Annotated in this window: 61 protein-coding genes and 1 tRNA gene (2 of these 62 only partly in view); 23 read left to right on the forward strand and 39 right to left on the reverse strand. The window is 55.5% G+C overall.

All coding sequences use genetic code 11. The features are described 5' to 3' along the window. Nucleotides 1–283 carry the final stretch of a pyruvate dehydrogenase complex dihydrolipoamide acetyltransferase gene (locus ABJL60_RS07660; RefSeq protein WP_348373746.1) on the forward strand. 1,019 nt of this gene lie to the left of the window's left edge, so 283 of the gene's 1,302 nt are visible here — the last part of the coding sequence; its start codon lies beyond the left edge, outside the window; the stop codon is at nt 281–283. 73 nt (nt 284–356) lie between these two features. On the opposite strand, the gene cysE is transcribed toward ABJL60_RS07660, so the two are convergent. From cysE to fabD, 25 genes are all read right to left on the reverse strand, one after another. Next, a complete protein-coding gene (gene cysE / locus ABJL60_RS07665) occupies nt 357–1,172 on the reverse strand; it encodes a serine O-acetyltransferase (protein ID WP_348286875.1) in 816 nt (271 codons plus the stop codon). A 393-nt stretch (nt 1,173–1,565) separates the two neighbouring features. Further along, nucleotides 1,566–5,489: a glycoside hydrolase/phage tail family protein gene (locus ABJL60_RS07670; RefSeq protein WP_348373747.1), complete on the reverse strand. Its 3,924-nt coding sequence runs from the start codon at nt 5,487–5,489 to the stop codon at nt 1,566–1,568. After that, nucleotides 5,489–5,935 (reverse strand): NlpC/P60 family protein, encoded by a 447-nt coding sequence (locus ABJL60_RS07675; protein WP_348286878.1) that lies wholly within the window; start codon nt 5,933–5,935, stop codon nt 5,489–5,491. Before ABJL60_RS07675 ends, ABJL60_RS07670 begins: the two co-directional genes overlap by 1 nt. Then, complete coding sequence (locus ABJL60_RS07680) at nt 5,932–6,819, reverse strand: DUF2163 domain-containing protein (RefSeq protein WP_348373748.1); 888 nt, start codon at nt 6,817–6,819, stop codon at nt 5,932–5,934. Before ABJL60_RS07680 ends, ABJL60_RS07675 begins: the two co-directional genes overlap by 4 nt. Then, entirely contained in the window at nt 6,819–7,451 is a 633-nt protein-coding gene (locus ABJL60_RS07685) for a DUF2460 domain-containing protein (protein ID WP_348286882.1), read from the reverse strand. The genes ABJL60_RS07680 and ABJL60_RS07685 overlap by 1 nt, the downstream gene beginning before the upstream one ends. Nucleotides 7,452–7,469: 18 nt before the next feature. Continuing rightward, nucleotides 7,470–8,129: a phage tail tape measure protein gene (locus ABJL60_RS07690; protein ID WP_348286884.1), complete on the reverse strand. Its 660-nt coding sequence runs from the start codon at nt 8,127–8,129 to the stop codon at nt 7,470–7,472. Next, the gene (locus tag ABJL60_RS07695; RefSeq protein WP_348286886.1) at nt 8,126–8,356 is read right to left on the reverse strand and encodes a rcc01693 family protein; all 231 of its coding nucleotides are present in this window, start codon (nt 8,354–8,356) and stop codon (nt 8,126–8,128) included. The genes ABJL60_RS07690 and ABJL60_RS07695 overlap by 4 nt, the downstream gene beginning before the upstream one ends. Continuing rightward, nucleotides 8,353–8,670 (reverse strand): gene transfer agent family protein, encoded by a 318-nt coding sequence (locus ABJL60_RS07700; protein ID WP_348286888.1) that lies wholly within the window; start codon nt 8,668–8,670, stop codon nt 8,353–8,355. Before ABJL60_RS07700 ends, ABJL60_RS07695 begins: the two co-directional genes overlap by 4 nt. Before the next feature lie 6 nt (nt 8,671–8,676). Further along, nucleotides 8,677–9,090 carry a phage major tail protein, TP901-1 family gene (locus ABJL60_RS07705; RefSeq protein ID WP_108828041.1) on the reverse strand — a complete coding sequence of 138 codons (414 nt, stop codon included), beginning with the start codon at nt 9,088–9,090 and terminating at the stop codon, nt 8,677–8,679. Nucleotides 9,091–9,114: 24 nt separating this feature from the next. Beyond that, complete coding sequence (locus tag ABJL60_RS07710; RefSeq protein ID WP_108828040.1) at nt 9,115–9,522, reverse strand: DUF3168 domain-containing protein; 408 nt, start codon at nt 9,520–9,522, stop codon at nt 9,115–9,117. Continuing rightward, nucleotides 9,519–9,854, reverse strand: a complete 336-nt coding sequence (locus ABJL60_RS07715) for a phage head closure protein (RefSeq protein WP_348373749.1) — start codon at nt 9,852–9,854, stop codon at nt 9,519–9,521. The genes ABJL60_RS07710 and ABJL60_RS07715 overlap by 4 nt, the downstream gene beginning before the upstream one ends. Next, nucleotides 9,854–10,453: a head-tail connector protein gene (locus tag ABJL60_RS07720; protein WP_108828038.1), complete on the reverse strand. Its 600-nt coding sequence runs from the start codon at nt 10,451–10,453 to the stop codon at nt 9,854–9,856. The genes ABJL60_RS07715 and ABJL60_RS07720 overlap by 1 nt, the downstream gene beginning before the upstream one ends. 175 nt (nt 10,454–10,628) lie before the next feature. Further along, on the reverse strand, nt 10,629–11,807 hold the full coding sequence (locus ABJL60_RS07725) for a phage major capsid protein (protein ID WP_348286893.1): 1,179 nt from the start codon (nt 11,805–11,807) through the stop codon (nt 10,629–10,631). Nucleotides 11,808–11,849: 42 nt separating this feature from the next. Further along, nucleotides 11,850–12,416 carry an HK97 family phage prohead protease gene (locus ABJL60_RS07730; RefSeq protein WP_348318674.1) on the reverse strand — a complete coding sequence of 189 codons (567 nt, stop codon included), beginning with the start codon at nt 12,414–12,416 and terminating at the stop codon, nt 11,850–11,852. Nucleotides 12,417–12,449: 33 nt separating this feature from the next. Continuing rightward, a complete protein-coding gene (locus ABJL60_RS07735) occupies nt 12,450–12,674 on the reverse strand; it encodes a hypothetical protein (protein ID WP_348285777.1) in 225 nt (74 codons plus the stop codon). Continuing rightward, entirely contained in the window at nt 12,667–13,881 is a 1,215-nt protein-coding gene (locus tag ABJL60_RS07740) for a phage portal protein (protein WP_348285778.1), read from the reverse strand. The genes ABJL60_RS07735 and ABJL60_RS07740 overlap by 8 nt, the downstream gene beginning before the upstream one ends. A 143-nt stretch (nt 13,882–14,024) precedes the next feature. Continuing rightward, the gene (locus tag ABJL60_RS07745; protein ID WP_348373920.1) at nt 14,025–15,254 is read right to left on the reverse strand and encodes a terminase family protein; all 1,230 of its coding nucleotides are present in this window, start codon (nt 15,252–15,254) and stop codon (nt 14,025–14,027) included. 611 nt (nt 15,255–15,865) lie between these two features. Continuing rightward, nucleotides 15,866–17,023, reverse strand: coding sequence for an endolytic transglycosylase MltG (gene mltG, locus ABJL60_RS07750; RefSeq protein WP_348285779.1), 1,158 nt, complete (start codon nt 17,021–17,023; stop codon nt 15,866–15,868). Next, nucleotides 17,023–18,282 (reverse strand): beta-ketoacyl-ACP synthase II, encoded by a 1,260-nt coding sequence (fabF, locus tag ABJL60_RS07755; protein WP_348285780.1) that lies wholly within the window; start codon nt 18,280–18,282, stop codon nt 17,023–17,025. Before fabF ends, mltG begins: the two co-directional genes overlap by 1 nt. 64 nt (nt 18,283–18,346) lie before the next feature. Then, on the reverse strand, nt 18,347–18,889 hold the full coding sequence (locus ABJL60_RS07760; protein WP_348285781.1) for a GNAT family N-acetyltransferase: 543 nt from the start codon (nt 18,887–18,889) through the stop codon (nt 18,347–18,349). A 149-nt stretch (nt 18,890–19,038) separates the two neighbouring features. Then, nucleotides 19,039–19,419: a VOC family protein gene (locus ABJL60_RS07765; protein WP_348373750.1), complete on the reverse strand. Its 381-nt coding sequence runs from the start codon at nt 19,417–19,419 to the stop codon at nt 19,039–19,041. 67 nt (nt 19,420–19,486) lie between these two features. Next, nucleotides 19,487–20,227 carry an AraC family transcriptional regulator gene (locus tag ABJL60_RS07770; protein ID WP_348373751.1) on the reverse strand — a complete coding sequence of 247 codons (741 nt, stop codon included), beginning with the start codon at nt 20,225–20,227 and terminating at the stop codon, nt 19,487–19,489. 130 nt (nt 20,228–20,357) lie between these two features. Next, nucleotides 20,358–20,591: an acyl carrier protein gene (locus ABJL60_RS07775; RefSeq protein ID WP_108828027.1), complete on the reverse strand. Its 234-nt coding sequence runs from the start codon at nt 20,589–20,591 to the stop codon at nt 20,358–20,360. A 198-nt stretch (nt 20,592–20,789) separates the two neighbouring features. Beyond that, nucleotides 20,790–21,527: a 3-oxoacyl-[acyl-carrier-protein] reductase gene (gene fabG, locus ABJL60_RS07780; RefSeq protein ID WP_348373752.1), complete on the reverse strand. Its 738-nt coding sequence runs from the start codon at nt 21,525–21,527 to the stop codon at nt 20,790–20,792. Nucleotides 21,528–21,529: 2 nt separating this feature from the next. Then, nucleotides 21,530–22,462, reverse strand: coding sequence for an ACP S-malonyltransferase (gene fabD, locus ABJL60_RS07785; RefSeq protein WP_348373753.1), 933 nt, complete (start codon nt 22,460–22,462; stop codon nt 21,530–21,532). Nucleotides 22,463–22,619: 157 nt separating this feature from the next. Between fabD and ABJL60_RS07790 the strand changes: the two genes are divergently transcribed. Further along, nucleotides 22,620–23,807, forward strand: a complete 1,188-nt coding sequence (locus ABJL60_RS07790) for a cytochrome b/b6 domain-containing protein (RefSeq protein WP_348373754.1) — start codon at nt 22,620–22,622, stop codon at nt 23,805–23,807. A 213-nt stretch (nt 23,808–24,020) separates the two neighbouring features. Here ABJL60_RS07790 and ABJL60_RS07795 read toward each other — a convergent pair whose 3' ends face one another. Together ABJL60_RS07795 and ABJL60_RS07800 are read right to left on the reverse strand one after the other, a co-directional pair. Next, nucleotides 24,021–24,590, reverse strand: coding sequence for a YceI family protein (locus ABJL60_RS07795; RefSeq protein WP_348373755.1), 570 nt, complete (start codon nt 24,588–24,590; stop codon nt 24,021–24,023). Between the two features lie 165 nt (nt 24,591–24,755). Next, on the reverse strand, nt 24,756–25,262 hold the full coding sequence (locus ABJL60_RS07800; protein ID WP_348373756.1) for a hypothetical protein: 507 nt from the start codon (nt 25,260–25,262) through the stop codon (nt 24,756–24,758). A 276-nt stretch (nt 25,263–25,538) separates the two neighbouring features. On the opposite strand from ABJL60_RS07800, the gene rpsF reads away from it, so the two are divergent. From rpsF to ABJL60_RS07820, 4 genes are all read left to right on the forward strand, one after another. Continuing rightward, a complete protein-coding gene (gene rpsF, locus ABJL60_RS07805; RefSeq protein WP_348285789.1) occupies nt 25,539–25,901 on the forward strand; it encodes a 30S ribosomal protein S6 in 363 nt (120 codons plus the stop codon). 30 nt (nt 25,902–25,931) lie between these two features. Then, a complete protein-coding gene (gene rpsR, locus ABJL60_RS07810) occupies nt 25,932–26,159 on the forward strand; it encodes a 30S ribosomal protein S18 (RefSeq protein ID WP_005852865.1) in 228 nt (75 codons plus the stop codon). Between the two features lie 12 nt (nt 26,160–26,171). Then, nucleotides 26,172–26,813: a 50S ribosomal protein L9 gene (gene rplI / locus ABJL60_RS07815; RefSeq protein WP_348373757.1), complete on the forward strand. Its 642-nt coding sequence runs from the start codon at nt 26,172–26,174 to the stop codon at nt 26,811–26,813. 530 nt (nt 26,814–27,343) lie between these two features. After that, complete coding sequence (locus ABJL60_RS07820; protein WP_348373758.1) at nt 27,344–27,481, forward strand: hypothetical protein; 138 nt, start codon at nt 27,344–27,346, stop codon at nt 27,479–27,481. 125 nt (nt 27,482–27,606) lie between these two features. Here ABJL60_RS07820 and ABJL60_RS07825 read toward each other — a convergent pair whose 3' ends face one another. Continuing rightward, the gene (locus tag ABJL60_RS07825) at nt 27,607–28,749 is read right to left on the reverse strand and encodes a lytic murein transglycosylase (RefSeq protein WP_348373759.1); all 1,143 of its coding nucleotides are present in this window, start codon (nt 28,747–28,749) and stop codon (nt 27,607–27,609) included. Between the two features lie 202 nt (nt 28,750–28,951). On the opposite strand from ABJL60_RS07825, the gene ABJL60_RS07830 reads away from it, so the two are divergent. Beyond that, entirely contained in the window at nt 28,952–30,910 is a 1,959-nt protein-coding gene (locus ABJL60_RS07830) for a bifunctional 2',3'-cyclic-nucleotide 2'-phosphodiesterase/3'-nucleotidase (protein WP_348373760.1), read from the forward strand. Between the two features lie 110 nt (nt 30,911–31,020). Beyond that, the gene (locus ABJL60_RS07835) at nt 31,021–31,698 is read left to right on the forward strand and encodes an alternative oxidase (RefSeq protein ID WP_348285794.1); all 678 of its coding nucleotides are present in this window, start codon (nt 31,021–31,023) and stop codon (nt 31,696–31,698) included. Between the two features lie 49 nt (nt 31,699–31,747). On the opposite strand, the gene ABJL60_RS07840 is transcribed toward ABJL60_RS07835, so the two are convergent. The 3 genes from ABJL60_RS07840 to ABJL60_RS07850 form a co-directional block, all read right to left on the reverse strand. Then, nucleotides 31,748–32,359, reverse strand: coding sequence for a phosphoribulokinase (locus ABJL60_RS07840; RefSeq protein WP_348373761.1), 612 nt, complete (start codon nt 32,357–32,359; stop codon nt 31,748–31,750). Nucleotides 32,360–32,427: 68 nt separating this feature from the next. Further along, entirely contained in the window at nt 32,428–33,759 is a 1,332-nt protein-coding gene (tig, locus tag ABJL60_RS07845; RefSeq protein ID WP_348285796.1) for a trigger factor, read from the reverse strand. A gap of 120 nt (nt 33,760–33,879) precedes the next feature. After that, complete coding sequence (locus ABJL60_RS07850; protein WP_348373762.1) at nt 33,880–35,265, reverse strand: NAD(P)-binding protein; 1,386 nt, start codon at nt 35,263–35,265, stop codon at nt 33,880–33,882. Nucleotides 35,266–35,410: 145 nt separating this feature from the next. Between ABJL60_RS07850 and ABJL60_RS07855 the strand changes: the two genes are divergently transcribed. The 8 genes from ABJL60_RS07855 (at nt 35,411) to ABJL60_RS07890 (ending at nt 42,288) form a co-directional block, all read left to right on the forward strand. Then, nucleotides 35,411–35,575, forward strand: coding sequence for a hypothetical protein (locus ABJL60_RS07855; RefSeq protein ID WP_348373763.1), 165 nt, complete (start codon nt 35,411–35,413; stop codon nt 35,573–35,575). Nucleotides 35,576–35,789: 214 nt separating this feature from the next. Further along, nucleotides 35,790–36,668, forward strand: coding sequence for a LysR family transcriptional regulator (locus ABJL60_RS07860; RefSeq protein ID WP_348285799.1), 879 nt, complete (start codon nt 35,790–35,792; stop codon nt 36,666–36,668). An 83-nt stretch (nt 36,669–36,751) separates the two neighbouring features. Further along, entirely contained in the window at nt 36,752–37,576 is an 825-nt protein-coding gene (locus tag ABJL60_RS07865) for a putative hydro-lyase (protein WP_348285800.1), read from the forward strand. A 47-nt stretch (nt 37,577–37,623) separates the two neighbouring features. Continuing rightward, the gene (locus ABJL60_RS07870; RefSeq protein ID WP_348373764.1) at nt 37,624–38,655 is read left to right on the forward strand and encodes a TRAP transporter substrate-binding protein; all 1,032 of its coding nucleotides are present in this window, start codon (nt 37,624–37,626) and stop codon (nt 38,653–38,655) included. Nucleotides 38,656–38,683: 28 nt separating this feature from the next. Beyond that, on the forward strand, nt 38,684–39,232 hold the full coding sequence (locus ABJL60_RS07875; protein WP_348373765.1) for a TRAP transporter small permease: 549 nt from the start codon (nt 38,684–38,686) through the stop codon (nt 39,230–39,232). Further along, nucleotides 39,229–40,512 (forward strand): TRAP transporter large permease, encoded by a 1,284-nt coding sequence (locus ABJL60_RS07880; RefSeq protein ID WP_348373766.1) that lies wholly within the window; start codon nt 39,229–39,231, stop codon nt 40,510–40,512. The genes ABJL60_RS07875 and ABJL60_RS07880 overlap by 4 nt, the downstream gene beginning before the upstream one ends. A 92-nt stretch (nt 40,513–40,604) precedes the next feature. Further along, entirely contained in the window at nt 40,605–41,294 is a 690-nt protein-coding gene (locus ABJL60_RS07885; protein ID WP_348373767.1) for an allophanate hydrolase subunit 1, read from the forward strand. Further along, nucleotides 41,287–42,288: an allophanate hydrolase gene (locus ABJL60_RS07890; protein ID WP_348373768.1), complete on the forward strand. Its 1,002-nt coding sequence runs from the start codon at nt 41,287–41,289 to the stop codon at nt 42,286–42,288. Before ABJL60_RS07885 ends, ABJL60_RS07890 begins: the two co-directional genes overlap by 8 nt. On the opposite strand, the gene ABJL60_RS07895 is transcribed toward ABJL60_RS07890, so the two are convergent. Further along, nucleotides 42,232–43,329, reverse strand: a complete 1,098-nt coding sequence (locus ABJL60_RS07895) for a YeeE/YedE family protein (protein ID WP_348373769.1) — start codon at nt 43,327–43,329, stop codon at nt 42,232–42,234. The two genes, ABJL60_RS07890 and ABJL60_RS07895, sit on opposite strands and share 57 nt — an antisense overlap. A 192-nt stretch (nt 43,330–43,521) precedes the next feature. Beyond that, nucleotides 43,522–44,298 carry a helix-turn-helix transcriptional regulator gene (locus ABJL60_RS07900; protein ID WP_348373770.1) on the reverse strand — a complete coding sequence of 259 codons (777 nt, stop codon included), beginning with the start codon at nt 44,296–44,298 and terminating at the stop codon, nt 43,522–43,524. Between the two features lie 125 nt (nt 44,299–44,423). Between ABJL60_RS07900 and ABJL60_RS07905 the strand changes: the two genes are divergently transcribed. Next, on the forward strand, nt 44,424–44,798 hold the full coding sequence (locus tag ABJL60_RS07905) for a carboxymuconolactone decarboxylase family protein (RefSeq protein ID WP_108828002.1): 375 nt from the start codon (nt 44,424–44,426) through the stop codon (nt 44,796–44,798). Here the strand turns inward: ABJL60_RS07905 and ABJL60_RS07910 are convergent. The 5 genes from ABJL60_RS07910 to ABJL60_RS07930 form a co-directional block, all read right to left on the reverse strand. Beyond that, complete coding sequence (locus tag ABJL60_RS07910; RefSeq protein ID WP_348292179.1) at nt 44,795–45,379, reverse strand: hypothetical protein; 585 nt, start codon at nt 45,377–45,379, stop codon at nt 44,795–44,797. The genes ABJL60_RS07905 and ABJL60_RS07910 overlap by 4 nt on opposite strands. Beyond that, on the reverse strand, nt 45,376–46,482 hold the full coding sequence (locus tag ABJL60_RS07915; RefSeq protein WP_348373771.1) for a sialidase family protein: 1,107 nt from the start codon (nt 46,480–46,482) through the stop codon (nt 45,376–45,378). Before ABJL60_RS07915 ends, ABJL60_RS07910 begins: the two co-directional genes overlap by 4 nt. A gap of 28 nt (nt 46,483–46,510) precedes the next feature. Then, on the reverse strand, nt 46,511–47,200 hold the full coding sequence (locus ABJL60_RS07920) for a hypothetical protein (protein ID WP_348292175.1): 690 nt from the start codon (nt 47,198–47,200) through the stop codon (nt 46,511–46,513). A gap of 155 nt (nt 47,201–47,355) precedes the next feature. Further along, entirely contained in the window at nt 47,356–48,111 is a 756-nt protein-coding gene (locus ABJL60_RS07925) for a hypothetical protein (RefSeq protein WP_348373772.1), read from the reverse strand. Between the two features lie 116 nt (nt 48,112–48,227). Beyond that, nucleotides 48,228–48,311: transfer RNA gene (locus ABJL60_RS07930), tRNA-Leu, on the reverse strand. A gap of 165 nt (nt 48,312–48,476) precedes the next feature. On the opposite strand from ABJL60_RS07930, the gene ABJL60_RS07935 reads away from it, so the two are divergent. After that, nucleotides 48,477–48,980, forward strand: a complete 504-nt coding sequence (locus ABJL60_RS07935; RefSeq protein ID WP_348288370.1) for a Hint domain-containing protein — start codon at nt 48,477–48,479, stop codon at nt 48,978–48,980. Between the two features lie 9 nt (nt 48,981–48,989). Here the strand turns inward: ABJL60_RS07935 and ABJL60_RS07940 are convergent, their stop codons facing one another. Beyond that, nucleotides 48,990–50,678 carry an NAD(P)H-hydrate dehydratase gene (locus ABJL60_RS07940; protein ID WP_348373773.1) on the reverse strand — a complete coding sequence of 563 codons (1,689 nt, stop codon included), beginning with the start codon at nt 50,676–50,678 and terminating at the stop codon, nt 48,990–48,992. Between the two features lie 170 nt (nt 50,679–50,848). On the opposite strand from ABJL60_RS07940, the gene ABJL60_RS07945 reads away from it, so the two are divergent. From ABJL60_RS07945 to ABJL60_RS07965, 5 genes are all read left to right on the forward strand, one after another. Continuing rightward, a complete protein-coding gene (locus ABJL60_RS07945; protein WP_108827995.1) occupies nt 50,849–51,187 on the forward strand; it encodes a P-II family nitrogen regulator in 339 nt (112 codons plus the stop codon). A 35-nt stretch (nt 51,188–51,222) separates the two neighbouring features. Next, on the forward strand, nt 51,223–52,626 hold the full coding sequence (gene glnA, locus ABJL60_RS07950; protein WP_108827994.1) for a type I glutamate--ammonia ligase: 1,404 nt from the start codon (nt 51,223–51,225) through the stop codon (nt 52,624–52,626). Between the two features lie 487 nt (nt 52,627–53,113). Then, entirely contained in the window at nt 53,114–54,727 is a 1,614-nt protein-coding gene (locus ABJL60_RS07955) for a M10 family metallopeptidase C-terminal domain-containing protein (protein ID WP_348373774.1), read from the forward strand. A 202-nt stretch (nt 54,728–54,929) separates the two neighbouring features. Further along, on the forward strand, nt 54,930–55,607 hold the full coding sequence (locus ABJL60_RS07960; protein ID WP_348373775.1) for a M10 family metallopeptidase C-terminal domain-containing protein: 678 nt from the start codon (nt 54,930–54,932) through the stop codon (nt 55,605–55,607). Between the two features lie 49 nt (nt 55,608–55,656). Continuing rightward, a protein-coding gene (locus ABJL60_RS07965) for a calcium-binding protein (RefSeq protein WP_348288378.1) crosses the window boundary here: on the forward strand, nt 55,657–56,072 show its 5' portion. 1,375 nt of this gene lie beyond the right edge of the window; the window shows 416 of its 1,791 coding nt (coding positions 1–416); the start codon lies at nt 55,657–55,659; its stop codon lies beyond the right edge, outside the window.

Below are 56,072 nucleotides of genomic sequence, written 5' to 3' on the forward strand. Positions count from 1 at the left end.
GGCCCCACACGAATATCAGGGGGGCAGCTTCGCAATCTCTAATTTGGGTATGTTCGGCATCGATAATTTCGACGCGGTGATCAACCCCCCCCATGGTGCGATTTTGGCTGTCGGCGCTGGCAAAAAACAACCCGTTGTAGGCCCGGATGGTGATTTGGCAGTTGCGACAGTCATGTCCGTAACGCTTTCGGTCGATCACCGTGTAATCGACGGTGCGTTGGGTGCAGAGTTACTGAATGCAATTGTCGAAAACCTTGAAAATCCAGTTGCAATGCTTGCATAAAACGCAAATTCCAACATGAAAAAAGGCCGCAGGGGATTTCCCCTGCGGCCTTTTTATTTGGAAAATGAGAGTTTTACGCGCTGCTATCTTTGCCCAACATATGGTTCATCGAAATAGAGGGTTGATCGCAGCCCGCCTCCCCTACAATTTTTGCAGGGATGCCAGCAACGGTCTTACATGCTGGAACTTCAGCCAATACCACAGATCCCGCTGCAATCCGGCTACAATTTCCAACCTTGATGTTGCCCAGCACTTTGGCTCCGGCGCCAATCAGAACCCCGTCACCAATTTTCGGATGACGATCTTCTTCTTCCTTACCGGTGCCCCCCAACGTCACCGAATGCAACATTGAGACGTTGTCACCTACCACTGCTGTTTCGCCAATTACGATCGAGTGGGCGTGATCTATCATGATACCACGGCCCAATTTGGCGGCAGGGTGAATATCGACACCAAAAATTTCGGATACCCGCATCTGGAAGAAATACGCGAGGTCTCTGTGTCCTTGATCCCAAAGATAATGACCAACCCGATAGGCTTGTATCGCTTGATAGCCTTTGAAATACAAAATAGGCTGCAACAAACGATGGCACGCTGGATCACGTTCGTAGATGGCCACCAGATCGGCCCGCGACGCGGCAACCAGTTCGGAGTTGGCAACGTAGGCTTCTTCCACGATCTCGCGGACCACAACCATCGACATCTCGTTAGACGCTAGCTTGGCTGCAATGCGATAGGACAATGCCTTCTCGATAGATTTATGATGCAAAATACAGGCGTGAACAAAACCGCCGATAAGCGGTTCGTCCGTAACAGCCTGACGTGCTTCGTCCGTTATTTGTTCCCAAACCGGGTCCAACGTCGCGATATTCGTGCGGAGATCAGCCATGATAAGCCTCGCTTTCTTTGGTACAGAATACCAATGTAAGCACGAAACGCCAAACGCAAAGCTGTGATGATCCACATTCGGGAAACCGATGAAAGGACAAAGGCCGTTAATTTGCACGCCTTCTCTGTCTCAAGACGCACAAAACCGTCGATAAACACTTGGAAAACTCCAAATTGTCGATATTTGGTTCCGCTGCTTTGGGATACCGGGCGGCCGCCGAGGACAAAGTTCCATCACCCCATTCGGGGTGTATTCGACCAAGGTGTTTTCGAAATCTATCCGCCCAATCCGCTTCGCGGATCAAGCGCTCTGTGAAGCCCACTCGCGAAGTTTTTTGCACCTGCAAGAGAACTCGCGCTGCGTGAACCAAGTCACTGATCAAAACAGGTCGCATTATGCTGCGACCTGAATTTGGCGAAACAACCCGACACCGTAGCGGGCAGAAACTTGAGCGACTTCAATCGTGTAGATCCCAAACACACCGTCTGACGAGCGAATTGATTCGGGGTAATTCCACTGGGTTTGGGTCAGCAGTTCTTCACGAAGCACTGAGGATCCACTCTTAACTCGCAAAATATAGCTTTCGCTTTCTTCCCCAATCGGAATATCCCCTGCGCCCCAATCATCACCTTCAATACGCGAACGCCTGATCCACGAGACTTCATGGGTTGATGTCTTATCTTCAACCTTCAAATGCACAGGGGACAAAGGCCGCAAACCGTTCCCCTCAAACGCATACTGTCTTTTCAGAAACGATGGGTGATCATACGTTGTATTGGCCGGTCCAATCAAAAAGTTCTGATCGATGCCACGCAAATTACTTGCATATTCTATCTGACTGACAGCCCCGTTTAAAAGCACGAACCAAGACCCAGCAGGCCAAGGGGCGGACACAATAGCATCACTGCCGGCCTGCCCGCGCAACAAGTTTGTGAGCGTATAAGTGTCTTGCGTAACGAGGCTTGCATCTCGGAACTGGATGATCTCCCACTGCCCGGTCGAACCATCGCCAATGGCGGCCAGGTTTCCGCCAACCAAAAGCGCATTTTGGGTGATGGACGACAAGGTGCCGGTGGTAAGTTTTACCGTCAAATCAGAGCTGTGATCCAAAATTCCCGAAGGCGCTGTATTCAAATCGGATTGCGTCACTCCAATAATTGACCGTTGCCCGAGAACCGAATTCAAACTGAAATTCTCTTCGTCCGAAGATTGATAAATCGCAATTTCGCCCGGCCAGATTTTACCAGTCACTGCAACATGAGGTGCATGTGGTACTTCGTCGCCTGAAAGCAACGGCAGATCCAGGAAAAAGGGTGTGACTGGAACGGGTGCTACAAACTCTTCAACCCGTGGCATTTGTTCTTCAATTGAAGATGGCTTATAGACCGATGGCTCGACACGAACAGCTTCCATAAGTTGGGACGCGCCGTGCTCAACGCGGTCAATCCGAAACAGGGCTTCGCCTTCGGTTTGATCATCTGGCAACCGGATGATGTCTCCTGCACCAAGAGCTGCCATCGAAGCAGGTAAGGCCAATCTTACAGTATCACGTGCAAGACGTGCTTCCGTTAACCATCTTTCCGATACTTGCCGTCCTTCTAGACGTGTCATGGACATTGGAAATTCGCTTGAAGAAACAGCATGCGTTGCTTCATCAGACAAAACCGCCTCTTCTGCCACGTTGTCGAAATTCCCGTCAGACTGCACAAACTTCAGACGAACCCGGCCTGTCATTTCAGCTTCCGCTTCCCGGGTCTGTTCTAACGAACTTTGCAAATCTGCACTTAGCGCCAAACGATCCAAGTCCAAATCAGTCGCATTCAAGCCGCTGCGCATTTTAAATGACAATCCACCGTCTCGCTCAACTGCATCAAACCCGTACCGTAGCATCAAAGGCTGCAAGACACTCCGCGCATCAGACACATCACCCACCAGATAACCACGCACATAACCATGAAGGTCGTGTGTATCGTATGCGGCGACCCCTGCATTTTCACAGATTTCGGATACAACTGATGCCAAGGATCGTGAAGCTGTACGTCCATTTATCCAGTGGCCGCGCGAATAGTTTTCACCATCGCTCCAAAGGCCTGTATTGTTGGGAAAGAACGGAAACGGACGCGTGTCCCAGGCCCAGACGAATGATCGGCTTGTGTCGATCATACGCCCTTCATAAAGCTCTGCTTCCGGGTTGTTGACGGGATCTTGCCAATACTCTGTCATCGCCCGCAGATATTGCTTTTGGATCAAATCATCCCGCGCACCCGTTGAATATTTGGGCAAATCGCTTTCGGAAGACTTGGCATCAAGAAATTTGTTTGGCTCATTGGTGCCTTTGTCAATTGCAGCGCACCCCATTTCTGTGAACCAGATCGGCTTTGCGCCGGGTTCCCACAAATTGGGTTGCGTGGCGCGCGTCCCGTCCACTCGATCATAGTGTACCAAGGACCAAAAGCTACGAATGTCCTTGTAACGCCAAACCCATGGTTCACCTTCGGCTTCATCGGTTATTGCAGTGCGGATTTGCGCATTTTGCGCGTCTACCGAGTGGTAATACCAATCAAATCCTTCACCTCCTTCGATGTTGGATTTCAGGTACTCAAGATCATAAATCGCACCCCAATCCGCATCTGCGTGATCGACACCGTCGCGCCAATCCGACAAAGGCATGTAGTTGTCAATTCCAATGAAATCCACATTTTCATCCATCCAAAGCGGATCAAGATGGAAGTAACGGTCGCCTGCGCCATCCACTGGCTGATAGCCAAAGTATTCAGACCAATCCGCAGCATAAGAAATTTTGGTATCTGGCCCAAGAATTGCACGTACGTCAGCGGCAAGAGCACGCAGGCGCTCTACGGCGGGGAAACTGTGTGCTTCAGCGCGAATTTGCGTCAACCCGCGCAGCTCGGATCCGATGCAAAAGGCGTCTACGCCACCTGCGGCAACACACAAAGCTGCATAGTGCAAAATGAACCGCGACATGGTCCATTCTTGAGGGCCCGAATACGTCACCTGCTTACCTGAAATCGCGAAATCACCCGGGCGTACTGTGCCAAAAAACGCATCGACCTCGGCTCGGGCCGCTATCGTTTTGTCGGTGGTGCCAACCAGCCCCGGCGCTTTATCAGTTGTAATGCGACCACGCCATGGCAGTGCGGGTTGTGAAACAGCATCACTGTATGGATCCGGCAAGACGTTGCCATCCAATTGCTCCATCAGAATGAAAGGGTAAAACATAACGGCCGTGCCTGCAGCATTCATTGCTTCAATGGCTTCGATAACGGATTGATCCGTTGGAGTTCCACCATAAACCGGACGCCCGTCCAGAAGGCTCACCTCTTCGGCGGTGCTCCGGGTCAATCCAGACACGGACCATGGCATCTTTTGGCCATCGGCCAGTTTGTGTTCGACTTTGGGCTTCAAGCTGCAGTGGCCCGCGCGCAAATCGTCTCCAAACCAAGACACAACAAGAGATGCCGCACGACACGCAGGCAATTCAGCAGACAAGGTTTCTAACGATTGTGCAAAATCCGCCTTGCCAGACGGTGAATTCACATTGGCACCAGATTGCGTACCTGCGCCATCTGAAAAATATACCGGCGTTGTAGCCAATGCATATTCTCCTGTGCCCGGTATCATCGCAACAGCTTGAATGCCGCGTGTCATTTCATACTCGGCCCCGTTTTCATTGGATTGTTCGGGGCGAAGCACTTCAAAGGAAAAATGTGGAACGCGGTTCCCGAAACGCTGTAAAGCCAAATCTTCAAGCACGACGTACGCGGTACCGCGGTACGCAGGAACACTTCCCGCACCTTCCACGGCTTCAATCGCCGGATCTGGCAATTGATCTTGGCTGCCTGGGTAGACGCGCATGTTCAAGCTGTCTGGGGACACTTCTTCGCCATCCGCCCAAACGCGACCAACCCCTGAGATTTCGCCCTCACATACAGCAACTGCAAGGCTAACTGTATAGCTGTATTCCGTGGTTTTAGGTTGTGACGGCGCACCTTTACCGCCACCGGTAACCGTCGTTGCTTCGCTAAAGTCAGAGGCCCAAATTATATGCCCACCAAGACGCATGCGACCGTAAACTTGCGCAATTGGATCGCCCTCGCCGGCATTGGTCAGGCGAAATCGGTCGACACGCCCGGTTTCGACAGCGTCTGATCCCGACCCCATCAGCTTTTGATCCAAAACACGCCCGAAAGTCGCACCAACTGCGCGCCCGATGACGGCCGAAGACAAACCGGCAAATGTGCCACCAATGGAGCTGCCGACAGCAGCCCCGCCTGCAGATAGAAGTACCGTTGCCATCAGTTGATCTCCTTAGGGAATTGGAACCGTGCCACAATGCGTCGACGCCACGGGGCGCTGAGCGGGCTTTCCACGACACCATGCCCGGAATAGGCATGGACAAAGCTGCCACTCACTCCGACATTAGCCGCAATGCCAAGATGTTTGGCGACACCACCAGAGCGCATTCGGAACAGCAAAACATCACCTGATGCTTCAGTATCCAAAGGCTTTTTCAAAAAATGGCGCATGGCCGCATCCCATAAACGCTCTTCGCCTTGTGGCTCAGACCAATCCATCGAATAGGCGGGGGCTTTTTCGGGTTCACTGCCCAAAATATCCCGCCAAACACCGCGCAAAAGGCCCAAACAATCCGTGCCAGCGCCTTTTGATGATGCTTGGTGAACATATGGCGTACCAATCCACTGACGCGCCACAGCTATGACGACTTTTCCATGTCCACTCATCTGCGGCTGCCTCCGGTGTTGGGGTTGCTCGACTTGGGCTGGCTAAGCAGCCAGTCTTCACCTGGGAGATCGGGGAACCCCTGAAAATTGACAATATTTGAGAACTTTTCCGAACATGTGCTCAGCAGCTTGTCGCATCCAGCAAGCAGCCGGACCTCATCGGTTGGTAGGATCGGTGCGCGAATAGGCTGCCAAAGCTCGATCTCGCGGATGCCGTCCTGCAAGCGATCATGTTTGATAGCCCCCCATAGTCCCACAGCGGCACCGCTTTGAACATTCAAACGGCCACGCTGAAACCAAGCATCATTAAATGTGCCAAAATCAACCCAGCGAAATATGCGATTGCCCTCAATGTCAGAGACAGTCTTGTCAGTGAAAAAGCCTGACTGGGATAGATCAAAGCGACATGTTCCATCACCAAGAACTGCGGTGCAGGGCTTTTGATACACACGACCCAACGGGCGGTTAAGCGCTTCAGTCAAGCCTCGCAACTCGGCTTGAAAGGCACCACCTGCGCGACGCATTTCGCCAATAGTCCCACGAAATTGCATCCAGCGCTGATCAACATCGGCCCAATTGACCAACCATGATCGCACTTCTGCGCCATCAAAGCGACCAGCCTCAATGTCGTCTTCACGGACAGCGGCGTCCGTCAGCGCACCAAGAGCTTCTGTGTTGTCTACGGACAAACCCGTGCTTGTGGCCAGAGCGCTTGCGCTAAGACCTGTTTCGGCGCGGAAATCGACACCCCCAAACCGCAAGTTTTGATCGTGATCCGTGAATCCATACTTCACACCATCTGTCCGCGTGATACGCCAACACCGGCACAGGGTTGTTAAACCTGTACCGACATGCGCCAAAAATGCTTCTCTTCGATCCGACATCAGACACGTACCTCGACAATAGGAACATCCGGCACGTCACCTGCTTGGAAACTGGCCATGTTGGTGTGGATGTGATCGGTGTCAAAACGCACAGGAACGTCAAACTCGAAGCCCGCTGTGATCGGGTGTTCTGGCTCAGGGGGATGGGCGAACGTCACCAAGCCTGATGTTTCATCGACAACATAGTCGATTGTGTTGGTCATCTCATCTTGCGCGACACCAATTCGGACCGTGCCCGCGACAGGTTTGGAAATAGGACGGGCATAAGTGTGCAAGCCAGAACGGTACACTTTGACCAAGGAGAAATCGACTGTCACACCATCACCGAAAGCGATTTCCTGATCATCATATTGAACCTCGGCACCGCTTAAACCCGACTTGTAGTCAGACCAGTCTTTCCAGCGAAAGCCGTACATCTGCCCCATGCGCGCCTCGAAGAAGGCGATCAACAGTTGAACATCATCCAACGACCGCATGCCCAGGCCCGCGTCGTAGCGGCGCTTTGAGTGGGCCCAAGGAGAATTGCGTTCTTCATGGCCGTTGGCCAATGTGACGATCTCTGTGCGGCGCTCTGGACCGCCTACGGATCCAAAACTAAGTGATGCTGGAAACCTGACTTCGTGAAATGACATTGATTTGCTCCCCTCGGATTAACGATTGCGGTTGGCACGGCCCAAGGCGCGGCTCATTTGCGTGGCGATTTGGCTTTGCGATCTGGCAAAGCCCTGCACATCGGGCGTGGTGATATTCATAACGATAGACGCACCGCCACCGCCGCCACCGCGCACACCCAGCTTTCCATCCGGGCCTCGGGCCAACGGCATGATCGCTTCTGGTCCGGCTTCGCCCATGACACCCATGCCGCCACGCATGCCAAAAGGGGTGGTGCTGCTGACGACGCCCCCATTGGCGAAAGGCATGACGCGGCCCTGGCTAAACGGCGCACCATCGGCAAAGGGCAAAATCTTACCCAAAAGACCGCTGACACCTTGCGACAAAAGCCCACCAAAATGACCGGCAATGGGCTTCATGGCCGCATTATACGTGGCTTTGATCATGGAATCCGCGACATTGCGCAAAGCATCAGACAGTTTGTCGCCGTCAAAAACCACACCATCAAAGGCTTTGCGCAAACCAGATGATAAGCCCTTTTCCAACACGCGCACATCTTGTCCGGTCTCAACCAAAACACCACGCATGCGATGCAATTCGCTAGAAAACCCGGACACCAACGTAGACGTTGTGCCAAGGCTGTCATTCAATCCATCAGCCTGAGATTCAAGATTTTCAAATCCGTTAATGTCACTCATTGCGAAGCTCCTTCTTTTCTATCTGGATACGCTGCCATCAACGCATCCAAACCGCTGCTCAACAAAGGCGCGGACGCCCCCTTGTCACCCAGCATCAACTGCAATTCGGCAGGGGTCAGAGACCAAAACTCATCTGGTTTCAGTCCCAGCCCCTGAACACCCGCGCGCAGCAAAGCGGCCCAATCCAGCCCGTGCGGTGGTTCTGTTTGCTGCGCATGGTCACTCATGACGTTGGCAATACAAAAGAACGCGCCAACAATTCGGCACCGGCACGGGCAGCGGCCATGGGGCCACCTTCAATTTCGGCCTCTGCCAGATCAGCCAAGGTCAAGCCTGAGCCACCCCCAGCCAAACCGGCAGCGATCAGTGCCAGAACATCACGGGACGAAAAGCGTGTACTTTCAAACCGTTCGACCAATGCCAACAACGATGGCTCATCCAATTCCGCTTCCAAGGATGCCAAAGCACCCAAAGTCAGCCGCATGACGTGTGGCGCACCATTAATGGTCAGCGACACGTCCCCTCTCCAAGGATTTGTCATGGCGGATCAGATAGCAGTGAAGTCAAGGGCGCCTGCGCTGGCCATCGACAACTCGTATGTCGCTTCGCCGTTGTGGCTGCCGGAATATTCGATGGCGGTGACCTGAAAGGCCCCTTCGACGATGCCAAAGTCTGGAATGATGACCTGGAATTCGGGCGTTTCGCCGTCAAAGAACAATTGGCGGGCGCGTTCGTCTGTGCCCTCGTCTTTGAAGACACCGGATCCGGAAATCGAACAGGATCGCACACCTGCCCCCGCCAACAACTCGCGCCAGCCGCCTTGGCTTTCCAAAGACGTCACATCAACCGTTTCCGCGTTAAAGCTGACGCGTGTGGCCCGCAGCCCCGCGATGGTTTCAAACTGACCGTCAGAGGTCATATCCACTTTGACCAGAAGGTCCTTACCGTTTTGAGCACCCATAGGTTTTCTCCAATAATGTAGGGGTTATTCTTCGACACGCGCCCGAAAACGCAGATCAATCTTGCGGCCCGATCCGCCATCGATGCGGCCAGCAACTGCGCGTTCAAACATCAACGACACCAACCTGCCCCGACTTAGGGTCAGATCTGCATCATGCAGAACTTCGCTGATTGCGGATGCGGCGTGTTTGGCCGCTGTGAAACCGGGGGTTTCCGTAACAACAGACACCGTAAACTGATGGACTGCACCGTTGCCTGTTTTGTCAGATGCATCCTGAACCGTTTCCGGGCCAAGGCTGACATACAACGACGGCAAAGTGCCCGACGGGATCGCATCATAAATGGCCGAACCAACAAGCGTACCCAAATCGACATCATCGCTTAGGGCTTGATAGACAGCGGCCTGCAAAGGGGCGGCAAGAACATAGCTCATGATACCACCTCTTCGTTGGCAAAGCACGTCAGGTAACACGCGCCCATGTTTGTTTCGGCCACCGCCTGAATGCGAAAGATGCGGTTTCCATCACGGAAACGCTGTTGCGACGTAGGGCGCTGGATATGACCAACGGGCGCTGCGCGAACGGTGATCTTGTAGCTGACTTCGGACAAGGGGGCGCCAGATTGCGTGGCTTCGCGACCGGTACGGGCCACAACTTCGGCCCATAGAACACCCACTGCGGTCCAGCTTTGACTAAAGCCGCCCGCCCCATCACTTAGGTGGTCCGGCGCTTCTAAAGTAAGCCGTCGGTTCAAACGTGGGGACATTATGCCGTCCCCCCGGACCAAATGCGCATGACCTTGTAACGTTCGATCAGGCTGGCCACACCAAAAGGCATGCACCCGTCAGACAAAGAAGTCTCATTGCGAAATTCATAATAGTGCGAGGCCAACAACAACACGGCCTGACGCAAATCTGCAGGCACATCATCCCAGGCCGCGCCATAGCCCGCCAGGAACGTCAAAACCACAGACCCGTTGTGCGGCACGCGCGGCAAACATGTGCCCGTTGCACGGACGCGTGGACGCTGCTGGTCTTGTTCCAACCAGAAAGCATCGTTGGCAACGGCAGTGCGTGCGCCATCACGGGCGACCATCTCCACACTCGTGATTGCCTTTACCGGGGCCACAGGCAACACTTGGGCAGTGGCATCACGCCAGATCGTCAAGGTCCAGCTGAAATCACGTTCCAACAACACTTTGCCCGTGCGGGCCTCGACGGCTGCAATGGAGGCGCGCAAGAAACTGCGTAGCACCTCGTCTTGCAGAGTATCCTCACCAAAGCCGGTGCCTTGACGTAAATGCGCTTTGAACGCGTCCACTGGCAAAACCGCATCGGCAACCGTGGTTTCCTCAATCAACATCATGGAAGGTCTCCAGAAAAATTCCTGCCCCTATTGGTGTCCAAATCCCTGATCAGACCCGGGCGCGCGCCAGCCGTTGTTGCTCGGACGGAGGGGAGCAGCTAGACAACGCCAGCTTTCGCGGCGCGCACCCGGACGGTGAAGGGCCTGACGCCCCTCACCTTTCACAACACGCGGGTTACGCGGTTGCGAATTTCAGCAGCTTGATGGCTGCAAAGTCACTGACATCACCGCCAACACGCTTTGTGGCATAGAACAGGACATGCGGTTTCGCGCTGAAGGGATCACGCAGGATGCGCAGATCTGGGCGTTCGGCGACCGTGTAGCCGGCGGCGAAATCGCCAAAGGCAATGGCGTCGGCGCCTGTGGACACGTCGGGCATGTCTTCTGCGATCACAACAGGATAACCCATCAAAGTTGCAGGTTGGCCAGCAGCCAAGCCATCAGACCACATGAAACGACCATCGTTGTCTTTCAGTTTGCGCACCAGACCGGCGGTTTTGGAGTTCATCACAAATGTGCCGTTCGCGCGGTATTCTGCACCCAAGGCATAGACCACATCGATAATCGCTTCGGGTGTGACGTCACCGTCCACACCTGTTGGCACATACCCAAGGTTGCCCCAGGCCCAAACGTCATTGTCTACGGATGTATGCGCCAAAAAGCCCTTTGGCTTGTCGATACCGTCGCCGTTGATGAAGGCGGCGGCTTCGGCACGGGCAAATTTATCGGCGATGCGACCGGCCAGCCAGCCTTCGATGTCAAACGCAGAGTCGTCCAAAAGGCGCTGCGATGCTTTCGGCAAAGCAGACAGCTCGTGCAACTGGATGGAAATGCGGTCGATGGATGGTGTGGCACCTTCAGATACGCCGCCCGCTTCGGTGGCCCAGCCTGTATCGACGTCGGAATGGTCGATCAATACATCGTAAGATGTGGCTTCGACATTGACGACCGATGCGATGGCACGGATAGACGCCGTGGCGTTCAGCGTGGATTTCACCGTGTCGGATGTCTGCGGATCAACGAGGTAACCGCCATCGCTGTTCACAGCCGTGGACAGGCCCTTGGCTTCGATTTCCAGGCCACGCAGACCATCATCATCACCCGAACGCAGATATGCGTTGAAAGCTTTCTGATGGGGCGCACCCGCTTCAGTGGCGCCGGCCAAAGGCGTACGAATGGCAGAGTTTGATTTACGATCCAGCATGGTCAGTCGCTCTTCTGTTTGTTGAAATTTGGTCTGAATGTCGGCTGCGAAGCCTTTGAAGTCGCTTACAAAGCCAGTGACGGCTTGCATCGCACCCTCGGCCGGAGACAAACCTTCCCCGGCCCGAGACTTGATCTCGGTCTTGCTCATGAAGCATTCCTTGATGGTTAAAGTGAAAGACGCAGTGCGGGGTTATCCCGCGTCGCGCGCCAGCTCTGTGCGCAGGCCCTCAAAGGCCGCCGCCATTGCCCGCATTGCCGCATCATCGGCATCCAAAGCCTCTGATTTTGCAGCCACACGGGCACTGGGCAACATTGGGAAAGTGACCAATGACACCTCCCAAAGTTCCAGTTCGGTCAAAAGCCGTTGGCCTTTGTCATTCTTGGTCGCTTTGACGGTGCGATAGCCGATGGACAGCCCGTCGATGGCGCCCGCCGCGATCAACGACGCCGCCTCTCGGCCTTTTTGGGTGGTGTCCAAAAGACGACCCTTGACCCAAAGGCCCTTGGTATCTTCGCGGACCTCGTCCCAAACCCCGATGGGCTGGGCCGGATCGTGTTGCCACAACATTTTCACGCTGCGCCCCTTGGCGGCGATGTCGGTCAGGGAACGCGCATACGCCCCTTTGCCTACGACATCACCGCCTTGATCACATTCGCCAAACAGGCTGGCATAGCCCTCGATCAGCGTACCATCTTGCACCTCAATGCCATCGCCAAAGCGGGCAAACTTGTGCTCCAAACCAGTGTCCATATCCATGGGCCACTCCTTTTGTTAACTGCTGTGGAACGCCTAGGGCGCGGCCACCAAGAAAGATTGAAACGCCTGTGCCAGAATGACAGCAACAACGCCGTACACGGTCAACCAAAGGCGCTTTTCCAAGCGCTCCATCATCTCTTCGAGACGATCGAGACGACGGTTGATGTTGGCGTAATGCAGTTCCGACACGCGCTCATGCGCTTGCAACCGAAGACCGGGCGCACACTCAAAGCGCTCAAATAGCTTCGGGTCACTCATCCGCACCCTCCGATGGCAAAGCAGGCAAGCCCAGGATGCTGCGCTTTTCCGCCTGCGTCAGAAACGCTGCACCAGACACACGCGACCATTGGGCATCGCGCTCTGCCGACAAGGCAGACACCTGATCCAGATCCGGCTTCAGCTGGACGGTTTCACCGGTGTGCGCACCAAGCCACTCTGCCAAAGCCGCCGTCACCCGCGTGGCCAACGGCAACACCGTCAAACGGTAGAACGCGCGATTGGCTTCCTGATAATTGGCGTAGGTCGCATCGCCCTGAATACCGATCAACATCGGCGGCACCCCAAAGGCCAAGGCGATTTCGCGCGCTGCGGCTTCTTTGGTTTTTTGAAATTCCATGTCAGAGGGCGAAAAACCCATTGGTTTCCAGTCAAGGCCACCTTCCAACAACATGGGACGGCCCGCGTTACGCGCACCTTGGTGCATGCTTTCCATCTCGCCGACCAACCGGTCATATTGATCTGTGCTTAAGCTGCCTTGGCCTTCGGCACCCTTGTAGACAATGGCACCAGACGGGCGCGCCGCATTGTCCAGCAAGGCTTTGGACCAGCGAGACGCCGAATTGTGCACATCCAACGCCATGGCTGCTGCCTGCATGGGCGAGAAACCATAATGATCGTCTTGGGGATGAAAGCTTTTGATATGGCAAATCGGGGACACGTCACCCGTAGCGTCAAAGCGATGTTTTCTGCCGCCCACGGCGTATTCATAGGCCACAGGCCAACCATCCGCGCCAGGCACAACCGACATCCGGTCAGAACGCAGCACATGCAGCTCTAATGGGGCGCCACTTTCACCGGCAACCGCTTCGATATAGCCATTGCCGGACAGCAAAAGCTGACCATACAACGCCTCCAAAAGCTCGGCACGGCCTTGCATGGGGTTTGGGCGCGTGACCAACGACAGCAAGGGATGCATGTCGTAGCGTCGCTCGTGATCTTGCATGATCAAAGGCAACGCAGCTGCAGCTTCAGCGATCAGCTTAACCGACCGAAACCCCACCGGATTGCCGGAAAATCCTGTGCGGGTCAAAGACACCGTGTCGCGCGGCGACCAAGCCACACGACCAGATGTCTGATAGGCCACAACAGGGCCTGTCGCACTTGCCTTTTGCTCCGACACTGTTTGCTCGGACATGGTGGCCTGAGCCCCGAATGCATCCTTGCGTCGCAAGAAATCAAATACCATGACAGTCGCTCCTATCTCGTTCATGACGCCGTTGCGCCTAATTTAGCTAAAATTGACGGCTAACCCGTTAAGGCACCGTACGGTGGTCTGTTGCGGGCAAATTAATTCGAAAACCCTTGCCCCATCAGGGGCACCAGACAGGGCTACAACGCCCGCATGCCGGGTTGACGCCACTTGGCGGCAGGCTCAATCATCACCTCGTGTAACGCCCAAACAAGGGCATCAACACGGTCCGGCGATCCATCCCCTTCGAAACCGGATGTGGTCATACGCACCATCTGATCCTCGAGGGCCACCAAATCGCCAGTGACGTGCAGGACACGGCCCTGTTCATAAAGGGCGGCGACAGGTTCTGCGCGGGCCACCTTACCGCGTGACGCATGAACGCCTTTGTAGGGCACCAAAGCATCAACTTGGCGGATCACTTCTGCAACCATTTGGCCACCTTGGTTGACCTCGGCCACCAGACGATCCGCGCCAAAGCGCTCCATGGCTTGAATTGCGGCCTTTGCCCAACCCACAGGGGTCATACCCTGCACAGTACAATCGGCCAGAACATACGCCCGCCAGTCTTGCGGCGGCCCCTTGGTGACAGCGCCAACAACAACAATGCCACATTCATCTGAGGATTTGCCATTGGTCGTGGCCGGATCAACCGCGACAACGATGCGGTCCAGCTCAGGGGGGCGAGCAACTTGCGCGACCTCCAGCATGGCAGAGGTCCACAAGGCCCCCTCCGCGTCCGCCAACAACACACCATCCAGTTCCTGACGGGCAAGACGGGTGCCATCGTACCGGCGGCGGACCTCTTCCAGAAAGGACGACGCCAGATTGGCACGGTTCGCTTCGGTGGGGGCGTGGGTGACCACGGTGGACGGGACCTCTAGCAGTTTTTTCAAAACGCCCACGTTGCGAGGGGTGGTGGTGACACAGACCTGTGGCAAATCCCCCAAGCGCAGGGCAAATTGCAATTGATCCCAAGTCTCTTGGGCTTTGCGCCATTTTGCCAGTTCGTCCACCCAAGCCCCGTCAAATTGCGGACCACGCAAACCTTCGGGATCATGCGCGGTGTGGACAGACGCCACAGCACCATTGGGCCATTCCAACCGCTTGCGGGATGCCACCCACGTGGGGCGACGGTCTTCAGGCGAACAGGCCAATATGCCACTGTCGCCAAAAATCATAACTTCGCGGACCTGATCGATGGTTTCCCCCACCAAAGCGATACGCGAACACGGGCCAGGGTCCATGGGCAGCGCACCTTCCACTTTGGAACGCACCCATTCGGCCCCGGCACGGGTTTTGCCCGCACCGCGCCCCCCCATGATGACCCATGCCCGCCAATCTCCTTCCGGAGGCAACTGGTGGGGCATGGCCCAGAAATCGAATAGAAAAGGGAGAGCCAAAAGCTCTCCCTGATCCAACTCATTAAGGAAGTGTGCCTGTGCCTGTGCATCGGCGGAGCTTATTAAGCTTGCACCCGATCGCAGCACGTGCTGCGTCGAGGTCAAGGGCATATGCCGCTCCCGGGGCAATACCAGCTTGTCTGCGTCTGCATTCGGCAAGATTCATCTCCAACTTTTGACAAAGGCCAATTTGAACCGTCATTTGGGTCGCGGCGGTCTTCATTTTGGTCGTGTTCACTTCCTCCCCTGCGTTGACCCGTATGTTCAGGTCTTCAATCTCGCGCCGTAAAGCGCGAACAGTCTCGGTCACAGAAGTCAAAAGCTCCTGCATTTCCGCGACTTCAACGTCAGGGGTTATTAAGGTCATGTCTGGTTATTCACCTCTCATGCGTAGAGTTTACCCCCACGAGAGAAACGAAAAAACGGCAGTCAGGTCACCCCGACGGCCGTTTAGCCACTTCTTCTAGCTTGCACCAAGTTATACATTTGACCGTTCGCAAAGTCAAGGTAAATGCGTTCAATATCAAAGCGTTAAGCGAACGCTGAGTTAACTTCCGCTTAACGCATCAAGCACGCCATCAATTGTCAGCTGCCCGCTCCGCCTCAATCACACGCCACTTGGCGACGTTGCGGTTGTGCTCATCCAAGGTGACGGCAAAGGCATGGCCTCCGGTCCCATCGGCCACAAAGAATATGTAGTCGGTGTTTTCAGGATTGCCCGCAGCCATCAAGCTGGCAAGGCCCGGATTGGCGATAGGCGTGGGCGGCAATGCGGGGATCACATAGGTGTTCCACGGGGTTTCGGCACGCAGTTCGGACCGGCGCAGACCACGGCCCAAAACGCCTTCGCCTTTGGTGATGCCATAAATCACGGTCGGGTCCGTTTGCAGTTTCATGCCTTGGTTCAGGCGGTTGACGAAGACACTTGCCACCTGACCGCGTTCGCGTGCGACACCGGTTTCTTTTTCGATGATCGACGCAAGGACAAGCAGCTCTTCGGGGTTTTTCAAAGGTACATCGTCCTGACGCGCAGCCCATGCATCCGCGATGCGTTTCTTTTGGGCCTGCTCCATCCGGGTCAAAACCGCCAAACGGTTGTCGCCGGGCTTCACCTCGTAGCTGTCAGGGGCCAAAGCCCCCTCAGAGGGCACCTCTGGCACCTCACCCTTCAGAACATCCATTCCCTTGAGGCTATCAACAACCTGCCAGCTTGTGACACCTTCCGCAAACGCGATGCGAAAGCGGATGTCGGAATCCGCTTTTGTTTCCGTGTACAGCGCAGGGATTTCGTCCACAGCGGGATTGAACTGGACTTTTTCAACGTAACGGTTGTCGGATGGGTCCAGCTCACGGACTTGAATGCTCAGGCGGTTCACGCCAATGCGGTACACGATTTCCGTGCCGCAGGTGCTGGCACCACCGCGTGTGACCACATCCACGATCTCTTGCATGGAAGCGCCCGGTTCAACCAGATAACTGCCCGCTTTCAATTGGGACGATTTGTCGGAATAATCCGCGCCCACACGAAACAATGTGCCGCTGCTGACAGCGCCCTGCTCTTCCAGGTTTTTGCTGACGCGGCGCATGTTGGACCCACGGTCCACCTGCACACATATCGCCTCCGACAGCGGGCCTGCCGCCTGATAGCTTTGCTTGCCCCAAAGGATGATCCCCCCAAGCATAAACAAAGCCACAATCAAAAAGGTCACGCCATTAGACGCGATATGTCGCCACATCAGTCAACTTTCCCAAACAATACGGAAGCGTTTGTACCACCAAAGCCAAAGGAATTGGACAAAGCCACTTTGACTTCGCGCTCAACCTTCTTGTTGGGCGCCAAATCGATCTTTGTCTCAACGGCGGGGTTATCAAGGTTGATGGTTGGCGGGCAAACCTGATCGCGAATGGCCAGGATCGAGAAAATACCCTCAATCGCGCCAGCCGCACCCAGAAGGTGCCCTGTAGCGGATTTGGTAGATGACATCGTGACCTTGGACGCATGATCGCCCATCATACGCTCAACCGCACCCAATTCGATGGTATCCGCCATCGTAGACGTGCCGTGGGCGTTGATGTAATCGACATCTTTGGGTTCCAGACCCGCATTGCGCAACGCGGCACGCATGGACCGCTCACCGCCTTCGCCATTCTCAGATGGGGCAGTGATGTGATAGGCGTCACCGGACAGGCCATAGCCCAAAACTTCGGCATAAATCTTCGCGCCACGGGCTTTTGCGTGCTCATATTCTTCCAGCACAACGATGCCTGCGCCTTCCCCCATGACAAAGCCGTCGCGATCGGCGTCGTAGGGACGTGATGCGGTCTTGGGATCATCCGCGCCTTTGGTGCTAAGGGCCTTGCAGGCGTTGAAACCCGCAATGCCGATTTTGCAAATTGCAGCTTCGGCACCACCGGCGACCATGACATCCGCATCACCAAACATGATCAGACGGGACGCATCACCAATGGCATGCGCACCTGTGGAGCAGGCTGTAACAACCGAATGGTTGGGGCCCTTGAAGCCGTATTTGATCGACACCTGACCGGAAATCAGGTTGATCAAAGCGCCCGGTACAAAGAACGGGCTGACACGGCGTGGGCCTTTTTCTTCCATCATGACAGCGGTGTTGGCGATGGAATTCAAACCACCAATTCCAGAGCCGATCAAAACGCCCGTGCGCTCGCGGCTCTCATTGTCTTCGGGGGTCCAGCCTGCGTCCTCGACAGCCTGCTGTGCCGCGGCCAGACCAAAGCGGATGAACGTATCGACTTTGCGCTGTTCTTTGGGGGCCATGTACGTGTCGGCGTTGAATGTGCCGTCGCTGCCGTCGCCCAAAGGCACTTCGCAGGCGTATGTTGTGGCCAAGCCTTCCGTGTCAAAGCCGGTAATCGGGCCTGCACCGGACTGGCCGTCCAGAATGCGGCTCCAGCTTGCTTCGACGCCATCCGCCAACGGTGTGACCAGGCCCAAGCCCGTTACAACTACTCTACGCATCCTATGCCCCTCACGTATTCAATGCCCCCCCATATCAAGTGGATGGCCTCCTGTTCAAGTGGGCTCATTTGGGTTGTGGAGGCTTCTGGCGGATCATCAACTGCGAAGGATGACCTTCAAACGTGGTCAAACGCAGCGGCGCATAGCCCAAATGGGCCGAAAGCTGTGCCGAGGCTTGGTTTTCAGGCGCCAACTGGCACACCAACGGACCTGTAATGACACGGTCAAACCATTCGTGGGCCGCACTTGTGGCTTCCATTCCGTATCCTTGGCCATGCACATCAGGGGTCAAAATCCAGCCTGCCTCTGGGCCCACGTCAAAATCTTCGCCCAATTCACGGCACCCGTGAAAGAACCCCACCTGCCCGATCAAACGCTTTGTTCCGCGTTCTTCAATGCCCCATTGACCAAAACCGGTGATTTGCCATTGGCCTGCATTTCGCAAAAATGCGCCCCAAGATGCGGCTTTGCTGCGTGACGCTCCACCGATGTAGCGCACAACATCCTGCATAGTCCAGATTTCGGCAAACCGCGAAAAATCCTGCGGACCAAGGGCACGCAGGGTAAGACGGGATGTATTTATGGTCGGGATAGCGCGTGAAATCATGATCTGCCTGTTTTTGGATCACTGAAACCCGAACGCAGGCATGATGCAACACGGCATTGGGCAAGACGGGCGGGATCAGCATGTTTTTGCACATGCAAATCATAAAAATGGACTGCCCGCACTCTTTACCGGTTCACTGGTGAACAAACTTATGTCAACGAATTCAAACCGAACATGTTGCCTTCGGTGTCCATGATCAGAACAATCCAACCAAAATCGCCGATGGAAAATTTGGACCGGGCCACAACACCACCAGCCTCAACAACACGGGCTTCGTTGATGGCGCAATCTTCAACCGAGAAGTACACGATTGTGCCGCCCACACCGGGTTCGGCGTGTGGGGCTTTGGTCAATGCGCCTCCAGCTCCGTATGCGGCCATATCGGCGGGAAAGCTCATCATTTGGCTTTCGCCGGTGGGGTCGCCCATCTGTTCCAGCTTGGTGTCCAGAACAGCTTCATAAAATGCGGTGGCACGCTCCAGGTCGTTCACGTAAATATCGAACCATCCAACTGCGTTCATTTTGCTCATAACCGTCTCCTTGATCTGTCGTTATGAGACTTTGATACGCGCCCCTTGCCTGCCCGTATTGTAGATTTCAGACATCATATTTTTTTGCGTATTTTCCGGGTGTGTATCCGGTGGCGCGGCGAAATGAATGGATGAAATGGGACTGATCCGCATAAGACCACGTGTCATTGCCATTCAATGACATCTGGAGCCGCAGCACTTTCAGGAAATCATGCGGTGAAAAGCCTGTAGTGCGTTTGAGTGTGCGCTGCAGTTGTCGCGGCGACAGGTTTGCGGCGTCTGCCATATCAGCCACGTTGTGCAGATTATCCAGATGCTGAAAAATCTTTTCCGTCACCAGATTGCGCTTCACGATGCCATCCCGGACAAGGCCGTCCACCAAAGCGCTTAGGTGGGGGATGTGGGCCTGCAACGCCCCCCCGGTAAGGGCTTCGTTCACCTCAAGCAAAGGCAAGGCGCCGGTGTAGGCGTCTTCGACCATACCATAGGCCACTTGATCCAGACTGGGCTGCCAGACACCGGGCAAAAAGCGAATGTTCACAAAATGGAACTGGCGGCCCAGATTGAATTCTTCTGATTCTGCACGCAGCTTGGACACGCCCGCGACGCGCTTGTCCAATTGGTCAAACACAATGTAGGTGCAGGCATCGGGCAGCGCGTGAAACCGGTAATCTTCATTCAAAAGGCCGTCGGTGTTCAATTCCAAAAAACGGTGCACGATGCCGCGCAGATGCTCTGGCGGTTCCAGTTCAGTGAACTGCACCGCGTCTATGGATTTTTCTTTGCCGTTGCCTTTTGGGTCATACATTTTTGCAGGTCCACCTAAGTACGTCTGTCCACCGCGCGAAAAAATAGCGCGAAACAGCGGTACAAAACAAAAAACGGCGCCCCAACAAAAGGGACGCCGTTTAGAATGTCAGGGCCGGATCCGGTTGGGATCAGGACGCTTTCGTGATGAAACCAACCGCGTCGCCGAAGCTTTGGATTGTTTCTGCTGCGTCGTCTGGGATTTCGATGCCGAACTCTTCTTCGAACGCCATAACCAGCTCAACTGTGTCCAGGCTGTCTGCGCCCAGATCGTCGATGAAGGACGCGCCTTCAACAACTTTGGATTCTTCTACGCCCAAGTGCTCTACAACGATCTTTTTCACGCGGTCTGCGATGTCGCTCATCTCAATATTCCTCATCTTAAGGGTCGGAAGTGACCCTGTAGGTGTTGGCCCCAAGTTCGGGAACCCTCTTGCCCCAAGTGTGGGACGGTTCAGGCCCATCCACTTGGAAAGGCCGACCCTTCGGCTTGTGCCTCAAGGTCAATTCTGCGCCGCCTATAGCATAGTCCACGCATATGGCAAATGATTTGGCGTCACGGCCTACAACATGGCCATGCCACCGTTCACGTGCAAGGTCGTACCCGTGATATAACCTGCCTCGGGGCTGGCCAAGTACATGACAGCACTGGCAATTTCGGCGGGATCCCCCATGCGACCGGCGGGGATTTGCCCAAGAATACCGGCCTTCTGGTCATCCGTCAGCTTGTCGGTCATCGCTGTCGCAATAAAGCCCGGTGCCACAGCATTTACCGTGATTCCCCGACTTGCGACCTCATATGCCAGTGACTTGGTCATGCCGACCATACCCGCCTTAGAGGCCGCATAATTGGCTTGGCCGGGGTTTCCGGTGGCACCCACAATGGATGAAATGTTCACAATACGGCCCCAGCGGGCTTTCATCATGCCACGCATCACACCTTTGCACAGCTTCATCGTAGCGGTCAGGTTCACAGCCAAAACGCTGGACCATTCGTCGTCAGACATGCGCATAAACAAGTTATCGCGCGTGATGCCGGCGTTGTTGACCAAAATATCAACCGACCCCATGGCCTCTGCGGCTTGCTTGGGCAACGCGTCAACTGCGGCCATATCGCTTAGGTTGCAAGGCAAAACATGGGCACGTTCGCCCAACTCAACCGCCAGTGTCTCCAGCGGTTCTACCCGCGTGCCAGACAGTCCAACGGTGGCCCCCGCCCCATGCAGCTGTCGCGCAATATCTGCGCCAATGCCACCGGATGCGCCCGTCACAAGCGCATTTTTTCCTGTTAGATCAAACATTCTCAAACCTCCTTGGCCGCAACAACATCAGCGGCTGTGCCGATGGCGCGGGTTGCAATACTGCGGTCGATGCGGCGGATCATGCCAGACAAGGCTTTGCCTGCGCCGATTTCCCATATTTCTGTAACGCCTTGTGCGCCCATCCAAGCGACGCTTTCACGCCAGCGCACGGATCCTGTGACCTGTTCCACCAACAGCCCGCGAATGGCATCTGCCGATGTCACAGCCTGTGCTTGCACGTTCGCCACCAAAGGCACGGCTGGATCAGACACAGCGACCTCGGCCAAGGCTGCTTCCATGACACGGGCCGCAGGTTCCATCAAAGCGCAGTGGAACGGGGCAGACACTGGCAGCAGAACTGCACGCTTTGCCCCTTTGGTCTTTGCAATCTCGATGGCGCGTTCAACAGCCGCCTTGTGACCAGAAATCACCACCTGCCCCGGATCATTGTCGTTGGCGGCCTGACACACCTCATCGCCTGCGGCCTCCGATGCCACGGCAGTGGCTGCTTCAAAGTCCAGCCCCAGCAAAGCGGCCATAGCGCCCACACCGACCGGAACGGCCTGCTGCATCGCTTGACCGCGCGTGCGCAAAAGTCGCGCCGTGTCGGCCACTGAAATCGCACCTGCAGCAGCCAACGCTGAATACTCACCCAGCGAATGGCCCGCAACAAAAGCGGCCCGTTCCAAAGTCACACCTTCAGCCTCCAACGCACGCATGGCCGCCAAAGACGTTGCCATCAAAGCGGGTTGCGCGTTTTGGGTCAAAGTCAACGTGTCCTGATCACCGTCCCAAATAAGCTGCGACAGATTTTCACCAAGTGCATCGTCAACTTCCTGAAAGACAGCTCTGGCCGCAGGATAGGCCTCTGCCAGATCCTTCCCCATGCCAATGGTTTGCGCCCCTTGGCCCGGAAATACAAATGCGGTTGTCATGTAAAAATCCCCATCATGGTGTTGAAAGGGGTGTAGCCACAAAGAGGCACGCTGGGCAACCCTGCTCAGAGCCTGTGCACAAATGCGACTTACGTTTAGATGAATAACAGCTACATCTGAGGTGTTACACAATGCAAGCAACACAAAGGATCGCCAGATGTCGCGGACAAATTCAGCCCATCACTACGGAAGTGTCACCAAAACGTTCCACTGGCTGACAGCTTTACTGATCCTAACGCTGATCCCCTTGGGCATTATTGCCAATAAACTTCCATATGAAACGTCAGAGCAGCTTGCGCAAAAGGCATGGCTTTTTTCTTTGCATAAAACACTCGGGGTCACAGTGTTTTTTGTGGCTTTGGCGCGGATCGCTTGGGCCGTGACACAAACCAAACCCGCCGGATTGCATCCCGACCGCAAAGCCGAAAGCTGGCTGGCGGAAACCGTGCATTGGCTGCTCTATGGCTCGCTTTTGTTGGTGCCGCTGTCGGGATGGATACACCATGCGTCTACAACGGGGTTCGCGCCAATCTGGTGGCCGTTTGGGCAAAACTTGCCATTGGTTGCGAAATCCGAAGACACCGCGGCGCTCTTTGCAGGGCTGCATATCGTGTTTGAAAGGGTGCTTGCGGTCTCGTTGATCTTGCATGTCGCGGGGGCTTTAAAGCACCACTTTGTGGACAAGGACGCGACGTTAAAACGGATGTGGTTTGGGACAACACACACCCCGAATGCAACTGGCACACACAAACACGGCCTGCCTTTTGTCACAGCTTTGGCGGCATGGGGGATCGCCATTGCCATCGGATCCAGCATCGGTGTCTTTGCCAAACACGGGGATGCAATTGCGCAAGTGGCTCTGGAAGAGGTCATATCCGACTGGACCGTGGAAACCGGCACAGTTGCAATTGAAATCACGCAGTTCGGCAATGTGGTTGAGGGGAGCTTTGCAGATTGGACAGCAGACATCGATTACGACCCTGCCACCGCCAAAGGAACCACAACGGTGACAATCGCTGTTCCATCACTAACGTTGGGATCTGTAACAGATCAGGCCATGGGACCCGACTTTTTTGATGCAACGACGTTTCCGACTGCGATTTTCCAAGCAAACCTGGAACGCATCGTAGATGGACATCTGGCAACGGGCACGTTGACAATACGGGACAAAACGGTGCCGATCGAATTGCCATTCAACCTGTCAATCGACGACGGTTTGGCAACAGTGAACGGACAAATCGAATTGAACCGACAGGACTTCAGCATAGGGGACAACATGGCCGACGAAAGCAGCTTGTTGTTCAACGTCAAGGTTAAGGTGGAACTGACAGCACGGCAAAACTGACCCCCGTTCACCTTGCCAAATAAACCTCCTCCCCGGAGGGGCCACCAGATCGTCCTGAAAAGGGCGATCTGAAAAACATCTCGCCGCGCGTCAGCGCGACAATTGGATCGCTGGCCATTGCAACCGGCCCCTACCCGAAATGCGACAGACACAAAAAAGGCCGCCTGAATTTCCCAGGCGGCCTTATTATTTAGATTGGATGGGTCGGGCGATTTAGCCTGCCTTCATCGCTTCAATCGAAATGCGCACGTTCACATCATCACTGACGGCAGGTGCGAAAGCGCCCAAACCAAAGTCGGACCGCGTCAACGTCACAGTCGCGTCGAAACCGGCCCAGTCTTTGTTGGCCATTGGATGTGTGCCGGTCTTGTTCAAAACGGCATCCAGAACGACAGACTTTGTGACGTCGTTCATGGTCAAATCACCGGTGATCAACGCTGTGTTCTCGCCTGTGATTTCGATAGCCGTTGAATTGAAGGTGATCATATCGCCTTCAGATGCGCCAAAAAAGTCGGCGGACAGGAAGTGGCCTTCGCGCTTTTCCCAGCCGGTGAACATGCTCATGACGGGCATCGCGACGTTGACGGATGAATTGGCAGCATTGTCGGCGTCAAACATGATTTCGCCCTCAAAACCGGAAAACATGCCGTAAGTTGTCGAAAAACCAAGGTGATTGTAATCGAAGATGACTTGGCTGTGACTTGCGTCCAGCACGTATTTGTCGGCAGCGGCGGCGACGCCTGCGGCAGTTGTAAGAGCAGCGGCAAGAAGAAGCGATTTCATAAGGGAACCTCCAAAGTAAAGTGTGTGCCCGTTACATGTGTAGCAAATCACGCAAACGGCAATCCCGCAGCGATCAACATGTCGTGCGCGGATATGAACAGCCAAAGCCGCGCATAAAGCACGGCCTTGAGGTGTTACTACAATTGGAGCACCGGTTTCAGGCCCTTACAGCTTGCCTACCGCTGACAGGCCGGACACCAAAGATCGGCGAACGCCTGGATCTGTCATCGCAACTTCCGCCAGCATTTCATCCTGCGCGCCCCACAAAATCATATGGGCGCCATTCATTTCAGCGCGGTTAAGGTTTTCGAATTTGGTGCGCGACACCAGTTCGTCGCCGTGCAAAGTGCGGCGCACAAGGCGTACTTCGCGGCGTACCGTATCAATTTCAACTTCAGGGGCACGCGGGGTCTTGCCCTGCTGCAACAACGCCAGACCGCTAAATCCGATCACCAAAGAGATCACCAGCTTGATCAACAACAAATCGGCCGACCAATCAGACCCCGGTGCAATCCAAAGGCCCGCTGCAGACAACATCAACGCAGCACCCAAAAGGCTTTGGCTGCCGCGTACCATCAAGCGGCTGCCGTCAAGGGTTTGTGCCGGCGCGGATTGTGGCGCCGCAACCGGTGCGGTGGCTGTATCTGTGATGAAATCTGTTGTGGCTGTCATCTGTTTTCTCCCAATGGCGTTCTGCCGTTAGGGCATATTTATGGTTAACAAAACGACAAGAATGGGGCAGAGCATGGGCAATGCAAAGGCAGGGCCATTGCGGTCGGATCGAAAATGATCTTCCCCCGCCACGCGCCGCCTTGCGCCACAATAAAAACAGTGTATACGGCACACTTCCTTTGCAACGTTTCTTGAACCGCGCAGCCTCTCGTGTTGGCCCCGCAAAGGAAAATAGGGTCCGACTTTGAAATGCGCCTTGATATAAGTGGAGCACACATGCCGCTATATGAGCATGTCATGATCGCACGCCAGGACTTGTCCAACACACAAGCCGAAGGCCTGATCGAACATTTTGGTACAGTATTGTCCGACAACGGCGGGTCCATGACCGGATCCGAATACTGGGGCGTCAAAACGATGGCCTACAAAATCAACAAAAACCGCAAAGGGCACTACGCCTTTTTGCTGTCCGATGCACCGGCATCCGCCGTGCAGGAAATGGAGCGCCTGATGCGCTTGCATGACGATGTGATGCGCGTGCTGACCATCAAAGTGGACGCTCACAAAGAGCTGCCATCCGTGCAAATGCAAAAACGCGATGAGCGCAGCGACCGTGGCGAACGCCGCGAACGCCGTTGATCCCCACGCTTTAGGAAAAGGACGTAACCCATGGCTGCAAAACCATTTTTCCGTCGCCGCAAAGTCTGCCCGTTCTCTGGCGACAACGCACCAGCGATCGACTACAAAGACACTCGCCTTCTGCAACGCTACATCTCTGAGCGTGGCAAGATCGTGCCTTCCCGTATCACCGCAGTATCTGCGAAAAAGCAGCGTGAACTGGCCCGTGCCATCAAACGCGCCCGCTTCCTCGCCCTGCTGCCCTATGCCGTGAAATAAGGAGAACCTGACATGCAAGTTATCCTTCTGGAACGTGTGGCCAAGCTTGGTCAAATGGGCGACGTCGTCGACGTCAAAGCAGGCTACGCACGCAACTATTTGCTGCCTCAGAAAAAAGCCTTGTCTGCATCCAAGCAGAACATCGCAGACTTTGAGGCCCGCAAAGTTCAGCTTGAAGCGCAGAACCTCGAAACCAAACAAGAAGCCGAAGCATTGGCAGGCAAACTCGACGGGCAGCAGTTCATCGTGATTCGCTCTGCTTCCGACGCGGGCGCACTTTACGGATCGGTCACAACACGTGACGCCGCTGAAGCTGCAACCGAAGAAGGCTTCACAGTGCACCGCAAACAGGTTGTTCTGATCGCACCGATCAAATACCTGGGCGTACATGACGTGTCCGTTGTTCTTCACCCCGAAGTCACTGCAACAATCGAATTGAACGTCGCACGTTCAACCGAAGAAGCAGAACTTCAAGCGTCTGGCAAATCCATTCAGGAACTGGCCGCTGAAGAAGAAGCCGCTGCAGAGTTTGAAATTCAGGAACTGTTCGAAGACATCGGCGCTGCTGCGGCAGACGACGATGATCTGGCGGAATCCGCTGGCGTGGCCCCTGCGGGCGACGACGAAGGGTCCGAAGAAGCACCTGCAAGCTAAGCCAAACGCCCACGCCTTCGGGCAGGCCAACGATCTTAAAAGGACCGCAGTTCACGCTGCGGTCTTTTTACATTTGGCACCGTGTGTTGGGGGGCGCGAAAGGCCGCAGCACATATTGTTTTGAGCTTCTATGCGCCACATATCCTACAAAATACAAATTGGCCTGAAAGTAGACTGTGTTAACAATCTCCATCGTTGGCGTGATGAAACCACGTGCCATCAAGGAAACAAAAGTGCGCGAAATCAGTTTTTTTTCAGAATACGAAAGCGCGGTTCAGCGCGGCTTTGGTTTTGTTCACCATTGGTTTACTGACCGTAGCGCCCCTGGTAGAAGCGCAAATCACTGTCCCTGCACAGGATCGGGCCTTTGCTGCGCACTACCCCCCGCTTGTATTCAAAAACTCCCCTGACAGCCCCGGCATGGCCATCGAAATCGTCACAACAGCAGCCAAGCGGCTGGATCGCGACCTTTCCGTAGAGTTTTTCCCTTCAAACGCGTGCTCCATAACGTCTCCGAACACTCAAACGCTATGATCCCTGCCCTGTTCCGCACAAAGGAACGCGAAGAAAGCCACACTTGGGTCGCGCAAATCTATGAGCAGTATATGCAATTCATGACCATAGGCGCCGATAGCACCATCGACGCACTGATCGCAAAGTATTTCTAAACGTGCCGCACTGCGATGGCGCTGATAGCGTTTCGCGTTAAACCTGAATCACGTTTTCACCGTTTCCCCCTTCGCGAGAAGGCGCAGATTGCGCCATAGAAGATTCCCGCTAAACTTGAAACGCTTTAAAGGGATCGCAACAAAGCTACAGAAGGTTCTCCTGTCACCGGCAGTCCACGCGCCTTTTGATAGGCACTGATGGCCGCTTTGCTTTTGGGCCCTAAAACGCCGTCAGCACCGCCTGTATCAAAGCCCTTTGCTGTCAGCTTGCGCTGCAAGGCCACGCGGTCGTCTTTGGTCAATCCGTTGGCATCTGGCGGGAACTTGCCCTTTAGCGGCCCTGCCCCGCCGATCCTGTCCGCCAAATGGCCCACTCCGATCGCATAGCTGTCCGAGTTGTTGTAGCGTTTGATGACACGGAAATTGGATGTGACGGAAAACTTCGGCCCACCCTTTTGTGGCTGCAACGTCGATCCGGCAGGCGCACCATTGCCCAGCTCTCCGCCCCATCGCGTGCCACGCGTCCAGCCATTGCGTTTTAAGTAGGCAGCGGTTGATGCCAAAGCGTCTGTTGGATCCTCGGACCAGATGTCGCGCCGCCCATCGCCTGTGAAATCCACCGCAAAGGCCTGATAAGATGTGGGAATAAATTGTGTGTGGCCCATCGCCCCGGCCCAGCTGCCTGTCATCTTGGACGCTGGGATGTCGCCATTTTGGATAATCTTCAACGCAGCCACCAATTGCTTTTCAAAGAAAGCCCCGCGGCGTCCATCGTATGCCAAAGTGGATGTTGCGGAAATGACAGGCACGTCCCCGCGCCGCTCTCCAAAGAAGCTTTCAAGCCCCCAGATGGCGCAAATAATCTCTGCGTCTACACCGTATTGGCTTTCCAATGCATTCAACGTCGCACGGTGCCGCGCAAATGCAGCGCGGCCTTTTGCAACCCGTTCATCAGAGGCCGCAATGGAAAGATAGTCTTCCAGGGTCCGCTTGAATTCCACTTGGTTGCGGTCACGTTTCACCACGCCAGACAGATATCCAGCCCCGCGAAACCCCGCGCGCAGGGTCGCATCCGAGATACCGCTTCCACTTGCGCGTTTTTTGAAATTGGCGACCCAAGTGTCATAGCCTGCGTTGAAGCTTGGGCGCAAATCGGCTGGCAACCCGCTGGCGCGTGCGGGTGCTGCCACACCGCCCCCACCTGTTGTGCAACCCACAAGCCCGAAGCCAACCAAGCCCGCGGTGAAATTCCGTCGTGTAATGCCCATTGCCCAATCCATTTCTTTTGCTCTTTTTCTTGCAGCTTACCCAAACCGCACCAAGCTGCAAGCAACCGATGCGCAAGAACCCGCTTGACGGCGTGGCAATCGGGCTGGCACCCTTCCCGTTATACGCGCAATCGACACGCCTGCGTTACAAACGCGGTGTACGTTGGCTGTGCCTTGCCTCAATCAACCCAAAGGATGTCCGATGCCTCTTCAAATAACCCGCCGGTCTTTCATCGCAAGTTCTGCCAGTGTGTTGGCCATACATCCGTTTTCGGTGCATGCGGCATCCAACCAGGCCCATTTGCGTCTTATGGAGACCACGGATTTGCATGTGCATGTGTTCCCCTACGACTACTATGCCGACAAGCCCCGCGACACTGTCGGCTTGGCCCGCACTGCGTCAATCATCAACGACATACGCGCAGAAGCCACCAACACACTTCTGTTGGACAACGGAGACTTTCTGCAGGGTAATCCCATGGGCGACTACATCGCTTATGAGCGTGGCATGAAAGACGGAGACACACATCCTGTTATCACAGCCATGAACACACTCGGCTTTGACGCATCGACATTGGGCAACCATGAATTCAACTACGGGCTTGATTTCTTGATGAAATCTTTAGCCGGCGCGGATTTTCCGGTGGTCAGTGCCAATGTGGTCAAAGAAATGGGCAGCACACCGACAAATGACACCACATTGATCAAGCCCTATGTGTTGATGGATAAGCAGATCACCGACGGTTCCGGGCAGACCCATATGTTGAAAATAGGTCTTATCGGATTTGTCCCACCACAAATCATGAACTGGGATCGCCGCCATCTTGAAGGCCGCGTGCAAACCCGCGACATTTTACAAACCGCCCGCGCCTACGTGCCGGAAATGAAGGAACGGGGGGCTGATATTATCATCGCGCTGTCGCATTCGGGGATCGGGTCGGCACAAGAAAGCGATGGTATGGAAAACGCATCGGTTCCATTGGCTGCCGTTGACGGGATCGACGCGATCCTGACAGGGCACAGCCACCTCGTGTTCCCCTCCGCCACGTACAAAGACTACGCGGCTGTCGATGCCGACAAAGGCACCATTCACGGCAAGCCGGCCACCATGGGCGGGTTCTGGGGCAGCCACCTAGGGTTGATCGACCTTATGCTGGAACGCGATGGCAGCAGGTGGCGCATCGCCGGATCCGCGTCCGAGGCCCGCCCCATTTCCAAACGCAACGAGGACCGTTCGATAACAGCTTTGGTCGAGAGCGACGCCAGCGTTCTGGCTGCCGTGCAAGAGGAACACGATGCAACACTGGCCTATGTGCGCCGTGCCGTTGGCAAAACGGATGCGCCGTTGCACAGTTATTTCGCATTGGTCGCGGATGACCCGTCGGTGCAAATCGTGTCGATTGCGCAGACCTGGTACATTGGCGAGATGCTGAAAGGCACGAAGTACGAAAATCTGCCTATTTTGTCTGCGGCTGCTCCCTTCAAAGCGGGTGGACGCGGCGGGCCGGAATACTACACAGATGTGCCAAAGGGCGATGTGGCTATCAAAAACGTGTCTGACTTGTATCTCTACCCCAACACGGCACGCGCTGTTCTGGTCACCGGGGCACAGGTCAAGGATTGGCTAGAACGCTCTGCGGGGATGTTCAATATGGTGGAACCCGGCAAAGCCGAGCAGATTTTGCTGAACCCAAGTTTCCCGTCCTACAATTTTGATGTCATCGACGGCGTCAGCTATGAAATCGACTTGTCCCAACCGTCAAAATTTGATGCCAAAGGCGTGTTGGTTGATGCAAATGCAAACCGGATCATCAACTTGATGTTTGACGGACAACCCATTGATCCCGAACAAAGGTTTGTCATTGCGACAAACAATTACCGGGCATCGGGCGGCGGTGCGTTCCCCGGTGCTTTGGGTGACACAATCATATTCGAAGGGCCCGACACCAACCGCGACGTAATTGTGCGCTACATCGTGGAACAAGGCACAATCAGTCCAAAGGCAGATGCCAATTGGCGTTTCAAAGCTTTGGAGGGTGCAACGGTCTTGTTCGACACCGGACCAAATGCATTGCAGTACGTTGACGAAGTTAAAGGTGTAGATCTGGCCCCTGCCGGGGACGGGCCCGACGGCTTTGCGCGGTTCCGCATCCAGCTGTAGGCCGACATCCACAGCCAAATCGGAATGGGCAAATCGGAATGGGCAAATTGACGCAATATCTTGCCCATTCCGCAGCACAGCATAAATCCTTACTGAAATAGGAGGGTACAATGCTCGACACCACAAATACCAATCCAACCCAAGACCCGAAACTGGACGATCCAGAGATCAGCCGCGACGAAGATGCGCTTGTCCATCACACCGAACCCAAAGATTTGCGCGACCGCATTGCGTTGCGTGTCGTGAAGACCATGCGCATCTTTGCAGACCGTTTTTTTGCGAAACGGTATGGGCACCGTGCGGTTGTTCTGGAAACTGTGGCAGCCGTGCCGGGAATGGTGGGTGGTATGTTGCAGCACCTGAAAGCGATCCGCCGTATTCGTGATGATCAGGGCTGGATCCGCGAGCTGTTGGACGAAGCAGAAAATGAGCGCATGCATTTGATGACATTCATCAAAATCGCGGAACCCAGCAAAATGGAACGCCTTTTGATCCTTTTGGGCCAAGGTGTGTTCTTCAACCTGTATTTCTTGCTGTACCTCTTTGCACCGCGGGTTGCGCACCGCGTTGTCGCCTATCTCGAAGAAGAAGCCGTCATCAGCTACACGCAATATTTGGAAGAACTGGATGCGGGGCGCGTCGAAAACGTTCCCGCACCCGAGTTGGCGATTGAGTATTGGAAGCTAGAACCCGATGCGCGGTTGCGGGATGTAATCTTGGTGGTTCGTGCTGATGAAGCAGGCCACCGTGACCGCAATCATGAAATGGCGGATGAACTGGCAGCTTGATACGCCGCAGCGGGCCGGATTATTTGAAATAATCCGGTCCGGAATTTTCTTAAAATTCCGTGCCTGCCACAGTAAGATTTGCCTGCACACTTGAGCTTCGGACCAGACGCGCGTTCGGAATGTCGTTTTGCATTGCGCGCGTTCGCGCCGCATCCGGATCAAATCCATAATTACGCCACCGCGTAACCAGACGGGTTGCCAATACATCAATAGGAACGTCCAATAGAAGCGTAAAGTCCCAAAAATCCGACAGATCGGACCATGGCAACGCATCTAGCAAAAGATAATTACCTTCCACTAAAACTGTCCGTGCATCGCGAGGCAAAACACCACCATTGATAACCACACTGTCTGTCGCGCGGTCAAAAGTCGGATACCGGAGGTCACAAGGCTTGCGCAGGCCCCTGGCAAACGCCACAAACCCTTCCGCATCGAATGTCTCCGGCGCTCCTTTGCGATCCAAAAGGCCAGCAGCCCGCAAATTTGCATTGTCCTTATGAAACCCATCCATCGGCACAACAAACGCATCTTCCCGGTGCGCGGCCAGTTGCGCCGCCAGCGTTGACTTGCCGCTTGCCGGTGCGCCCGCAATCGCAATGACACGACGCCCATTGCGCAACGGCACAGCGTCAATCCGGGATAAAACATCTACCAGTTTCATTAGGCCTCCAGAACGAAAAAAGCCGCCCCCAAACAGGAGCGGCTTTTGCTATCATATCGCAGCGATGCTTACTCTTCTTCAAGAGATTCCACTGCTTTTTGAAGGTCTTCTTTGGACACTTCTTTTTCGGTCACAGTCGCGCTTTCAACAATGTGATCGACAACTTTGTCTTCAAACAAAGGTGCGCGCAATTGCTGCTGCATCTGCTGGTTTTGCTGAATGAATTCAAAGAACTGACGTTCCTGACCCGGATACTGACGCGCCTGCGCCATGATCGCTTGGGTCATTTCAGCGTCTGTCACTGTGACTTCGGCTTTCTGGCCCAGTTCAGCCAACAACAAACCCAGACGGACGCGACGTTCGGCCAGTTTCTTGTGCTCGTCGGTGGTTTCGATCTCGGGGTGATCATGACCTTCGACTTCAGGGTTGTCTTCATGCCAAAGCTGGTGCGCAATCTGGCCCGCTTCGGCGTCAACCAATGACGGGGGCAGTTCGAAGCTAACCAAACCGTCCAGCTGATCCAGAAGACCGCGTTTCATAACAGCGCGGGCCGCACCGGTATATTCTGCTTCCAGACGCTCGGAGATTTGTGCTTTCAGGCCGTCGAGATCTTCGGCACCGAATTTCGTGGCCAATTCATCGTTCACTTCGGCAGCAACAGGTTCTTTGACCTCTTTGATTTTGCATTCGAACACGGCCTCTTTGCCGGCCAAGTGCTCTGCTTGATAGTCGTCAGGGAAAGAGACTGTTACGTCTTTTTCTTCTTCCGCTTTCACGCCAACCAATTGCTCTTCGAAGCCCGGAATGAAAGAACCTGAGCCCAAAACCAGCGGGTAATCTTCGGCCGCACCACCTTCAAAGGCTTCGCCGTCAACTTTGCCCAAGAAGTCAAACGTGACCTGGTCGCCGTCTTTGGCTTTGGAGCCTTTCTTGCGGGCTTTGAAATCTTGTGCTGTCTCGGCCAAGTTGCCCAGCGCTTCTGCAACCGCGTCGTCATCCGCTTTGACAACCATTTTCTCCAGCTTGATGCCGGACATGTCGACTTCTGGAATTTCTGGCAGCTTTTCATACGCCATTTCGACGTTGACGTCGTCGCCGGCTTTCCAGTCTTCGTTGGTCATTTTGACGTCAGGCTGCATCGCAGGGCGGTCGCCTGTGGATTCGAAGTGCTCGTTCATTGCGCCGTCGACAGCTTCTTGCATCGCTTCGCCCAAAACGCGTTCGCCGAATTGCTTTTTCAGCAAAGCCATAGGGACTTTGCCTTTGCGAAAGCCCTTCATTTCGACTTCTGGCTGCGCTTCAACCAGCTTTTCGTTCACTTTGGCGTCCAATTCAGCCGCAGTGACGGTGATGGCATAGCCGCGTTTCAGACCTTCGTTCAGCGTCTCGGTGACCTGCATGTGTACTCCATAGGATTAAGGCACCCCGAAGGGCGCGTGCAGAAAATTTGCGCCCTTCTATGTGCCATCAAGGCCGCTTGCAAGGGCGCATTTGCGTGGAAGGTCCGCAAGCGGGCCGTCTTAGCCCGATGCCACCAGTTTCTGCATGTTTACAAAGGCAGGCATCGCCACAGCACGCACTTGATCATAAAGCGCTTTCACCTGCGGGTCATTGCGGTCCACTTCCCGTGATGGTCGCCCGAACCCGTCCAGTCGGCTTTGGGTGATCCATTCTTTGAGTTCTGGCACCTGCCCCCAGGCAAACTGGTTCATAGATGTCGCAATTTGCGACCTCAACCAGCTTTTGACGTCGTCGGTCATGGGCACCGGGGCCGCCAGCGCATTTTTGGCTTTGTTATCCAAAGGCAAGGATTCGATTTTCGCAAGCAAGGCCGCTGAAAACATTGGCTGGAACAGCCGGATCATCTGCAAGCCAATCCGTTCTTCGGTAAAGATGGGCCACGTATTAGTGTGGCCCAAAGCCCGCGCAGTGCAATCCACATACAGGCTGTCCGGTGCATCCAAAACGCCACCTTTCAATGTCATTTTCCCCGGCTCGATTGCCGTCACATGACCCAAGCGCACGATATCCTTGATGCCGCGCAGCAATTCAAATTCTGCTTGTGACAACGTTGGCCCATGCATGATTTGCGGCATCACATCGGGATCAAATCGCATCCAAAGCCCTGCAGTTTCCATGCCCAGCGCCAATTCATCTATGGTCTTTGCGTCACGGGCTGCGGCCATTTGTTGCGCGGTTCCTTCCATGACGTGTTTGTAGAACGCGCCGGAGGGTTGCGAAAATGCGCGGTTGATCACCCAAGGGTCGCGCGGCATGACCCAGCGGATTTGTCCTGCATCCACACCATGACCAAGCAACCAAACGGCCGTATCCATCGCGGTTTTTCCAGCCCCGAGGATTGTGAAATGTCGATGGTCTTTGGCGCGGCGCGGCACATCGTTGGGCGGAATACAGACCACCCCGTCTTCCACATCGAACTTGCGCACATGCGTCAGCGGAATGCCGTTTTCACAAATCCGCGCATCGACCAAACGCTTGTATGTGATCTGCGTGCGTGCGTCCGTCAGAACATGCCGCAGCGCACCATCTTCCAGATACTCCGTCAGCGGCAAAAAGCGCACCCGACCAGACGGCAAAAAGCGATCGCGCATGATGGCATGGAAGTACGACAGGATTTCCGGGCCCGACGCCAATTCCTCAAAACCCGCATTCAAGCCCACTGTGTCGATGCGCTCTTGTCCCATGGGGGTCGAAGCCACGCCGTAGTAGGATGACGGCTGGTGCAAACGCACAAAGGGATAGGCATCGTTCCAATGGCCGCCGGGTGTGTCGCGCTTGTCCACGATGGTGATATGCGCGTCGGTTTGATCCAATAGGCTATCGACAAAGCTAAGGGCCGTGGCCCCTGCCCCGACAACCAGATAATCCGTCTCGAAAGTGTTCATTGCAGTGCCCCCCTTGTTGCCGTTTAGCTTACCCCGAGGCCGCCCGAAAACAACGCAAGCCTTGCCCTATGGCGCAACGTCACAAGGCCGTTCCAAGCCATCGAAACATCGAACCATCAATGTGGGCCCTTGGTAGGGGATGTCGATGCACCCTGTGGAACATGTGTTCTTTCTGGGGTCTGTGCTGGTGCATTATCTTGTGGCCGCACACCCCATCTATATCCTGTTTCATCTGCAATGTGATGCGCTGACTACAGCCACAACGCATACCGGATTTGAGGAACGAGTGGTCAAAGACAAAACCGTCTGAACTTTGGCACCTTCCACCACCAAATGCATCGCCGCTATTTTGAATGTAACTACGGGTCTTTGGAAATATCTTGGGACAAGCTGTTTGGATCTTTCCACGACGCAACAGAAGCCGCAAGTGAACGCATCAAGGAACGGCAAAAGACATTTCGCGCGGGTTAGTTTTGTTTTCATTATGGATATGCAGGTGATGTGATCCATTCTATGGATACCTCATGACATTTGATCAAATCCGGACTTTCCTATGGGTCGCCCGCTTGGGTGGCTTTCGCAAAGCGGCAGAACGCTTGCACCTGTCGCAACCTGCGGTGTCCACACGCATTTCCAACCTTGAGGCAGAATTGCGCGTGCCCCTGTTTGAACGCGGCCCCGGCGAATTAGTGTTGACCAAGCAAGGCACGTTGCTTTTGTCCTACGCGGAACAAATGCTGTTTGTGGAAGAAGAGATCAAACAACGCGTGGCCAACCCGTCCGAAGTAGAAGGGCTGTTCCGCGTGGGCGCCTCCGAGACCATTGCCCAAGCCTGGCTGCCTGATTTCCTGAAAGCGTTCAGCGAACACTATCCAAGGGTCAACGTGGATCTGACGGTGGACATCTCGATCAACCTGCGGGCTGCCCTTTTGGAACGCCGCCTTGATCTGGCACTTTTGATGGGGCCGGTGTCGGAGTTTTCAGTCGAAAACGTGGGCCTGCCGCCTTTTGATCTGCATTGGTATCGCAGCACCTCTAACCCCGAGACGGATTTAAGCAAAATTCCGGTGATTTCTTATTCAAGCAAAACGCGCCCCTACCGCGAATTGATGTCGGAACTGTCGCGGCGGGTGGGACCAAAGTTGCGGGTTTATGCATCAGCGTCTTTGTCGGCCAGTTTGAAGATGATTGCAGCGGGAATCGCTGTGGGGCCATACCCCCGCGCCTTGGCCAACGCACTTTTAGAGGCGGGGCAAATCGTGGAATTTGATCCCGGTTATCAGCCGCAGCCCTTGGCCTTCACCGCGTCTTACCTGTCGGAACCTCGCAGCTTTCTTGTTGAAAACAGTGCGAAAATCGCGTGCAGCGTTGCGCAGAGCTGGGATGCGACCCATCCAAAATAGTTATCGCAATATATCAAAAATGATAATTTGCACGAAACTTCGGCCTCATGTGATGTTTGAAAGGCATCACAAGGATCGCCATCATGTCATCGCCGCTCGTGTCTTATTCAGATCTGGTTTCCGCCACGGCCCATGACGTGCGGGCCGCCATTCGCACTGGCGCTTATTCCGGCCACACAGCAGGTCTGGCGGCGGGCAAGCTGCAATGCAACCTTGCCATTCTGCCCGAACGCTATGCCTTGGACTTCTTGCGGTTCTGCCAGCGCAATCCCAAACCCTGCCCTTTGGTCGGCGTCGGCGACACGGGCAATCCGATGTTGCCCACGCTGGGCGCAGACATCGACATCCGCACCGATGTGCCCAAGTACCGCGTGTTCCGCGACGGAACACTTAGCGATGAGGTGACAGACATCAGCCACGTCTGGGCCGACGATCTGGTCACGGTGGCTTTGGGGTGTTCCTTCACCTTTGAAAATGCGCTGTTGCGGCACAACATCCCTGTGCGCCACATCGAGGACGCCAAGAATGTGCCGATGTTCCGGTCTTCTATCGCATTGTCGCCCGCAGGCCCTTTTGGCGGGCAGATGGTTGTGACCATGCGGCCCATTCCCTTGGCCCAAATCGACCAAGCCCGCGACATCAGCGCAAAGTTCCCCCAAGCCCATGGCGCTCCGATCGCCATCGGCGACCCGCACGCCATTGGGATCACAGACCTTGGCCAGCCCGATTGGGGCGACGCCGTGGACATCAAGGATGGCGAAATACCGGTGTTCTGGGCCTGCGGTGTCACCCCGCAAAATGTACTTTTGGATGCGGGCCTGCCTGTGTGCATCACCCATTCCCCCGGCCACATGCTGATCGCTGACGTGGCCGAAGACGCCGAAACCACCATTCTGAACCACGACTGAACCCAAACCAAAAACAAACCAAAATACCCCAACAAGGAGACCCCACAATGAAAAGAACTTTTGCCTTTCTGGCCGCAAGCACAGCCCTTGCCGCCCCTGCCATGGCCGAAAACCTATCCGTTGTAGGCAGCTGGTCCAGCCTGCCCTTACACAAACAATACGAAGCCCCGTTCTGGGGGGAAACCCTGCCCGCAGCCTCCAACGGTGCGCTGACGGTTGAACTGACCACCCACAACCAGATGAGCCTTGGTCTGGGCGACATCTACCCGCTTCTGGGTCAGGGCGTCTATGATGTGGCGATGACCGTGGCAGATTACGCCGTGGCGGATGCGCCGGAATTGGAAGGGCTGGATGTGCCGCTTTTGGCACTTAGCGCAGATGACGCGCGTGCCATGGTGGACGCTGCCCGCCCGATGGTGTCCGACATCTACCGCGACCGCTTCAACGCGCAGGTGCTGGCCATCGCCCCCTACCCGCCGCAGGTTGTGTTCTGCAACCACGAGATCGCAAATCTGGACGACCTCGAGGGGCTGAAAATCCGCGCGTCAGGCCGTATGACAGCCAAGCTGCTGGAAGCCCTTGGAGCCGAAGGCGTGAACGTGTCCTTCTCCGAGGTGCCGGGCGCATTGCAAAACGGCGTTGTGGATTGCGCGGTGACAGGGGCCGGATCAGGCTACAGCGCCGGGTGGTGGGAAGTGTCCACGCACCTGTTGCCTATTCCACTGGGGGGCTGGGATTCTGTGGTGACGGCCATGAACATGGACAAATGGAACAGCCTTGATGCAGACACCCAAAGCTTGATCATGGGCCAGATCGAAAGCGGCTTCGAGACGCCGGCATGGGACAGCGCCCAAGACGCATTGGTCAATGACATCGCTTGCCTCACCGGCAACGGCGACTGCCCGTCGGGGGATGCGCGGTCCATGACGCTTGTGGATGTCAGTGACGCCGATTTTGCCCGTGCCCGTGACATCCTAACCAGCGAAGTCCTGCCCGATTGGGCCGAACGCGCAGGCGGCGATTGGGCGCAACGCTGGAACGACAGCGTGGGCAAAACCGTGGGCGTGACCATCAACTAAGCCACAACAATCAGAGGGTGTGCAGATCATGGAAATGACGATGATACATAAGCTACGGCAGCTGAACCGCGTGGTGGCATTGGCGGTGGGCTTTGGCCTGCTGGCCTGTGCGGCCTTCGTGCTGACCGACATCATCATGCGCCGGATCGGCACGTCCCTTGGCGGCACCGAGGAAATCGCGGGCTACGCCATGGCCCTCGCGACCTCTTGGGGCATGGCCTACACCCTGTTAGAGCTGGGCCACGTGCGCATCGATCTCATGCGCAGCCGCGGCGGCAGCTTTACGCGGGCCATGTTCGATCTGTTTTCCATGATCGTGACGTCGGCTGTGGTCATCACCATCGCCATCAAAGCCTGGCCCGTGTTGGAACGGTCCCTGACCAACGGGTCGCGCGCTAACACGCCGCTGGAAACGCCGCTGGCTTGGGTACAGATGCCGTGGTTCGCAGGCTGGGTGTGGTTCGCCGTGGTCTCGACCCTGACGACGCTGGCCGCCCTAAGCCTCATCGTCAAACGCCGCTATGCCGACACCGAAAGCATTGTGGGCGCCTTTGCCGAAGTGGAGACATTGCAATGATCGGCTATGTTTCCATCGGCCTTTTGGGCCTGCTGGCCTTGTCCATTCCCGTTGGCATCGTTTTGTTCTTGTTGGGCTTTGGCATCGACACGTTCTTTTCCAGTTTCCCGCTGACACGCGGGCTGGGCAATATGGTCTGGTCCTCGTCCAACTCCGCAACCCTGATCGCCATCCCGTTCTTTGTGCTTCTGGGCGAGATTCTGGTGCGCAGCGGTGTCGCCACCCGCACATACGCCGCCCTTGATCGTTGGGTGTCTTGGCTGCCGGGCGGGCTGGTCCACGCCAACGTAGCCACCGCCACGATGTTTTCCGCCACCTCGGGGTCTTCGGTGGCCACCGCCGCAACAGTCGCAACCGTGGCCATGCCGCAGGCTGAAAAGCTGGGCTATGACCCCAAGCTGTTTTCCGGTGCCATCGCAGCAGGGGGCACGCTGGGGATCATGATCCCGCCGTCGATCAATCTGATTGTTTACGGCTTCCTCACGCAATCCTCTATTCCGCAGTTGTTTCTGGCAGGGCTGATCCCGGGGCTTGCGCTGGCTTTGGCGTTCATGGCCGTCACCGTCTTTATCTGCGTGATCCGCCCCGATCTGGGGGGCGTGCGCCGCACATTTCCCTTCCCCAAGATGCTGCGGGCCTTGATTGACCTGATCCCGATCCTGATCCTGTTCGGCCTGATCGTAGGGTCCATCTACGCAGGCTGGGCCACCCCGACAGAAGCCGCAGCTGTTGGCGTCGCAGGGGCCTTTGTCATTGCGCTGGCCTTTGGTGGGGTGTCGTGGACGATGCTGACCCAAAGCCTGACAGGCACGGTCAAGATCACGTCCATGATCATGCTGATCGTCATCGGAGCATCCTTTTTGAACTTCACACTGGCCTCTGCCGGTCTGGGCCGCGAATTGACAGCCTTTATGACTGGCCTTGGGCTGACGCCGCTGAAAACCATCCTTGTGGTGGTTGTTCTTTACATCGTTTTGGGCTTTTTCATCGAAACCCTGTCGCTGATGGTTGTGACCATTCCCATCATCGTGCCGCTGGTGATTGCCCAAGGCTATGATGTGATCTGGTTTGGCATCCTGATGATCGTGCTTATTGAAATGGCGCTGATCACCCCACCTGTTGGTCTAAACCTTTATGTGGTGCAGGGCGCGCGAAAATCGGGCAGCCTGAACGAGGTGATGTTGGGGGCGCTGCCCTATTGCCTGACCATGCTGGCCATGGCCTTCCTGCTGATCGCCTTCCCAGGCATCGCTTTGTTTCTCCCCAACGCGCTGCAGTAACCCACCACGCGTCACACCGCATTTGCGTATGTCTTTGGCGCGGATGCCGCACGGCTGCCCCACGGCTGCCCTGTCACAAAGGACCTGTTTTCATGGATGCCTCATTTACCCCTGTCGCGGATCACGCATTGCTGATCACCTTTGCACAAACACAAGACCTGCAACCCCGAAACGCCATAGCTGCACTGGACCGTTCGCTGGCTGAAAACCCGTTAGACGGTGTTATTGAAACGGTACCGGCGTTGGTCAATATGTTGGTGGTCTTTGATCCCTTGGTGACAGATCATTCGATTTTGAAAAACAGCCTGCGCACATATTTGTCCAAACCGGTTCCGGACATTCATGGCGGCACGCAACACCGTGTACACATCTGTTACGACGGCCCCTGCGCACCGGACCTGGAGGCTGTGGCAAAAGCCACAGGGCAAAGCACAGATGCCGTCATCAATGCACATCTGTCTGGTCACTTCGATGTCTCCATGTACGGGTTTGCGCCGGGGTATGCCTATTTGACAGGCGTGCCAGACAGCATACGGGTACCGCGCAAACCCACCGCCCTGCGCGATGTGCCAGCCGGCAGCGTTATTATTGCGGCCGGACAATGCCTGATCACGACACTTACGATGCCAACAGGATGGTCGCGTATCGGACGTTCGCCCACCCCTGTTTTGACGGGACACCCGGACAAGCCATTTTTGTTTGATGTCGGCGATCGAGTTGTCTTTGAACGTATCGATCTTGCGACGTTTCACACTGTGACACAGGACACATCACATGTCTGACACCGAGTTCAACGTGACGTTTGCGGGGCCTTTGGTCACTGTGCAAGACGCAGGACGGCCTGGGCACATGCGCTTTGGGGTGCCCCATTCCGGACCGATGGACCGTTTGGCCTTTCACGCGGCCCATGCAGCCCTTGGCAATGCACCGGGGCTTGGCGCACTTGAGGTATCGTTGGGTGGGCTGGTGTTGACATGCACCCAAGGGGCCGTGACACTTTCCATCACCGGTGGTGATTTTGTCGTGGACCACGCGGACCAAACCTACCGGTCTTGGGTCATTCTGACAGTGAAGAAAGACGAACGGCTCAGTCTGCGTGCGGGGCCATCAGGCAGCTGGGCCTATGTGGCTTTTGCAGGCCAGTTGCACGCGCAAAGCTGGTTGGGCAGCAGCGCCACACATGCTTTGTCCGGATTTGGCGGTGGCGCGGTGACAACGGGGCAGGTTTTGGGGGTGAAACAGTCGGAAATCCGCGATGACCGCCTTGGGGACATCCCGCAAATTCAGGGCGTAGACACAGGACCGATGCGCGTTGTCATGGGGCCTCAGGACCAGTACTTTGACGTGACGGCTTTGGGCCATTTCACCCGTGCGCCGTTCAAAGTCACAGACGCCTATGACCGTATGGGGATGCGCCTGAACGGCCCTGCCCTTGCGTTGAAAGCAGCCCTGTCCATCCCCTCAGAACCCATCGTTCGCGGCTCGGTTCAGGTGGCGGGCGATGGTGTGCCAACCGTCTTGTTTGCGGACCACCAAACAACGGGGGGGTATCCAAAGATCGCAACGGTCATAGGAAGTGACACCGACCGTCTGGCGCAGCATCGCAAGGGTCAGGAAATGCGCTTTAAAAGCATTTGCGCCCAAGATGCGGTGCGCATCGCCCGTGATCACAACGCCCGCATGGCAGAGTATCTGGACCAGATCGCCGTTGCGCGTGGATCATTCGCGCAGCGACTGATGCGCGAAAACCTGATTTTCGGGTGTGACTGGGACTAGGCTCAGGACTGCAGCCCCACGTGCCTGCAACAGGCTTTGCGTGACAATCGCACCGGTGATGATGGCGCCAAGGGCCAGCAAAGCCGCAACGCTTAATGTGGCGCTGCCCGACAGGCCAGCCCCGATCGTGCAACCGCCAGCCAAGACGCCGCCCACCCCCATCAACGCACCACCCGCCCCGTAGCGCAAAGTCTGCGCAGGCGCTTCAAAGCTTTCCAAAGCGAATTCCGAACGCAAAACAGCGCTGGCAAAACTGCCCAAAAATACCCCGGCAATCAGTCCGGTGCCAAAACCTGCCGGAATGGCCGAGGACGCGATTGTCCAAAACAACGTGTCAGCCCAAGGCAACGTGAAGGCCGCCGATTGCACAGGCAACGGATCAAAATCATCCAAAAGCCAAACGGACGTGCCGGCCCAGCCCGCAACAGCCACGCCACCGATCACAGCGCCCAAGCCCAAAACCCGTGCCGATGTCCCCGAACGGCGTCCCAATACAATTGCCCCAACGGCCAACAGCACAGCCACCACGGGCGCAAACCCCGGAATTTGGGCCAAAGACGCTATCCCAAAATCCTGCTGCACCGCCCCCAAGGCCACACGCATCGGTGCGAACACGCCCTTCAGCGTGGCATGGGCCACGATCGCAAACACCAAAATCACCGTAAAAGCACGCAAATTGCCGGATGCCGACAAGACAGTCAGACGCGACATGCATCCACGCGTCAGCACCATGCCTGCCCCAAAGGCCAACCCGCCAACTATGATGGCCAGAACCGGGACACTAGACGACAGCAAGCGGTGGTCCTCAAGTGCGACCCACCCAAGGCTTTGCGCCACTGCGAAACCGCCAATTGCCGCTGCAAGCGCCATGATCCAGACCGCCCCTGCCGATGCATCTGCCCCTGTGTCGCCAGCAACAGCGCGACGCAGGCAGAATTTCGAAATCTGTGCTGCCACGCCAAACACAAGGCCAAGCACCAGACCAAATATGACATGAACGGATTGAACGGGCAGATCGAACGGTAAATTTTCCAGCAGCATAACATTATCCTCTGTGGCAGGCGCCCTTTCGGACACGCACGAACAGGCAGTTAATCCTTCCGCACAAAAAATAAAGAGATGCGAATGGGACGATATGTGTGAAAAAATCAACCCAATCGGAACGATTTCCCAAAAGCGGCCCACAAACGTGACACTGGGTCCAATGCCACATGCCTATGAAACGCTTTGGTCTTAATTTGCACTTCGGCTGATGTGTTCGACCGGCGGTTTCGATGGTGCGTCCACCTTCACCAGATGCTCCAAAGCGACAGGCGCCCATGCCAATGTCATTTTGTAGGTTTGCAAATCTTGGCCTTGCACAGTCAATTGATCCTGACGGGCCATATCTGACAGCTGGCGTGACAGTCGGTGCAATTCCGTCATCATGTGCCGCGCAGTGGCCTGCGATATCCGCCGCGATTGCGTAATGAACCCTGCGTCATCGCTGTCGGGACGTGCAAAAACGCGCTGCAAAAATTCAAGATTGATCTTCAACAGTGCGCCGTGCAGGGGGCCGTCCCGACGGAATTTCACCGGCCCCTCGTCCGCCAATTTAAGTCGCCCGTGCGGCAAGACCCGAACCAGTTCCATCCGCTCCAGCCGGTACCCGATCCGGAACACGTCGTCAGGTGTCAGCCCACAGTGATCCATGATCCGGTCAATCGCGACCCCGTCTGTCAGCAGCAAATACAGATGAAACGCAGGAAGATCATCCGCCAGTTGCGCCTCGATCCGGTCACCAAGGCTACGCGGCGTGATTTCGAAGCGGCTGGCTTGGGCCACAACGTCATCAAGACTTAAATCAAGGATTGCGCAAATTTCAGACAGCCGGCTTATCTTGCAATCGCGTGATGCAAAGAGACGCTTAATCGTGGGCTCTGACGTGCCCAACTGTTTGCCAAGCTCAGCATAGGTCATCCGGCGGGCACGCAGCACGGATTTGAGGGTTTCGAAAATTTCGGCCTGCATGGGGCCTCCTGATACGTGATGACGTGGCATGGCATCAAAAATTGGTACTTTTTAATCAACTCTTCCAGTCTAGCATCAATTACTGGAACCTTCGCAAGAAAATTCAGAAACCCGAAGGGCCTACAATGGATGCAACGTACAAACGCGGTCAGACCCTGTCCGAGACGCTGAACCCCGGCATGGAAGCCACGCTAAAGGCCCGTTACGACGCCCTTTTGCCCGGTATGGCTGAAACTGTCGTCGATTTTGCCTATGGCCAACAATACAGCCGCCCCGGCCTGCCGCTGCGCGACCGCTATATTGCAACCATCGCAGCGCTTACCGCACTTGGCGCACAAACGCGCCCACAGCTCAAGATCAACATTGCAGGCGGGTTAAAAGCCGGTCTGACCCAGACAGAGATTGCGGAAACCATATGGCAAATGGCGATGTACGGCGGAATGCCCGCCGCCATCAATGCGCTGAATGCAGCGCTTGAGGTGTTTGAAGACGTCTCTTAGCGTATTTGCGTGGCACCAGACCTGCGCCACAAACCAAACAGTTTTTGAAGGGCCACCACACACAAGACAGGCACCAAAATCACATGGGTCATGTGATCGAAGGCGTTGGTGCTGCCGATGTCAAAGGCCCATGCCGCCTGCCCCACAATCAACGCCACAGCCAAAAACACATGCCCCCGCCACAAGCTGTACGCCAAAAGCACCAAGATGATGACACTGCCCATCACAGGTTGGTATCCGAAGCGGTAGGGATCAAAGGCAAACACCCCCAAAGCCGCGCAAAGATACAGCACATACACCGCCAAAGCGCCCAACACCTCGGCCAAGTGGTAATCGGTAGACCGGTACCCGCCAAACTGTGTGGTGAAGTTCTGGATTGCCAAGGCAGGCAGAACCGCCCCGAACGGCGCAAACATCGCCATCAGCATCAAAGGCACGTCCAATGCAACCAAGGACACAACTGCAACGATGATGGCCGCGCCGCACAGCGCCAAAATGTCCGATACACCAATGCGCAAAAGGCGAAACAGCAACCACAGCGCCACTGTGTATAAACCTATGGTTTCGTACAATGTGGTCATGGTCGCACCACCCAAGCGGCGTTAAAAACAACCGCTTTGATGCTTTTCTTCGATCCTGTGGAATAGGTCAGCAAAACATCGCCATCCGGCAACAGCGCCATCGCAGGATAGCGCACATCACCACCGCCCTGTTCCAGCGTATGCACCATATCCCACGTGCGCCCCTGATCCCTGGAGATAGCCAGATGTAGAATGCTGGGTGTCTCGTTGTAGGCCATAACCAGCGTTTGCGGCCCCAAAGACACCGCAGCGACAGGGGCATTCGGATTTGGCAAATCCAGCAGTTCCGGCGCAGACCAGTGCCGCCCGCCGTCCGCAGTCCACGTGGCGATAAGCCGGTCGGTGTCATCGTCGAAATTCCGCATCAAAGCCACTGCGTTTTCGGCATCAAACGGCACGACCATCGGCTGGATGGCAAAACGGCCATGCGTCATGCGCCGCTTGTCGCGCACATATCCTGCGTCATCTACACGCACGAAATCGCCCAGCGCATTGCCAAGTTCCAAATATGCCGGGATCGCCACCGATCCGTCGGCATATGGCACGGTCGGTGCGCGCACCAGATGCGAACGGTTCAAGAACGGTGACAAGGACAACTTGCGCACAACCGCCGGGTCGTCGCCCTGCATCTGCACCTGCGCGATAGACGCCGCAGCCCAACCGCCAACCGAAACAATCGTGGCCAGAAACGTATCCCCTTTGGTCCCTTGTTGGATCGTGTTGCCCAATGTCAAAATCTTCTGTGGGGGATGCGTGACAGCCGACAATTGTTCTTTGTTGAACAGCTTTTTTGCGGGCGCGGCATCCCATCCCCCCGCATCATTGCGCGTAAATTCCGCTGTTTTTATAATCACCTCATTGTGGGATTCACGCAGACCGTCAAACCAGAACACCGCAAATCCGTCCGGCTGCATCTGGATCGCAGGCGCATGGGCTGTTCCCACAGGCGACGTATACTCAAAAACCGTCTCGAACTTTGGCGTATCCCCTGTGTTTATGACAGGTGGCGATACATCAAAGGCCCAGTTCAATGCCGGTGCGGTGGCGGCATGAAATAGGCCCAACCCCACGCTGACGGCCAAAGCGCACGCCCGCCAGCTCATGGGCCAAAGCACTGGTTTGCGTATCTTTTCAATCACGGACGACAACGGGTTTGTTATGCGGTGTCAGCAACGTCAGAAAGAAGAAAATCGACAGGCATACCTCGTTCAATTCGCCTTTTTTGCCCGACGGGATCAGATCAATGATCAGTCCTGCCGCCAACATCGCAAAGCCGAAATGCACCTTGGGCACCGGAATATACAATCTGTCAAACATCCGGGCCACGGCGCCGTTGCGGCGGTATACCCATGGCAAAACCAGATAGAACAGGATCAAGAACAGAACCAGCCCCTTGCTGAATATCAGTTTGTTGATGTTTACACCGTTGATTTCCATGTTGTGCAAATTCGTCTCGTACTGGCGGTTGTTGGACAAAAAGAATTCGCTGCTTTCGATGTTGAAAATGCGTTGGCCCCAGGAAATTTCCTCACCGGCGCCAAAGATCATCAGGACGACAATCAGCACATAGGTCAAAGCAAACGCCTTTGTATGATAGGCACGATCACGGACCAACCGCAGTGCGCATAAGACGGCGGTGGCAAACAACATGAAGGATGTCGCGTATTCCAAGAACCCGTCCTCAACAATGTAGAGGCTGCGAAACAAATCTTCGTTGGTTGCCGCAAGATAAAAGCCCACCGCAATCACCACAGCCATGACCCCAAAGGCCGCGGCCTCTAGCGCCGTGATGCCGGTTTTAAGTTCAATCTTTGCCTGCATAATCTTCGCCTTTGTGTTTGCCCAAATTTTGGCCATGGGTGTTTGCCCTGCCATATAGGGACATGTCCTGCCATATTGTAGAGCGGACTTCAGTTGAAGCGGCTTGTTTACTGGCTTACCTAATCCCCCCGCTGCCGCGACGGCGAAAAAGCGCCTTAAAGTTGTTCAAGCACACGCATGGACCAATACGCCCCTGCTGCATCCTTGCTAACACCTTTCAGACGCAACACCGACATCACCCGCCTATAAGGCCGCAAAGCGCGTCCCAGATTGCGCAACTGCGGCGTCAGGCCGGGGCCGCACTCCGCAAAATACACATCCAAAAGGTCGGTCAGCCCCTGCAAGGGTGTTTGGGGCGGCGACCCAATGTAAAACTCGGTACTGGCCAGCAACAACAGCCAAACATCACGGGCCTGCGCATCTTGCAGTGACATTCGGGCGGTGGGGTTTTCTTCCAGATCCAGAAACGACAGCTGATCGTCTGGCCCGATGGTCATGTCCTTCAGGAATGGACGCCCATGGCACAGTTTGGCTGCGTGCACGGCCCCAAGGCCACGCATGGCACGCTCTATCAAATGCAGGCGCTGCGTGTCATCCGCCAGCCTGTGAAGCGTGTCGCGCAATTGAGCGCCCGTATCGGACAAAATCACACAATCGCTGCGAAGTTCCAAAACACGTGGCGCCGGCAAACCCGCTTGTGCAAAGACATCCAGACGCCCCGCTTCTTGTCGAATGGCATCCATACCGCCCAACGCCCCGGTCGGATGCAAAGCTGGGGGCATCACTGGCTTGAGCAGGCTGTGCAGAAGAGTAAACCCGTTGGAACGCGTGGCTTCGGGCCGCTTGATCCAAGCTGTGACACCGTCAAAAGTCGTTTTTTCAACACGCGGCAGAGGGGATGTATTTTGCATATCAGGGCCTCAAGTAGCCGAAGGCGGTAGGCCAATCGAAACAACCTCAAGTAGCCTAAGGCGGTAGGCCAATCAAGACTGCCTCAAGTAGCCGAGGTCGGTAGGCAAATAATATATGGTGCGGGTGAAGGGACTCGAACCCCCACGCCAAAGGCGCCAGAACCTAAATCTGGTGCGTCTACCAATTCCGCCACACCCGCATCCATGCACGAACATTCGTCGTGCTGACGCGCAATAGCAAAGGCGCGCACAGGATGCGAGAAGAAAATGCACTCAAGGGTGCGGAAAAAGAAGACGACATTAAAGATATATTGGGATATGTTGTGTCTAACCTAGAGGCAGGTTGATACAAAAAAGAGACGCCAATGAAACCGAAAACGGTCAGGCGCGTCGAGACTGGGCAAAGCTCAGGGGTACGCGCACATGCGGTGCAAACAGGCTTGGTGGCCGGTAGCATCGTGTTTACATCAGACGGGGAAATTCCCGTCGAATATCTTTCTCCCGGCGACAAAGTCGTCACACGCGATGCAGGTATGGTGACGCTGAAAGGCGTATCGTCTTTGCGTGTTCTGACGCAAGCCGTGTCCATCAAAGCCGGATCTTTGGGACACACACGCCCCGAACACAATGTGATCCTCCCTGCAGCCCAGCGCATATTGGTGCGGGACTGGCGGGCGCAATCCATGTTTGGCAAACTGCACACCGTGGTCGAGGCAGGGCAGTTGATCGATGATGAATTCATCATCGATCTGGGCTTGCGTCCTATGCTGTTGGTGCAGCTGACCTTTGACAAACCGCACGTGATTTATGCGGATGGTTTGGAAGTGGCGGTGCCTTTAGCGCAGGCTGTGCAATCAAAAGCGGCGTAAGGCCTCCGCTTACACTTCCAGCTCGCGAAACACATGGGGCAATTGCTCACTCAGGTCCTCGGCAATCAAGCCGGGGCCAAAGCTGCGTGCGCATTCCACATGTAACCATGTGGCGGTCTCTGCGGCCTGCATCGGTGCGAACCCACGCGCCAACAACCCCGTGATGAACCCAGCCAAGACGTCCCCCGCGCCGGCCGTGGCCAACCATGGGGCCGCGCGATCATAGGCGGCGGCATGGACGCTACAGTGACCAGACGGATCCGCGATCACAGTATCCGGCCCCTTGAACAAAATCACACAGCCCGCACGCGCAGCCGCTTCACGCGTCGCATCGACTTTTGAATAAGCAGGACCCTTTTCAGCAGGCGCCTTTAGTTTTTCAGCAAGATCAGGAAACAGCCGGGCAAACTCGCCCCCATGCGGCGTCAAAACACATCGCTTGTGTACCATGTCAAACAATGCGCCTGGATCATCCGCAAACGTACTCAATGCATCGGCATCCAAAACACTGGCCCGCCCCGCCGCCAAAGCCACAGGCACCAAGGCCCGTGCCCGTTCAAGCCCAAGCCCTGGCCCCAAACACAACGCATTTAACCGCTTATCCTGCAAAACCTCCGCCACCCCATCAGCATCGGCCACATGCTTCAACATCAAAGCCGTTACATGGCCCGCCACCTCCGCCTGCGCCTCCGGCGGAACACCCAAAGTGACCAACCCCGCCCCAATCCGCAAAGCCCCACGCGCCGCCAAACGGGCAGCGCCTGTGCGTCCAGAACCGCCAGACAGAACCAGCGCAGAGCCATGCGAAAACTTGTGCCCCGCCGCCTTTGCCAGCTTGGGCAAAACCGATCGTTCAATTCCCCGCGCCATAGCGCAAGACGGTCTGCCCTTTGGATATTTCAGTTTTGAAAAATTACGCAAGCCAATGTCCTTAACAGCCAACTTGCCGCAGACCTCCGGCCCTTCCGCCAAAACATGTCCAAGTTTTGGCCTTTGGAAGGTGACGGTCAGATCAGCACGAAACAAGAAATACAGCGATGCCCCAGCGATACGGTTCGTATCCGGCTCCACAATCACAGATTGGTCCCACCCCAAAACCAACCCGCTGTCGGCACACACGCCAGTGGGCAAATCGATTGCGACCAAATTACCTTGAAAACAAAGGCCAAAATCAGAGGCGTCCATCAGATCACGATACACATCAGCGTCCAAAACACGCGACATCCCGATACCAAACAACGCATCAACAACGATATCCGCCCTTTGACATGTCTTTCGATCCAACAAAGAAAGCGGCAAAGCATCACCAAAGTCGGCGACCTGACACCACCGCTCATAATTCACCCGCGCATCCGCGGGCAACCTCTCAACATCGCCATAGAAAAACACATCAACTGCCCAGCCAAAACCCGCCAACAAACGCGCCACGACAAACCCATCACCGCCATTGTTGCCCGGCCCACACAAGACCACCGCGCGCCAAGCCCCCGCTTCTTCTTGCTTCAAATATCCCGGGGGTTTGGGGGCTGGCCCCCAATCCACGCCCGCCGCAGGCGCAAATGCGGGCCATTCTTCAAAAATCGCTTCAACAACACCTTGCCCGGCACGTTCCATCAGCTCCAAACCGGTGACCTCGCCCGACGCAATTGCCGCCTGTTCCAAAGCCCGCATTTGTGATGCGGTCAGAAGTTCTGTCATCAGCCTAATCCTCGCGATTCAATTTCGTCTATTTTTTAATCACCTTGCACAAAATACAGACACCAGCCGAAAGAATGGCGGCTCAAACCCGCCCCAAGAAGTCGATCCCATGGACGCCCGAAACACAACCTGAAAACAACACATGCGAATAGCCGGCTAGGGAGGCCCCCATGAAAAAGATCGAAGCCATCATCAAACCGTTCAAACTGGACGAAGTGAAAGAGGCGCTGCAAGACGTGGGCGTACAAGGTCTAAGCGTTGTAGAAGTCAAAGGCTTTGGCCGTCAAAAGGGCCACACCGAACTATACCGCGGCGCAGAATACGTTGTCGACTTTTTGCCGAAGGTCAAAGTCGAAATCGTTCTGGACGACGATCAGGTAGATGCGGCAATCGAAGCCATCGTAACGGCTGCCAAAACAGAAAAAATCGGGGACGGTAAAATCTTCGTTTCCCCGATCGAACAAACAATCCGCATCCGCACCGGCGAAACCGGTTCTGACGCACTCTAAAAATCTATACTTTAAGACTGAAAGGACGCTTAGACATGAGCAACAAAGTTCTCGACATGATCAAAGATGAAGACGCCGAATACGTCGACATCCGTTTCACCGACCCACGCGGCAAACTGCAGCACGTGACGCTGTGCTCTGACCAAGTGGACGAAGATTTCCTTGAGGAAGGCTTCATGTTTGACGGCTCCTCCATCGAAGGCTGGAAATCCATCGAAGCCTCCGACATGAAACTGATCGTCGATGTGGACAGCGCCTATGTTGATCCGTTCTATGCCGAAAAAACCATCTGCGTGCACTGCTCTGTTGTTGAGCCTGACACAGGCGAAGCGTATGAGCGTGACCCACGCGGCACAGCCGAAAAAGCCGAAGCTTACCTGAAATCCACAGGCATCGGTGACGTCGCCTACATGGGTCCAGAAGCCGAATTCTTCCTGTTCGACGATGTGCGTTATTCCAACTCCATCAACAAAGTGTCCTACGAGGTTGATGCGACAGACGCGTCCTGGAACACGGACACAGAATACGAAATGGGCAACATGGGCCACCGCCCTGGCGTCAAAGGCGGTTACTTCCCGGTCAACCCCACCGACGAATCTCACGATCTGCGCTCTGAAATGCTGTCCACGATGAAACGTCTGGGCATGAAGGTCGACAAGCACCACCACGAAGTGGCGTCTTGCCAGCACGAGCTGGGCTTGATCTTCGATTCACTGACAAAACAAGCCGACGAGCTGCAAAAATACAAATACGTGATCCACAACGTGGCCCACGCATACGGCAAATCCGCGACCTTCATGCCAAAGCCCATCGCAGGCGACAACGGCACAGGCATGCACGTGAACATGTCGATCTGGAAAGACGGCAAGCCGTTGTTTGCAGGCGACAAATACGCGGATCTGTCTCAGGAAGCGTTGTATTTCATCGGCGGCATTCTGCACCACGCCAAAGCCCTGAACGCCTTCACCAACCCCGGCACAAACAGCTACAAACGTTTGATCCCGGGCTTTGAAGCCCCCGTTCTGCGCGCTTACTCTGCCCGTAACCGGTCTGGTTGTGTGCGTATCCCATGGACAGAAAGCCCGAAAGCCAAGCGCGTTGAGGCCCGTTTCCCTGATCCATCCGCCAACCCATACCTGTGCTTCGCGGCACTTCTGATGGCTGGCCTTGACGGCATCCAAAACAAGATCGATCCCGGCGAAGCCATGGACAAGAACTTGTACGACTTGCCAGCCGAAGAGCTGTCGGAAATCCCAACAGTGTGCGGTTCCTTGCGCGAAGCGCTGGACGAATTGCGCAAAGACATGGACTTCTTGTTGGCCGGTGACGTGTTCACAGCTGACCAGATAGAAGGCTACATCGGCCTGAAAATGGAAGAAGTTGAACGTTACGAGCACACACCACACCCGGTGGAATTCGCGATGTATTACTCCTGCTAAGCAGGCGATGCGGGTCGCCCCGCTTCGATAAAGACCATCTAAGGCGCTCCTTTGCGGGGCGCCTTTTCTTTTGGGACAATGTCCAAAACACCTTTTTAGCACAGCTATAGCGCGAACTTTGCCGCCAAAAGGTGGGGTATACCCGACCTTTCTTAGAAAACCGTTGATATGCGTCCCCCTGTACGTAGCCTATCCAGCAATAGTCCAACGCCTAGCGCTTGAACGATGTCAAAACCGCCGCGCGGCCTTTCGGGGGGAAGGTTGCATTCACAGGTTCTGGCCAGCGCATTTTTTCCATCACTCCCCGCCTGCGCCATCTGACACGATTGTCGGTATCAAACGCAATCAGACGCCAACCCGGGCTCTGTCTTGTGTGGCGATAACAAAGGTCAAGACGTCAAACCGACATCTGCCGTCTGGCTCACTGCATTAGATCCGAAATTCAATATTCCGCACCCTCGCGCCCCAAAAAACCGGAGAACACATCATGACATTACGCATTATCAGCACCAGCCAAGTTAACACATCCGTCGGCGGCGAGATCGTCAACAACCTCGGCAGCCCAAATTTCACAGTGGCCAGCGGCGATGAAGTGGTCGTGTTCGACAATGTGACACTGGCCGCCGATGGCAGCCTTGTGGATGTGTCCAACCTAGATGATTTTGACATGGTCATGAACGGCGACGGCTTTGCAGGCTCCAACGCCTTTCGCATGGATTATCAATCCAACCTTGGCACCTATGATTTTGAAATTTCGTTAAACATCGGAGACGAGGCCACAATCACCAGCAACGTCAATCTTGGCTTCTTTGGCGTTTTGTCTTCCGGCTTGTCGTTGTTGCAGGATGGTTCGGAATTCCGCTTCGACAACGCAGGCACCGCCAAAGCGCTTCAGGGGCGTGGGTTCGAAATGCAATCCATCGCAGAGGTGCAGGCCTCCAACAGCGGCACAGTCACCGCCGGTCAAGGGCCTGCATTCCTGTTTGAAAACATCATGTTTGCCGATTTCATCAACACCGGCACCGCGATCAACACCGCCAACAGCCCCACAGGTGTGGGCAGCCATTTGGGGGCAGCAGTCGCATTCAATTCGCAAGTTCTGAATGTGCAATTCACCAACACCGGGACCGTCAGCGGCAATGTTCTGTCGCTTGTCAGCGAAGCCACCACATCCGAAAACATTGTAAACGCAGGCACATTGTCAGGCGACGTGTTCACCTCATTTTTCACAAATGCGATAAGCGAATTTACCAATTCAGGTCAAATTCTGGGCATGCTGGACACCCGCAACGGCGATGATGTGGTCAACAACACCGGTTTGATCACGGGCGATGTGGAGCTGGGCGAGAACGACGATTTCTTTTCCAACGCAGGGGGCGGCACGGTCGCGGGTGTCATCAATGGCGACATGGGCAACGACACCATCATCGGCGGCACAGGCGCGGATGAAATTGACGGCGGCGACGACGCAGACCTGATTTATGGCGCAGACGGCAGCGATCTGATCATGGGCGGCGTAGGCGAGGACACAATTTACGGTGATGCAGGGGGCGATGACCTGTCCGGCAACGAAGGCATTGATATCATCTACGGCGGCGCGGACAGCGACACACTCAGCGGGGGCGATGACAATGATTTCCTGTTTGGCGGTATCGGCGACGACAGCCTGAATGGCAACAACAACGACGATCTATTGCGCGGCGATGCGGGTGACGACACCCTTTCGGGGGGCGGTGGTGGCGACCGCTTGTTTGGCGGCTCTGGCGACGATCTGATCATTGGCGGCGCGGGCCGTGATGTGATGCGCGGCGAAGCAGGTGCAGACACCTTTGTCTACACCAGCGCGACAGACAGCACGACAGCCGCCGCCGACCGTATCCGCGATTTTGAAACGGGACTGGACCGGATCGACTTATCAGAGGTCGAGGATTTTGTGTTCGTCGGCGACAACGCATTTTCGGGCACTGGGGCCGAGGTGCGGTTCCAAACCACATCCAGCGGATTGCGGTTCGAGATGGATGTGGATGGCAACGGCACGGTCGACATGCGCGTAAACATGAACAACGTCAGCACCATCACGGTGGATGATTTCATCCTGTAGTCGGCATCCGGACAAGCGGCCTCATTCCGCGCCAAATCCTTGGTTCTTGGCGCGGACCACAACCCGAAATAGAAATTCTGATCGCTTGGTCAGGATTCCCTGACTTTTTCTCGCCAGCCAACAATGCAAACGTCTTAAATCAACAAATTAGTAACAAGTATTTGACGCCAAACATCGTCACGCGTCCGGGGGGGCTAGACCAATGACACTTCGCGTCATCAACACGGACCAGGCCAACACAAGCATCGGTGGCGAGATCATCAACAGCATTGGCAGCCCGAATGTGCTGGTTGGCACGGGCGACGAGGTGATCGTCTTTGAAGACGTCACTTTGGCGGCAGATCGCAGTTTGGTGGATGTGACGGCCCTTGATGATTTTGACCTCATCATGAACGGCGACGGTTTTGCAGGGTCCAACGCCTTTCGCATCGACTGCTCATCCAGCCTTGGGGAATGGGATTTTGAAGTGTCGGTGAGCATCGGCAATGACACGCTAATCGGGGGCGAAGGCAACGACACGCTGAATGGCGGCGCAGGCGACGACGAAATCACCGCAGGCTTGGGCAAGGACGTGATGCGCGGCAACCGCGGCGAAGATGTGTTCATCATCACAGAGGCGCTCGACAGCACCACAAGCGCCGTGGACCGCATCCGTGATTTTCAATCGGGCCAAGACCTGATTGACCTTAGCGCGATCGCGACCTTTGATTTCATCGGCAGTGCCGCGTTCTCGGGCACAGGCGCCGAAGTGCGGTTCCAGACCACCGGATCGGGCTTGCGTTTTGACGTTGATGTGGACGGTGACGGTGACGGCAACGCCGACATGCGCGTCAAGATGAACAACATCAGCGTGCTCACCACAGAAGATTTCATTCTTTAACAAAAAATGACGTTTACAGCGACAAATCCGAAGCACAAGGAAAACACTCATGGCAGATACAATCATCAACTCCAACAGCGCCACACCAGTCACGCTTGCCAACTTTGACGACTACATTTTGCTGCAAGGCATCACGCATTACACATTTGGCGCAGGCGATCTGATCAACGTGAATGCGACAACAACAACCAATGTCACGATCTTGGGCGATGCTGTGGCAACCAGCAGCTCCGAAGTCATTTCGATCAATGGCGCTGTGACCAGTGTCTACAACGGACATCAAGTGACCATCGGGGCAACAGGCAGCGTCATAACGGGCAACAACGGGCGCGCGATTGAAATCGCTTCGGACTACACAATCGTCAACAACCACGGCAGTGTTTCGGGCCAATCCGGGATTTATCTGGACGCAGACAGTGTTCGAATCACAAACACCGGCAGCATTTTAGGCACCAGCCAAGACCC

The organism is Ascidiaceihabitans sp. (assembly GCF_039986515.1).
Lineage (GTDB): Bacteria > Pseudomonadota > Alphaproteobacteria > Rhodobacterales > Rhodobacteraceae > Ascidiaceihabitans.

Coding starts and splice junctions, on each gene's coding strand:
- ABJL60_RS07775 (WP_108828027.1), bottom strand. CDS start 20,591: ATGAGCGACATCGCAGACCGCGTGAAAAAGATCGTTGTAGAGCACTTG.
- ABJL60_RS07885 (WP_348373767.1), top strand. CDS start 40,605: ATGGATGCCTCATTTACCCCTGTCGCGGATCACGCATTGCTGATCACC.
- ABJL60_RS07710 (WP_108828040.1), bottom strand. CDS start 9,522: ATGAGCTATGTTCTTGCCGCCCCTTTGCAGGCCGCTGTCTATCAAGCC.
- ABJL60_RS07955 (WP_348373774.1), top strand. CDS start 53,114: ATGACATTACGCATTATCAGCACCAGCCAAGTTAACACATCCGTCGGC.
- ABJL60_RS07915 (WP_348373771.1), bottom strand. CDS start 46,482: ATGAGCTGGCGGGCGTGCGCTTTGGCCGTCAGCGTGGGGTTGGGCCTA.
- fabG (WP_348373752.1), bottom strand. CDS start 21,527: ATGTTTGATCTAACAGGAAAAAATGCGCTTGTGACGGGCGCATCCGGT.
- ABJL60_RS07855 (WP_348373763.1), top strand. CDS start 35,411: ATGCACCCTGTGGAACATGTGTTCTTTCTGGGGTCTGTGCTGGTGCAT.
- ABJL60_RS07865 (WP_348285800.1), top strand. CDS start 36,752: ATGTCATCGCCGCTCGTGTCTTATTCAGATCTGGTTTCCGCCACGGCC.
- ABJL60_RS07670 (WP_348373747.1), bottom strand. CDS start 5,489: ATGGCAACGGTACTTCTATCTGCAGGCGGGGCTGCTGTCGGCAGCTCC.
- glnA (WP_108827994.1), top strand. CDS start 51,223: ATGAGCAACAAAGTTCTCGACATGATCAAAGATGAAGACGCCGAATAC.
- ABJL60_RS07720 (WP_108828038.1), bottom strand. CDS start 10,453: ATGATGTTGATTGAGGAAACCACGGTTGCCGATGCGGTTTTGCCAGTG.
- ABJL60_RS07860 (WP_348285799.1), top strand. CDS start 35,790: ATGACATTTGATCAAATCCGGACTTTCCTATGGGTCGCCCGCTTGGGT.
- ABJL60_RS07825 (WP_348373759.1), bottom strand. CDS start 28,749: ATGGGCATTACACGACGGAATTTCACCGCGGGCTTGGTTGGCTTCGGG.
- ABJL60_RS07795 (WP_348373755.1), bottom strand. CDS start 24,590: ATGAAATCGCTTCTTCTTGCCGCTGCTCTTACAACTGCCGCAGGCGTC.
- ABJL60_RS07905 (WP_108828002.1), top strand. CDS start 44,424: ATGGATGCAACGTACAAACGCGGTCAGACCCTGTCCGAGACGCTGAAC.
- ABJL60_RS07725 (WP_348286893.1), bottom strand. CDS start 11,807: ATGAGCAAGACCGAGATCAAGTCTCGGGCCGGGGAAGGTTTGTCTCCG.
- ABJL60_RS07870 (WP_348373764.1), top strand. CDS start 37,624: ATGAAAAGAACTTTTGCCTTTCTGGCCGCAAGCACAGCCCTTGCCGCC.
- ABJL60_RS07730 (WP_348318674.1), bottom strand. CDS start 12,416: ATGGATATGGACACTGGTTTGGAGCACAAGTTTGCCCGCTTTGGCGAT.
- ABJL60_RS07695 (WP_348286886.1), bottom strand. CDS start 8,356: ATGAGTGACCATGCGCAGCAAACAGAACCACCGCACGGGCTGGATTGG.
- ABJL60_RS07760 (WP_348285781.1), bottom strand. CDS start 18,889: ATGATTTCACGCGCTATCCCGACCATAAATACATCCCGTCTTACCCTG.
- fabF (WP_348285780.1), bottom strand. CDS start 18,282: ATGCGTAGAGTAGTTGTAACGGGCTTGGGCCTGGTCACACCGTTGGCG.
- ABJL60_RS07960 (WP_348373775.1), top strand. CDS start 54,930: ATGACACTTCGCGTCATCAACACGGACCAGGCCAACACAAGCATCGGT.
- ABJL60_RS07820 (WP_348373758.1), top strand. CDS start 27,344: ATGATCCCTGCCCTGTTCCGCACAAAGGAACGCGAAGAAAGCCACACT.
- rplI (WP_348373757.1), top strand. CDS start 26,172: ATGCAAGTTATCCTTCTGGAACGTGTGGCCAAGCTTGGTCAAATGGGC.
- ABJL60_RS07945 (WP_108827995.1), top strand. CDS start 50,849: ATGAAAAAGATCGAAGCCATCATCAAACCGTTCAAACTGGACGAAGTG.
- ABJL60_RS07800 (WP_348373756.1), bottom strand. CDS start 25,262: ATGACAGCCACAACAGATTTCATCACAGATACAGCCACCGCACCGGTT.
- mltG (WP_348285779.1), bottom strand. CDS start 17,023: ATGTGGCGACATATCGCGTCTAATGGCGTGACCTTTTTGATTGTGGCT.
- ABJL60_RS07890 (WP_348373768.1), top strand. CDS start 41,287: ATGTCTGACACCGAGTTCAACGTGACGTTTGCGGGGCCTTTGGTCACT.
- ABJL60_RS07940 (WP_348373773.1), bottom strand. CDS start 50,678: ATGACAGAACTTCTGACCGCATCACAAATGCGGGCTTTGGAACAGGCG.
- fabD (WP_348373753.1), bottom strand. CDS start 22,462: ATGACAACCGCATTTGTATTTCCGGGCCAAGGGGCGCAAACCATTGGC.
- rpsR (WP_005852865.1), top strand. CDS start 25,932: ATGGCTGCAAAACCATTTTTCCGTCGCCGCAAAGTCTGCCCGTTCTCT.
- ABJL60_RS07830 (WP_348373760.1), top strand. CDS start 28,952: ATGCCTCTTCAAATAACCCGCCGGTCTTTCATCGCAAGTTCTGCCAGT.
- ABJL60_RS07920 (WP_348292175.1), bottom strand. CDS start 47,200: ATGCAGGCAAAGATTGAACTTAAAACCGGCATCACGGCGCTAGAGGCC.
- ABJL60_RS07840 (WP_348373761.1), bottom strand. CDS start 32,359: ATGAAACTGGTAGATGTTTTATCCCGGATTGACGCTGTGCCGTTGCGC.
- ABJL60_RS07835 (WP_348285794.1), top strand. CDS start 31,021: ATGCTCGACACCACAAATACCAATCCAACCCAAGACCCGAAACTGGAC.
- ABJL60_RS07765 (WP_348373750.1), bottom strand. CDS start 19,419: ATGAGCAAAATGAACGCAGTTGGATGGTTCGATATTTACGTGAACGAC.
- ABJL60_RS07900 (WP_348373770.1), bottom strand. CDS start 44,298: ATGCAGGCCGAAATTTTCGAAACCCTCAAATCCGTGCTGCGTGCCCGC.
- ABJL60_RS07705 (WP_108828041.1), bottom strand. CDS start 9,090: ATGGGTGCTCAAAACGGTAAGGACCTTCTGGTCAAAGTGGATATGACC.
- ABJL60_RS07880 (WP_348373766.1), top strand. CDS start 39,229: ATGATCGGCTATGTTTCCATCGGCCTTTTGGGCCTGCTGGCCTTGTCC.
- ABJL60_RS07680 (WP_348373748.1), bottom strand. CDS start 6,819: ATGTCGGATCGAAGAGAAGCATTTTTGGCGCATGTCGGTACAGGTTTA.
- tig (WP_348285796.1), bottom strand. CDS start 33,759: ATGCAGGTCACCGAGACGCTGAACGAAGGTCTGAAACGCGGCTATGCC.
- ABJL60_RS07935 (WP_348288370.1), top strand. CDS start 48,477: ATGAAACCGAAAACGGTCAGGCGCGTCGAGACTGGGCAAAGCTCAGGG.
- ABJL60_RS07790 (WP_348373754.1), top strand. CDS start 22,620: ATGTCGCGGACAAATTCAGCCCATCACTACGGAAGTGTCACCAAAACG.
- ABJL60_RS07850 (WP_348373762.1), bottom strand. CDS start 35,265: ATGAACACTTTCGAGACGGATTATCTGGTTGTCGGGGCAGGGGCCACG.
- rpsF (WP_348285789.1), top strand. CDS start 25,539: ATGCCGCTATATGAGCATGTCATGATCGCACGCCAGGACTTGTCCAAC.
- cysE (WP_348286875.1), bottom strand. CDS start 1,172: ATGGCTGATCTCCGCACGAATATCGCGACGTTGGACCCGGTTTGGGAA.
- ABJL60_RS07745 (WP_348373920.1), bottom strand. CDS start 15,254: ATGCCCCACCAGTTGCCTCCGGAAGGAGATTGGCGGGCATGGGTCATC.
- ABJL60_RS07740 (WP_348285778.1), bottom strand. CDS start 13,881: ATGGTATTTGATTTCTTGCGACGCAAGGATGCATTCGGGGCTCAGGCC.
- ABJL60_RS07715 (WP_348373749.1), bottom strand. CDS start 9,854: ATGTCCCCACGTTTGAACCGACGGCTTACTTTAGAAGCGCCGGACCAC.
- ABJL60_RS07895 (WP_348373769.1), bottom strand. CDS start 43,329: ATGCTGCTGGAAAATTTACCGTTCGATCTGCCCGTTCAATCCGTTCAT.
- ABJL60_RS07685 (WP_348286882.1), bottom strand. CDS start 7,451: ATGTCATTTCACGAAGTCAGGTTTCCAGCATCACTTAGTTTTGGATCC.
- ABJL60_RS07875 (WP_348373765.1), top strand. CDS start 38,684: ATGGAAATGACGATGATACATAAGCTACGGCAGCTGAACCGCGTGGTG.
- ABJL60_RS07910 (WP_348292179.1), bottom strand. CDS start 45,379: ATGACCACATTGTACGAAACCATAGGTTTATACACAGTGGCGCTGTGG.
- ABJL60_RS07735 (WP_348285777.1), bottom strand. CDS start 12,674: ATGAGTGACCCGAAGCTATTTGAGCGCTTTGAGTGTGCGCCCGGTCTT.
- ABJL60_RS07690 (WP_348286884.1), bottom strand. CDS start 8,129: ATGAGTGACATTAACGGATTTGAAAATCTTGAATCTCAGGCTGATGGA.
- ABJL60_RS07675 (WP_348286878.1), bottom strand. CDS start 5,935: ATGAGTGGACATGGAAAAGTCGTCATAGCTGTGGCGCGTCAGTGGATT.
- ABJL60_RS07700 (WP_348286888.1), bottom strand. CDS start 8,670: ATGACAAATCCTTGGAGAGGGGACGTGTCGCTGACCATTAATGGTGCG.
- ABJL60_RS07770 (WP_348373751.1), bottom strand. CDS start 20,227: ATGTATGACCCAAAAGGCAACGGCAAAGAAAAATCCATAGACGCGGTG.
- ABJL60_RS07925 (WP_348373772.1), bottom strand. CDS start 48,111: ATGCAAAATACATCCCCTCTGCCGCGTGTTGAAAAAACGACTTTTGAC.